Source organism: Rhizobium sp. BK491, from assembly GCF_014194925.1.
GTDB lineage: Bacteria > Pseudomonadota > Alphaproteobacteria > Rhizobiales > Rhizobiaceae > Rhizobium.
Genome location: NZ_JACIAR010000004.1, coordinates 689371 through 746547, shown reverse-complemented (window position 1 = coordinate 746547; position 57177 = coordinate 689371). Strand labels below are relative to the sequence as shown.

Below are 57177 nucleotides of genomic sequence, written 5' to 3'. Positions count from 1 at the left end.
CGCCATACGGATCGCGTCGTCAAAGTATTAATTGCGACAGAAGGGAAATTATTCTTGCATTCCCATGTAAAAATTTTCAAACGTCGGAATTATATTTGACTTTTGAAGGATATATGGGAATCTCTTGCGAGTAAATTTCCGCCTAAATCGTCCCCGCGCATTGTCGCAGAAGGCGATGCTGAACGGCGCAAGCCGCGAGATTCACGAGAGCCGATGGAATTTCGGAGAGGCAGCCAGTGGAATGGTCTTGGCAATTCCGAGAGAGATTTGATGGTCCCAGATGAGCCGCATCGAGAATAATAAGGAATTTACCGACTTCATTACACTGGTGGATGCTCGTTCGTCCGGCGTCATCATAGGCCAACCGGTTTCCTGGCCCTATTCCGTTGTGCGGTGGGTTCGATCGCAGCTGCTGCTATTGCTGATCGTCGTCGTCCCCGGCGTGTTCGGGGCGATCTATTATGGTTTCATCTGCGCCGATCAATATGCCTCGGAAACGCAATTTGTCGTGCGCAGCCCTAATAGAAATGCTGCCGGCCTGCTCAGCGGGTTCCTTCAGAGCACCGGGTTCGTTCGCGCGCAGGACGATAGCTACATCGTCACCGAGTTCATCAAGTCGCGCGCAGCCGTCGACGCGCTGGCGAGCAGGGACGATCTGAAAGCGATTCTTTCCCGCCCGGAAGGCGACTTCCTCAGCCGCTATCCGCTACCCTGGGCTGAAGCCAATAATGAGGAGCTGTATCAGCATTATCTTCGTTTCATCAATGTGCACACCGACAGCGGCAGCGGCGTGACCACGCTGGATGTGCGTGCATTTCGCGCCGACGATGCTTATCGCCTGGCCAATGCCCTGGTGCAGCATGCAGAAGAGCTCATCAACAGGCTCAACGATCGCGCCCGTGAGGATGCCATTCGCTATGCTCAGATCGAGGTAAATGACAGCCAAACGAGACTGTCCAAGATGCAGACAAGTCTGACCGATTTTCGCAATCGCGAGGCGCTCGTCGACCCGAACAAGCAATCAGCGGCCGCTCTGGATATGATCGCCAGGCTCTCGGACGGTCTCGCCGACAACAAGGCACGGCTTTCAGCGCTTGAGGAGCAAGCGCCGCAAAGCCCGCAGGGTGAGGCGCTGAGGGCGCGGGTGGCGGCGATGGAACGGCAGATCAGCGATGAACGGACAAGGATCGTCGGCAGCGACGGATCAATGGCGCCGCGCATCGCACAATATGAACAATTGCTGCTGGAGCGGGAAATGGCTGCGAAGATGCTGACATCGGCGACCACCTCCCTGGAAAACGCCAGGATCGATGCGCAACGCCAGCAACTGTATCTCGAACGAATCGCCGACCCGAATTTGCCCGACCATGCATTGTACCCTAAACGGCTGACTTCGTTTCTGCTTCTGGTTGCGGTTTGCTTTGCAACCTTCTGGATCGTGCGCTTTCTCGTGATCCAGGTCTACGAGCATGCGGCCCAGCAATGACCATTCTTCCTTCCAGTCTTGCGCGAATCGCGCCGTCAGAGGGGCCGGGGTCGAAGGCAGAAATTCCCTGGCATGAAGATGGCATCGTCGGGGTATTCGATCTCGTCAAAGAGTATGAAGTAAATGGCCGGATGCGCCGCGTAGTTGACGGCGTGTCATTCAAGATCGGCCGAGGCGAGAAGATCGCCGTGCTTGGGCACAATGGCGCCGGCAAATCGACCCTGGTGCGCATGATTGCGGGGATAGAGGAGCCGACCTCGGGTAAGGTCGTGCGCAACATGTCGATGTCGTGGCCAATCGCCCTGAGCGGTGGCTTCGGTGGTTCGATGACCGGATTCGACTGCATGCGCTTCCTCTCACGCATCTATGATAAGCCATTCAACGAAATTCGTGATCTGGTAGAGGATTTCAGCGAACTTGGCCGCTATCTGCGCATGCCTCTCAGAACCTATTCCTCGGGCATGCGGGCCCGGCTGGCGTTTGGAATGTCGCTTGCCATCGATTTTGATTGCTATCTCATCGATGAGGTGCTGGCCGTCGGGGACAAACGCTTCCAAACGCGTAGCTTCGAGGAGCTTTTCGTTAAGCGCAAGGATCGCTCGATGATCATTGTGGGACATAATCTCAACGTGATCGGTGATTTATGCACGTCGGCGCTTGTGTTGAAGAACGGCCGGGGTCGCGTGTTCAACGATATTGAGGCCGCGTTTCGTATCTACTCCACATTGTAGGCCGGATCGACGTCTTGGTTGTGTTGATCGGCAACAATAGTGCACGCGACCATTGCAAATTGACACAATAACGGACGGCAGCCGGCGACATTTCGCTACCTTTGCGCGCTCCGCCAAAGGAGAGGCGAGAGCTTCGCGTGTCGTCAGAGGCTTGCACATCTAAACCTCTAGATAAATTAGGATAATTGAAAATACCGTGGTGAAGCAATCGACCATCGGCCACGGCACCATCAAGTTCCATCGCCCCCTGCAACCTAAAGGACCGGGCCGAGTTAACTGTCTTACGATAAGTCTATTCGCAGAAACAGCTGGCTACCTCTGCAACCCAAGCCCGTAGGGCTCCGGTTATATTGTCCGGTAGGGCTGTATTTTGTCCGATCTCGTCGCTTTGGGAATTCAACGTTCAGTCGAGCTGTGAACTGGTAGGATTCTGTATAACATTGTCACTATCTGTACTGTTGCGCTAAAATTCGTCGTGCTAATTTAAATACAGGTAATGCAACTTACGCTAAACGACCCCGCAACTTCGTAGCCGCGGGAACGGGATGATGGAGTCGTCATAACGAACGCTGGAAAAAGTGTAGCCTAGATAGAAATCACGTGTTAGCAATTGCTAATATACAACTTGAGATTTTGAGTAGGAATAGCGGATGGCGATGTTGGAAAGAGTTGTCGAGCAATGCGTGGGTACTTTCGAGGTGTATTCCCGTGATGCAATCATTCGTAATCTCGACATGCTTGAGCCAAACTGGAAATGGTCTGTTCCCTCAGAAACTTCTGGCGACTATTCCTTCAAATTCAGCAAGCAACCCCTTCAGTCAGCATCGATCATAAGCGCCGAGCATTCGGCGGGCCTAGAAGGTATCGCCAAACAGGATTTGCCGCGCGTCAGCATCGTCTTCGTTCTCGCCGGAGAAATAGAGATCAATCATCGGCGAATGCAGAAATCCCTCCGGATTCCCGCCAACTATGTCGCGAGCATCAGTGATCGTGCCGGCAAGCGCATCGAAATCAAGCCACGCAGCTCCTGGCTGCTGTTTCAGATCCCGGAAGCGGTTATTCGGCAGCACTTTGAAGAGTTGACCGGCAAGCCCTACGTGCAGGAATTTGCGCTGGCACCGGTAAGCTTCCGCCAAGGTGGTGCACAGGGGCTCTATCAGACATTGCGCCAGGCCGAAAAGGATCTGACGACTGCGCGCCAGACGGAGCGAATGATGCTCGCCAAGGCCTACGGCGAGCTCCTGCTGGTGAAGCTGTTTGCCAAGCTGCCGCACAATCTGTCCGATGCCTTCAATCGCGGCACCTTGGATAACGCGCCGCGACAGCTCCTGAGGGCAGAGGCGTTCATGCGCGACAATCTGCATAATGCCGTCATGCTGGAGGATCTCGCGCACGCCGCGAGCTGCAGCCCGCGCGCGCTGCAACGCATGTTCAAGACCTATCGCGGCGATACGCCGATGGGAATCCTTTGCAATTACCGGTTGGCCGCGGCGCATGGCGCTATCAAGGGTGGTCAGGCCGAAAGCATCACCGATCTTGCCATGAGCCTGCAATTCTCCAATCCCGGGCGATTCTCCGTGCTCTACAAACACGCCTACGGCTCCAGCCCATCGTCGATCCTTCGTTTTTCCCGGGAGCGTAGCGACAATGCCGGAACGGCCTAGCCTGCTTGGCACGATGTTGCCTCGTCAAAACTGCCTCCATGCCAATCAGGATCATCGATGCCGTTGAAGTTCGGATTATTGTGCGTTCTTGCCTGCGTTCTTACGGGCTGTGGATTACCGGAGGCCGGCCCCAAGGCCTCCCGCATATTGGAGGAGGCAGCTGCGCGCGCCATGCCGCCATTCGCGGTGGTCGATGTGGCATCGACGGCGATGGTCAAGAGCGTTGCGCGACCTGAAGCCAGCTTTGCCGCCTATTTCGGCCAGGGCGCACGTGATCCTGGCTTAAGGATCGCGGTGGGGGACGTTGTCTCGGTCAGCCTCTGGGAAGCACCACCCGGAAGTTTGTTCGGGATGGCCTCGAGCGCTTCGGGTCAGCAACAGGCGACCGGAAGTTCGGTGACGATCCCGCCGCAAACCATCAACAGCGATGGCACGATCAGTATTCCCTATGTGGGCCGGATCACGGCTGCCGGCCGCACGCCAGCTTCGGTGGAAAAGGCGGTGGTTTCCGGCCTAACGGGCAAGGCGGTGCAGCCACAGGCATTGGTGACCGTCCAGCAAAGCTCATCGAACACCGTCACGGTTACGGGCGAGGTGGCCGGCGGTGCACGCGTCGCGCTTTCGCCCGCCGGCAGCCGGGTGCTCGATGCTATTGCCGCGGCGGGAGGATTGCGCGCCGGCGTCAACGACAGCGTCGTCTACCTGACGCGCGGCGGACGAACCATGCATCTGCCTTTTACCGCGATTGTTCAAAATCCGCGCGAAAACGTGAGATTGCGGCCCGAAGACGTCGTTACGGTGGTGCGCGAGCCGGTTACCTACACGATTCTTGGCGCATCAGGTCAGAGTGGCGAAGTCCCCTTCAGCGTTCAGCATTTGACCATGGCAAACGCCGTTGCACGTGCAGGAGGCCTGCAGGATAGCCGCGCCGATGCTTCTGGCGTCTTCCTTTTCCGCTACGAGCCGATTGAGGTTGCCCGCCGCATCGTTGCGCCGAGCAATCCGTTGCTGCGCCGTGGTGGACCTGTCCCGATCGTCTACCGGTTCAACCTGAAGAACGGCTCGACGCTGCTTGCGATGCAGAACTTCGAGGTTCAGCCGCGAGATATAATTTATATCTCCAATGCCTCGTCGGTCGATATTCAGAAGTTCATGGGCCTCTTCCAGGGGGTTACCGGGACGGCTCTGTCGGCGGCATCGGTCGGCATCTCCGCATCGGCAGCAAACTGAAGACGACGGAGCAAGTGCCCTGGAACGGCCGGAGGCGGATGGTCTCGCTGCGATCGAGGGAGTTTCCTGATGCTGCCCGGCTTGCGGAATGCATTACGGGCATGCTGGAACGAGAGAGGTACGATGAGTTCTTCGGCACTGCTACATCTTCATGAATTGATGGCGTTCGATCGGCATCAGGCCGAAACGGCCATCTTGCAGCGCGTGAACAGCGCCTACCTTGGAAACCACACGGCTTTGGTGCGCGTACTCGGTCGCTACAAGCTCTACGTGGACACCCGAGACAGAGGCTTCGGATCCCATGTTCTTCTGGACGGCTTTTGGGAAATCTGGCTGACGCTGTTCTGCGCGCGCAACGTCAAGCGCGGCATGACCGCGATCGATGTCGGTGCGAATTTTGGCTATTACTCCCTTCTGCTTGCCGAACTCGTCGGCACAAGGGGCGAATTGATCGCCGTCGAGCCCAATCCCCATGCCGCCGATTTCCTGCGTCGCAGCGTCGAGCTCAACGGGCTGCTCGGACGGACGAGGATCGAAACATCGGCGCTCGGTGCAACGATATCAGGAGACGCCTCTTTATATGTTCCCCATAGCGAGCCGAAGAATGCGCAGATCGTTTCGGAAATGTTTCAACCTCCCCCACAGGACGGCGTTGTCATCAAGGTCCCCGTGACAACCCTCGACGGGATGAGCGCCGCCTGCTCGCGCGTCGATTTCATCAAGATCGACGCGGAGGGGGCGGAGGAGGTGATACTCGAAGGAATGGCCGAAACCATTGCCCGCCATAAGCCGATGCTCGTGGTCGAATTCAATCCTGCCCGATATGCCGACGCATCCGGTTTTCTCGAACGGCTTGCCGGCATCTACGGAGCAATGCGGCGTCTCGATTTCAGCGGCGAGGCAGTTCCCATCACCAGCGAAGACCTGCTTTCGAAATACGGGGCCGACGATTCGCTGCTCGTTCTTTCGCGCGACAAGCCGGCTTGATCGAGAGTGGTGAGAGTTCCCAAATGCTGAGGGAGAGATAGGAATGAGCCAGACGATCCTTTACGACGGTCTCAATCTTTCCCTCAAGAAGGGCACCGGGGTTGCGACCTATACCCGTGGCTTGATGGCGATGGCACAGTCCCTCGGCTATCGGACGGGCGTGGTCCATGGAATTCCCGGAAACGTTCCGACGGACCCAGTTTTGCGGGAAGTGCTCCTCTTCGATGACGCCAGTGCTCAAGTCCCCGGAACGATTTCGGTCGCAAAGCGCTGGCTGCGGCGCCGCATCGCCGCCCCGTTCGGCATCACTCCGGTTCCGATCCCTTTGAGCGGCAACGTCATTGTGAAATCGCTTCAATCGCAACTTGGTGCGGCCGACACCATTTATGCCGCCAACGATTTGTTCCAGCTCGCGCGCTATCATTTCAAGCGTTACGGCAACAATCTGACCATGAAGTTCGAGACGCAGCCCGATCTTCTTCATTGCACCTATCCGATGCCGATCGCGGCAAAACGGGCATTGAATGTCTACACGATCCACGATTTGGTTCCCTTGCGGCTGCCTTATCTGACTGAGGACAACAAGCGCTATCACTACAAGATGCTGCGCTCTCTGGTCCGGCGAGCGGATCACATCGTGACGGTATCGGAAACGTCGCGGGCCGATATCATCAAGGTTCTCGGCGTCGACGAGGCGCGGGTCAGCAATACCTACCAGGCCGTTCAGGTGCCGGAGCGGCTTCGTGAGAAGCCGGACGACGTTGTGGCGGACGAGGTCGCCGGCATCTTCCATCTCGATTGGAAGGGCTATTTCCTTTTCTTCGGTGCCTTCGAGCCGAAAAAGAACATCTCTCGGCTGATCGAAGCCTATCTTGCCGCAAAAACGGACAAGCCGCTTATCATTGTCGGTGCCCCCGGCTGGAAGGGTGCCGAGACGCAGCAGCTGATCGATGACGACCGCTTCCGCTTCTATCTTCGCGCGGAGGACCGCATCCTGCCTCAACGACAGATCCAGCGTTTCGACTTCGTGTCCTATCCCTTGCTGATCAGCCTGATCAGGGGAGCGCGTGCGGTGCTATTTCCTTCGCTTTATGAAGGCTTCGGGCTGCCCGTACTTGAATCCATGCAGCTTGGAACGCCTGTTCTGAGTTCCACGGAGGGATCAATTCCCGAGATAGCCGGGAATGCGGCGCTGCTGGTCGATCCCTATGATACGGAAGAGATGCGCAAGGCGATCGTCAGCCTGGATCAGGACGACGGGTTGTGCGCCTCATTTGCCAAATCCGGGCCCAGGCAGGCAGCGCGTTTTTCGCCGGATCGATATCAACAGAAGGTTGGCTCGCTTTATGACAGCCTCTTCAACGGATAATCAAACGAGGAGTGCGTCGTGACCATCCTCTTTGCATTCGGAATGCCGGGGGTCATGTCTTCCTGGGGCGTTGCAGCGGTTCACGCCCTGGCCCGCGAAGCCTTCGGCGATTATGCGGTCATTGCCACCGATACTGTGGAGGATCTCAAGCAGCACGTCCTCGCGCGATCGGGCGCGCATGCCGTTCTCGTCTCGCAGTTTCCCGAAGCACGGCTATCGGAACTGATCATCAGGGTCAACGTGCCGTTTCTGTTATTTCTCGAAGATCCCCTCGACGCTGTTTCCTACCTCGCTCGTGCGACCGGGCAGCGAGATATCGGTTTGGTTAGGGCCGTTTCGGCGAGCCTTGCCTGCCTCGAGCCGCTTGCGGGCGCTTCCGGGGCGCTGGTCTTGCGTCGCGACGATGTCGATCAAAAGGGCAGCATAGACCTGTTGCTGAAGACCATAGACCGGCATTTCAGCACCGATCTTAAACTGGAGCAGATAGCCAACGCGCTGCTGCATGTCGGCATGGCGCCTGCCGGACAACCACCGCATAAAGCACCGAAACTGGAGGAAGCCGCCGCGGCTGTCATTGCGGGCTATCTGACACCGCAGGAGGCGGTTCCGGAGGTCAGCGAGGGACTGCGCGAGACGGCAAAGAAGGTTCTCCGTCCCCTCGAATTCGACCGCCGTAAAGCCCCGAGCACCGTCTTCTGGCCGCAAGAAGCGTTCTTATCAGGCGATAGTTTGGGGCAGGCTCTGGACGATCTTGTCGATCTCACCGGTGGCGCCCGCTGCCTCATTTATGGCCCCTATCTTCACCTGCCGACGGGGCGCTGGAATGCGAAATTCATTTTCGATGTCGACGAAGACTGCCAGGGGCAGATCTTCACCGTAGAGGTACATGCTGCCGAATTGCTCGGTCGCCTGCGTGTGTGCCCGCAAGGCATCGGCTCATTCGAAGCGGCAGTGCCGATCGATGTTGTCGATCCGCGTGCGCCGATCGAAATCCGATTGATGATGGATAGCGGCGCCATCGAGGGGCGTCTTTCCGCCTGGAGCGTCGAGTGGCTGCGAGCGGCCTGACAATCGGCTCTCGTCCTGGAGAGCTGCGCGCGGGCAGGGCTGCTGCGCCGCCCGCGGGCCAATGGATTCACTTTTTCACCCGTTATTTTGTTGCTCAGCGTTTCCGACGCCGGAATTTTGTAAACCAATGTTTCGCGGCGGAAATTTCCGTATTGGTGCCGCAAAGTCCTTCTTTTCTGGGAAGTCATAGTTTGTATAAGGATTGAGAAAACGGAATGAAGCCTATGAACGCGAGCGCCGCACCGGATATTCTGATAGTCGATGACGATCATGAAATACGCTCGCTCCTGAGCCGATATCTCGAGGAACAGGGCTTTCGCGTATCGACGGCGAGCGATCTTCGCGGGTGCAACGACGCGCTCAACCGGCGGAACCCCGATCTTCTCGTTCTTGACGTTATGCTGCCGGATGGGTCGGGTCTCGATCTTTGCCGCGATCTGCGAAACCGGCGCCCCCGCGTGCCCGTCATTCTGCTGACCGCCTTGAAAGAGGACATCGATCGCATTCTTGGCCTGGAGATCGGTGCTGACGACTACCTCGGCAAGCCTTTCAATCCACGCGAATTGGCAGCGCGCATCCGCGCCGTCCTGCGTCGGACGAATGAGGATTCGTCCTCGGAGCCCGAACAGAGGCGCTATCGATTTGCGAACATGATGCTCGATCCGCAGCTTCGCAGGGTTAGTAGAGACAGCGGTGAGGCGATTTCGCTGACTGGCGCCGAATTCGATCTTCTCAAGGCGTTTCTGGAGCGTGCAGGCCGGCTCCTGTCGCGCGATCAATTGCTTGATCTCACGCAAGGGCGTGATCGCGACCCCGCCGACCGTTCCATCGATGTCCTGATGAGCCGACTGCGCCGCAAGCTCGGCGAGACAGCCGAAGATCCGATCTTCAGAACGATCCGCAACGGTGGTTATCAACTGGTTGTCCCGGTGATGGCCATTAAAGGCGATTCATGAGGTCGCTTGGTGCGCGGCTGGCGCTGCTTTTAATGACGGCAATTGTGCTGGTTGTCATTTCCTCGTCCTTCGTGGCAAGCCTTGTCATGCGCGGGCCACGTCCGGATATGACCGTCGAACGGATGGCGCGGCAGCTTTCCATTCTCGCTACCTTTGCCGAGAAGGACAGAACCACAGCGGCATCGGCGGGGTTGGTCGTTGCTCACAAGCCGGCTGAAGGCCAGCGCGACGAAGAGCTGTCGCGCTTTCTGATGGAGGCGCTGCTTCGAATAGCGGGCATGCGCGAAGCCATCATAGTGCGCCAATCGACAGGCGAGATGATTGCGTCCCTGAAGCTCTCCGACGGTAATTGGCTGATCATGCCGCTGCCGGAGCATGGACCCCCGCCGGGCGGATGGAAGATCCTGGTAGGCTGGCTCGGTCTCATCATAGTCGGCAGCGTGCTGGTTTCCATCTTTGCCGCATCGAAAATCATGAAGCCGCTACGTCTGCTGGAGGAGGCCATTGCGGCGGTCAATCCCGATGGCACCCTGCCTCATATAGCGGAAAGCGGGCCAGGTGAAATTCGCGCGACGGCCCAGGCGCTCAACAGCCTGTCGGCCCGGGTGAAGGCGGCAACGGAAAGTCGCATGCGCCTTGTTGCTGCCGCCGGACACGATCTGCGGACGCCAATGACCCGCATGCGCCTGCGGGCGGAATTCATCCGGGACGACGAAGAGCGTCGCAAATGGCTTGCCGATCTCGCGGAGCTCGACAGGATCGCCGACAGCGCAATCGGGCTGGTCCGGGAAGAGATCTCCAGGGACAGCCTGGAGCAGGTCAGGCTTGACCGGATCGTCGACGATATCGTTACCGAGCTGAAGGCGATCGATATGAATATCGCGAGCGGCGAACTGGAGCAGGCAACGATCTGCGCCGGCCCGCTCGCCATCACAAGAGCCCTGCGAAACTTGCTCATCAATGCCGCGACCCACGGCCAGTCGGCCATGGTGACGGTGACGCATCTTGGCGATAGAGCCGTTCTGCGCATTGTCGATACCGGCCCCGGCATTCCGGAGGACCGGCTGAACCAGGTGTTCGAACCCTTCTTCAGGATCGATATCGCAAGACAAAGGTCTTTTCCGGGGGCCGGTCTCGGGATGGCTATTGCGCGCGAAATCATCAACCGGTTCGGAGGCGAGATCAAGGTACGCAACCGCCAGCCACGCGGCTTGGAGCAGGTCGTATCGTTCAAAAACGCCGAGGCCAAGGTCGTCAGCTAGCGCGCGGCTCGAGCCGATTCATTGTTGCAGCGCCATCTATTGCGAAGCCGCGAGCAGCTGGCGGTACATTCGCGCCATCACAGGGTTTTACTTGGGTAAAACACCCGGGAACTTTACTTGAAGCAATATTGAAAATAAGATTGCAGAACTTATCAAATAATTCGCTGCAGTGGAAAAGCCAAGACATTAAATTTCGTAGAAATGCCTCATTTCAGCAATCTTCCGAAATGCTCTGGCCGGCAACTGATGTAAAATTGCAGCCGATCAGCAGCTTGACTCGAGCAAGCTTTGGTCGCCCCGCCTACCCGGCTTCGCCATTACGCCCCCAACACGAATGGCGAAGCCGGATTCGCTCTCGGCCACGGTCATCAATTTTTCTCGAAAATATCAGTTTCTTGATAATGTCGCTGCGAAGTCCAGCAACGCGCGTTGTGGACCCGCAGATGCGGGAACATTGAGATGCCATAGTGTTCGGCATCCTGTTCTCAGGAAGCGGGCGATCCCAGCCTTATTGAGCGTGGAGGCACATTCCGGCCCGTTGATGGGGATCTATCGAAGCCATCGTTTCTTCCCTCGAAGAACGACCACAGTGCTCACATGCCATTGGTCCGGGAGCGCCGGGCGGGGCGTTCCCGGACCGTTCGGCCCATTGTCGGGCCGCTCCTTCCAGCCAGCTGAGGCGTCCGGGGGGATCTCAATTGGATGGAAGCGGAGAGGACATAGTCCGCCGTAGCAAGGCGAGGGGGGCTTTTCGCCCCATCTCCTCATCGATCAATGGAATGGATGCGGACCTGCGACGAGTGATCGTTCAGCATCTTCCAGCTTGGCGAGCTGATCGGCATTCAGCACGTTGCGCAGGGCAGCAGCCTTGTCCTTCAGAGCCTTGGCCTTGGTAGCGCAATCCAGCATGTGATCGGCTAGGCGCTCTCCGAAAAGCAGAACTTGGCCGTCGCCGCCACCGGCCGTCGGGGGAGCCGCAGCCCCATCCGCAGCCCGCTGCTCGGGCGGCTCATGCTTCGGAGGGGTGAGAAGATCGATCAGAGCACCGGTATAATCCCTCCATGCGTCGAGCTGGTTGCCGCGGACGCCGATGAGCGTTTCGAGCGCTGATAACTTACCGGCAATCATCACGGCGGGATTCGGCCCATGCGGGAAGCCGGGCGGCATTGGCATGCCGCCGCCGAAGCCGATCATTGGCCCTTCGGGATGACCGCCCCAGAAATCCCGGCCGTCCGGTGGCGGGCCAGCTGGATCCGGCTGAGCGATCTGGACGTCCACAGGCTTTTGCTGGTCGCATGCGATGTCCGGACCTGCGGCATAAGCCGAAGCGGCAGTACCGCCAATTGCCGTTGCAACCAATGCAGCAGCGATAAGTCGTTTCCTCATGATCAATGCCTTCGCTATGAACAACTGCTGCGAAAGCTAGAGCGCTCGTATGAATGCAATACGTCGCTATATTTCTGAGTTTTTCCCGCGAAAGGAATGTTGCGAATGAATTTTGCTGATGGGTCAACAGCAATACTTTATTACAATTTCCTCTATTCTCGCCCTAATTTCACGTCCCGATGTCATGACGAACAGGCGCAGCCATTTGCAGCTTGCGGATGGGGAGGGCCTCCTTTTGATTAGAAGCTCTCCCCTGGTGTCTTATTCCTTGGCTCCGGAAGTTGCCGACGTCGCTTGATCTGCCTCTTTTAAGGCAGCCGCACATTCCTCGCAGCATACCTCGACCGATTTGCCGCCAAGGTTGACCCTGATCGTATCTGCGCCGAGTTCACAATCACAGGCAGCACATGTTGTTTTCTTCATATCGTGATCCTTTCCTGATCGATCCCCTTGCCGGGGTAGGATCATAAGGGCATCGATCATCATGTCGGCGCTGTCGGAATCTTTAGCGAACCGCGTAGCGCTTCGGCTTCAGCTGCGCCGAACGCTGAAATTCGGCCGGTGTCTGCCCGTAAGTCTGTTTAAACGCAGCACTGAAATGGCTGTGGCTGGAAAAGCCGAGATCGAGCCCGAGCATGGTCAGGTCGTCATAGGCGCCGAGGAGATCGAGCGCGCGTGCCAGCCGCAGGCGCAGCTGATAGCGATAAAGCGGAATGGCTTCTACCTGTTGGAAGACTTGCGTCAGATAGACGGGCGAGACGCCGACTTCTTTTGCGATCTCTGCAAGCGTCCAGCGGCGGGCAAGATCGGAGGACAGAACGAGCTTTGCCCGGTCGACAAGCTTCTGCCGGCCGGAACTTGCGCCGGCCGCATGCGACGTACGTTCGCCGAGAGAGCGGCGTACCAGGGTCAATGCCAGCGTTTCGCCCTCCAGGCTCTCGGCTATATTGCGGCTGAGCCCATGGCGAAGCATCGCCACGAGTGCCTGCGCACGTGGATCTATGCGTCGACGCTGTCGACGAAAGATGACGCTTTCGCCAGACTGAACCTGCTCTTTCGGCGCGAGCTCGTGAAGGACGCTCTCATCTATACTGAAATCGAGACATGAATCGCCACCATCAACGGGATGACTGATCCGATATCCCTGTCCCTTATTGAAGAATAATACCTGGTTTGCTTCCGCAACGGTATCACTCTGGTCGACGTGGCGCTTGAAAACGCCACGATAGGGATAGACGAGGCTTGTCTTGTGGGCGCACTCTTCATCGCTCTTATGTCGGCATTCGCCATTGCAGACGATATCGCGGATGAGGACGGTTTTCGTCTTCAGCAGCAAGGCGGTCGTAATTTCTGACATGCCGAACCTCCCCATCCCGGCGTTGACGCCCGCCACGCCAGTGAAGCCTAACACATCCTGCGCCATCTTTTTAGTAGCGGCTATAAATATGGACATCGCTTCCATTCTGGCCGCGGGAAAGGCCAATGTCTTTCAATTGATCGTCCGACAGCCCGAGAAGCGCATTGCGGTTCCTGCGCTCGACCATTTTGCGTACGAGCATACGTACAAGCTCTAGCAAGGTCGAGAAAGACGCGGGTCGAGTCTTGCGGAAGGTGCTGGCCTCTTCGGAAGAAGTGATGATGCTTGTGGCTTGCATGGTGATACTCCATCGGTTGCTTCGATGAGAGCAGTGAACCACCGGAGCCGTATTCGCGCTGTCAAATAATTTAGCTATCGAACGGGGGCGGCGACCTTCGAGAAAGCGGCAAATTTGTATTTTTCTTGTCGACATACGTCTTGCAGGAGCGATAGTGTCGGCACCGCTCCGCATGGCGTGACGATAAGCTATGCAGGGCGAAGAGTATTGAGGAGAGTAGGAATGTCGTGGCAACACCCAGTACCCCGGATTACCGCAGAGGAAAGACGACAGCGCCTTTCGAGCCTTCGAAAGCTGCTCGATGCAAAGGGATGGGCCGGTATGTTGCTCGGGCCGACCGAAAGCCTCCGCTATTTCACCGGCCTAGTCTGGCATGCAAGCGAGCGGTTTCTCGGCGCGCTAGTGACGCCGACAGAGCTCTATTACATCGTTCCGGGCTTCGAGCGCAGCAGGGTGGAAACCCTGCCGCATCTGCCGGCCGAAATTCTTGAATGGCAGGAGGAAGAGAGCAGCGCGGCACTCATAGCCCGTGCGCTGGGAGATAAGGGCATCTTGGCGCTCGACGACAACATGCCGCTTTACTTCTACAACGCGCTGGCCGTCGAGCTTGGAGCTGAAAGGCTTGTGAATGGCGGGCCGATCATCAATGGCCTGCGCCGGATCAAGTCCCCAGCCGAAATCGCGCTCATTCAATATGCCATGAACCTGACACTGGACGTGCATAAGCAGACCCATGCCATGCTCAAGCCGGGTATTCGCGCATCGGAAGTCGTCAAATTCATTGACCGGCGGCATCGCGAGGCGGGCGCCGATGGCGGCTCGACCTTCTGCATCGTATCCTTCGGCGAAGCCACGTCACTGCCACACGGCGCCGATGGCGACCAGACGCTTGGCGAAGACGACGTCATCTTAGTGGATACGGGCGCCCGCATCGACGGCTATCATTCCGACCTCACCCGCACATACAAGTTGGAGAGCGGCGACAGCGCCTTCGAAGATGCCTGGGCGATCGAACGCGAGGCGCAGCAGGCCGTTTTCGAGACGGCAAAGCTGGGCGCCGCCTGCTCGAGCCTGGACGATGCGGCTCGCGCGGTACTTGCCAGGCATTCGCTTGGCCCCGACTACAAGCTGCCGGGACTGCCGCATCGTGCCGGTCACGGCCTTGGTTTGGAAATTCATGAGGAGCCTTATATTGTGCGCGGCAACGCGACGGTGCTTGAGGCCGGCATGTGCTTCTCGAACGAGCCGATGATCGTCTTTCCGAAGAAATTCGGCATCCGGCTCGAGGATCATATCTATATGACGACGGACGGCCCGCACTGGTTCACGCAGCCGTCCAGCGGGCCGACCGAACCGTTTGCGAGCTGAGAGTCTTAGTCGGGCGGCCGTCAAGCCGCCCTTTTTCCATCCTCATCGAAGACATGCAGATGCTGCGCCGGGAAGGCGACGTGTACCTGCGTGCCCGCGCTCAAAGCGGTGCGATCCAAGGTGAACACCTTGAACGGCAGGCCGTGCAGCGAAAGATGCAGGATGATGCCGAAGCCGGTGGGTTCGATGAGTTCGACGTTGGCGGCCATGTCGGACGGGTTGGACGACAGCACGACATGCTCCGGCCGAATGCCGAGCGTGACCTTCGCAGCGGTTGCCAATTTTAGCGGCTCCGGAAGCGAAACGAGCGTGCCATCCTTGAGCTGGACAGCATTGCCCTCGTAAGTCGCATCAAGAAAGTTCATGCCGGGCGAACCGATGAAGCCGGCGACGAAGAGGTTAGCGGGACGATCATAAAGCTCAAGCGGGCTGCCGACCTGCTGAACGACCCCGCCATGCATAGCGACGATGCGATCCGCCAGCGTCATCGCCTCGATCTGATCGTGGGTCACATAGATCGACGTCGCTTTAAGATCGCCATGCAACTTCTTGATTTCAGCGCGCATCTGCTCGCGCAGGCGAGCATCGAGATTCGATAGCGGCTCATCGAAGAGAAAGGCCTTCGGCTGGCGAACGATGGCGCGGCCCATGGCGACGCGCTGGCGTTGGCCACCGGAGAGGGCCTTCGGCCGGCGCTCCAGTAGCGGATCGAGACCGAGCTTGGATGCCGCGCCGGCGACAGCCTTGGCAATGCCATCCTTGGCCATCTTCCGCAACCGCAGGCTGTAACTCATGTTGCCGGCGACATTCATATGCGGATAGAGCGCATAGGACTGGAAGACCATGGCAATGTCGCGGTCTTTCGGATGCAGCTCGTTGACACGATTGTCGGCAATGCGGATTTCGCCGCCGCTGATGTCCTCAAGGCCGGCAATCATCCTGAGAAGCGTAGATTTGCCACATCCGGAAGGACCCACGAGGACAACAAACTCACCGTCCTTGATCCTGAGATCGATGTCATGCAGCACCTGCACGTGGCCGTAGGCTTTCCTGACGTTCTGAATATCGATCGATGCCATATGACTAACCCTTGACCGCGCCGGCCGTCAGGCCCTGCACGAGATAGCGTTGGATGAGCAGGAAGAAGAGGGCCGCCGGAATCAGCGCCATGACGCCCGCCGCCATCATCTGTCCGAAATCCACCGAGAATTTCGAGACGAAGGTGAGAAGCCCGACCGGGAAGGTCGCAGCCTGATTGCCGTTGATGAGCATCAGCGCAAAGAGAAGCTCGCTCCATGCCGCCGTGAAGACGAAGCCGAGGGTGGCTGCGATACCGGGCAGCGTCAGCGGCAGGATGATCTGCCGGAAAGCCGTGAACTGCGTTGCGCCGTCGATCATGGCTGCCTCTTCCAGATCCTTCGGAATGCCGTCGAAGAAGGACTGCATCAGGAAGGTGGCGAAGGGCACGTTGAAGGCTGTGTAGACGACAACAAGGCCGGTCAGGCTGTTGGTCAGATGCAGCGGCGTCAGGATCTTGAAGATCGGTGCCACAAGCATGACCAGCGGAAACATCTGCGTCAGCAGCATCAGCGCCACGATCCAGTATTTGGCGCGGAAATTGAAGCGCGAGAGAGCATAGCCGGAGAGCGACGCACAGAAGGTCACGGCAATTGCCGTCGAGGCGGAGACGATCAGGCTGTTCTTGAAGAAGGTCGGGAAGTCGCTGTGCTGCAGCACGAAGGCATAGTGTTCCCAGGTCGTGCGCGACGGCCACATGCGCACGCCCTCGGTATAGAGCAGATCGTTCGGCGTCACCGACACTTTCAGCAGCCAGAAGAGCGGGAAGAGCGCGAAGACGACGTAGCAAAGAATTGCCAGGCGATGCGCGACGGTTGGGAGGACGGATCGTCTCATGGCTCAATCCTTGTTCAGCAGGGTCTGCCGCAGCAGGATGATCAGCATGGAATAGGCAAGCAGGAGGACCAGCAACACCAGCGCAATGGCCGAGGCATAGCCGAAATCCAACCGTTTGAAGGCCTGCGTGAAGATGTAGCTTGCAACAATCTGCGTGCGGTCAGCCGGCCCGCCGCCCGTCATGACGACGATCAGATCGGCGAAGTTGGACACCCAGACAGTGCGCAGGAGGACCGTGATGGCGATGGTCGGTGCGAGGAAGGGAAGCGTGATTGAGCGGAAGCGCTCGAACCAGCCGGCGCCGTCGATCGAAGCCGCCTCATAGAGATCGCGCGGTATCGCCTGCAGTGCCGCCAGAAGCGTGATCGCGAAGAAGGGAATACCCCACCAGACATTGGCGATGATCGGCCCCCACATTGCATAATTCGGGTCCGAGAGGATGTTGTTCGGCTCGTTCATCAGGCCCATGGCATAAAGCCAATGCGGGATCGGGCCGATGACCGGATTGAACAGCCAGGACCAGTTGAGACCGGCGAGGAAAGAGGGAACGGCCCAGGGCAGGAACACGAGCGCCTGAACGATCGATCTGCCGAAGAAGGGTTTGTCCAAAAGAAGTGCCAGGATCAGCCCAAAGATGAACTGCAGCATCACGGAAGCGCCCGTCCACCAAAGCGTATTCTTCAGTGCCCAGTAGAAGGCCTTATCCTTGGAGAGATCGCGAAAATGCTCCAGGCCGATGAAGCCGCCGGAAAACGGATTGAGCAGCTGAATATCGCGGAAGGCGTAGGATATGCCGATTGTTAGCGGCACCAGCATCACGGCGATGATGAGGATCAGGGCAGGGGCGCTGTAAAGATACGGTTCCGATGCTTCGGCGAGGCGCTTCAGCCACGGCCTGCGGTCGTGACGCCTGTCGAGCGTGTCGGTGATCGAAGTCATCTGTAAGAGTTCCCATTCGCGGCGTTCGAACGCCGTCTGTTTCAAGTGGGCAGAGATGGCGGCGGATCGCTCCGCCGCCGCATGTACGTTCTATTTCTTCGCGAGGAATTTCTGCTGGGCCTTGGTCAGGTAATCGGCCCATTGATCGGCAAGGTCCTTCGCCGAGATATCGCCGAGCAGCGCCTGCTGCGACGTCTTGATTGCCAGCGAATCCTTGAAGAAGGCGAATTCCTCAAGATAGGTCGGCATCACTGTGGGAACGGTGTCCTTGTCGGCCAGTTCCTGGAACCAGCCCTTGAATTGATCGCCGGCGTAGAAGGGGTCCTTTTCCGCGGCCGTATAGGCTGGCAGGGCACCAATCTTCTTGTTCCACTCGAGATTGCCTTCCTTGCCTTCAAGGGTTGCAATCAGCTTCCAGGACAGATCCTTGTTCTGGCTCGTCGAGAACATCGACCAGCCGGCATAGCCAATGGTCGGGAAGGACTTGCCATCCGGACCCTTCGGCAGCGGTGCAACGCCGAAATCATCCTTTTTCATGCGTTCCGCAACGGCGATCAGAGCATCCGGATCCTGGTCGAGAAAGGCACAGGTGCCGGAATAGAAGCCGGCGACGACTTCGTTGAAGCCCCAGTTGACGCTATCCTTCGGCGCATAGCCCTTCTTGTAGAGATCGACCATCCACTCGATGCCCTTCGCCCAGCCCGGGCTGTTCATCGTCGACGTGCCGTCCTCCTTGAAGTATTTGTTGTCGCCGGCCATGGAGGCAGCAAAGATCATCCAGCCGTTGAGACCGCCCGGACCGCCGCGCATGCAGTAGCCGTATTTGCCGGGCAATTTCGAGATGGCCTCGGATGCCTTGACGAATTCGTCCAACGTCTTCGGCGGTTCGGCGACGCCGGCATCCTTCAGGATCTTCTTGTTGTAGAACATGGCGCGCAGATAGAAGCCGTAAGGCAACATATAGGCGGTGTTCTTGACATCGCGTCCGAGTTGAAGCGCGCGCGGCGTCAGTTCACTCGTATGTTCCCACTTGGCGAGGTAGGGCTCGAGGCTTTCGAGCATGCCGTTATTGCCGTAGAGTGACAGCCAGGTATCAGGCATTTCCATCACGTCGGGCGTATCGCCGGCCGAAACCATGGTGGCGAACTTTTGGAAGGCTTCGTTCCAGGGCAGGGAGATGATGTCGACCTTGGTACCGGGATTCGCGGCCTCGAATTTGGCAACGATCGACTTCAGCGTCTCGGTACGCTCCGGGCTTGTGATGACTTCCACGAGCTTCAAAGTCGTATCGGCAAAGGCGGTGCCGCCCATCAAGGCGGTAAAGAGTGCTGCTGTTATCAGTCTTTTCATGTTGGTTCCCCTTTTTAGGTTTTCCTCTCAGATTGACGTTGTCACGAGGCGGCGGCGATCGCCTCCTCGAGTTCCTTCCACAAAGCCTCGGTTCCTTCGAGACCGACATGCAGACGTACGGAGCGCGGGTTGATGCCGAAGGTATGCGCAGAATTCGGCTGCGCCTTCTGCTGCAGCACGACTTCGCCTGGCACGATCAAGCTCTCATGCCCGCCCCAGCTCACCCCCAGCTTGAAGAGCTTGAGGTGATCCGCGAACGCACGCACGTCCACGCCTTCGCGGAAGATGAATGAAAACAGGCCGGAAGTGCCGTTCAGGCCGGCTGGCAGCCGGTTGGCTAGGCCCGGATGGCAGACCTGCTCGACGACATCGAGCTCCTGCAGCCGCTTGGCGATCGTCATCGCCGCCGCCTCATGCGCCCTCATGCGGATCGGCAGCGTGCGCAGGCCGCGGATCAGGAGCCATGCGTCGAAGGGCGAAAGCTTGCCGCCGAGATAAGGATAGGCTTCGGCTTTCAGCCGCGCGATCATCTCCTTCGAACCGGCGACGACACCGGCGACCACGTCGCTATGCCCACCGAGATATTTGGAGGCGGAATGGATGACGAGATCGACGCCGAGTTTCAAAGGCTGCTGGAAAAAGGGGGTTGCCCAGCTGTTGTCGATCATCGAGACGACGCCGTGCTGTTTGGCGAGTGCGGCAAGTGCACCCACATCATGCGCTTCCATGACCCAGCTCGTCGGGCTTTCCATGTAGAAAACCTTGGCGCCGGGAAGCGCCTTGGCGACAGCCTCCTCATCGCGGCCGTCGACATAGGTCACCTCGACCTTCATGCGTTTCAGAACCGTGCCGAAGAGGCGGAAGGCATCGGGATAGACGTGCTTGACTGCAACGATACGGTCGCCCGGCTCGACAAAGCTTAAAACGGCCGACGATATCGCGGCCATGCCGCTGGCAAAACCGAGCGCATCCTCGGCGCCCTCCAGCTTTGCCAGCATTTCCTCGAACAGACGCACCGTCGGGTTGAGGCCACGCGTATAGGTCGGCCGCACCTTTTCGCCGCGATAGGAGGCGATCATCTCGTCATAGCTGGAAAAGGTGAAAAGCGAGGTCTGGAAGATCGGCGGCACTACGGCATCGGCGAAGTTGCCGTCGTCATGGGCGGTGATGAGGGAGGCAAGTTCGAACGGCTCTAACCCGTCAGTCATTTGGACATTTCCTTGATGTCTTCCTCGACCACGTCGAGAATTTTCAATGTTTCGGCGCGCGCAGCCTCGGGATCCTGGTCGGCGATCGCGTTGAACAGCGTGCGATGATAGGGGAAGGACCGGCGGGCAAAATCCTGCCGGTCGAAAGGATGCTCCCAGAAGCGCTCGAAGGTTTCGCGCATCTGTTCGAGAAGTTGCCGGAACAGCGGATTGTGGGTGGCGTCATAGACGGCAAGATGGAAGGCGAGGTCCTCAGGCCCGGATGTGCCCTTGGCCATGTGCACGCGCTCCATCTCGTTGAGCTTCTCTTCGATGATGACGAGGTCTTCGTCGGTTCGCTTTCTCGCAGCCACCATGCCGGCTTCACATTCGATGCCGCGGCGGACCTCCAGCGTCTGCAACAGCGCATCGCGCAGGTGTGACGGGTTGAAGGAAAGCGGCATATGGATCGTCGCCTTCGAAACCGGCTTCAGCAGGTAGGTGCCACTGCCTTTGCGCGTTTCCATGACGCCGAGCGCCTGGAAGTAGGTGATTACCTCGCGAATGGTGGAGCGTCCTACCGAAAGGGCGGCCATCAGCTCGCGCTCGGTCGGAAGCCGGTCGCCGGCCTGTAGCTTGGACGATTCGATGAAGGTCGACAGCGCCTCGATGACTTGCTGCGTCCGATCAATGGAAGGAAGAGGGCTAAGCATGGGTCTCGTCATGGATGGTAAATTGGTCTGACATCTGCCGTCAGGTCAATCTCTTTTTCTCGACGCGGTCATTTTTCCGGCCCTTAAATTTTTAAGGACGCAGAGCGAGCAGCAGCGAAGGTTGTTTGCGGCCTTCAAGAGCACCGGCAGCGCTGATAGAAGGAACGTGTTGTGAGTCCCGGGCTGGAAGAGAATGGCCGCTAGAGATCGATATTCACGGAAGCTGGAATGCGCGAAATGCGACCACACCGGCTTTGCCGAAGTCTCCGAAACTGACGATCGTCGGGCGATGAGCCGCGATTTCAAGATAGACGAGATGCCGCGCGGCTTTTCCACGGAACGGCCGTCGACCGATCCGCGCAAGCATATGATCCGCTGCCGATGCGGCTCGGTGTTTCCTTTCGAGCAGGACACGGTCTATGCACCGGGCGGCGAGCCGCGGCGCTGAGTAAGCGTATCCAGAAAAGAAAAAAGCCCCGCACAGGCGAGGCTAAGCTTGTGCCGCTCCGGGGAAATCGGAAGCGACGCGGCATTGTCTAACGGTCGCCTTCTCTCCCGACTAGGTCAGTTTTGGCGATAGCGGTACGCTCAAGGAAAAAAGCATTTATTTGTAAAGCGCGGTCAGTTTGCAGACTTCCCTCACTGGCTGCAAAGCCATGGTCAAACCATCGTGCCGTGCAATCCGTTCAGCTGGCATTCATTTTCACGCGGGCAAAAAGCAATGACCGCAACGCCTTGCGGTCGTCGAGGCCCGGTTTCTGGCTTCCGGGCTGTGTCGCCGGGCCTCGCAGACACTGAGAACCTTGGATACCCACATGCGCCTGCTTCGTGCCTTCATCGATTGGATTTGCCGGAAGCGGCAGCCGGAACAGGAAACGCTCCAGCACTCCGCCGATGATCCGTGGGTCCTGCAGCAGATCGAAAAATTCGAACGTGAGTTGAAGCGCTAGCAGCGCTTGCCGATTCGTAGCCGTAGTGCTCGATCAACGCCGCAAGACGGTCCCGTCTCTGGCGACGAGCTTGCCCGCCTTGTAGACAGCGCGTCCTTTCGGTACTGCAACGACCGCCTCGGGAACATGCTCCGCCTTCAAGGTAACGAAATCGGCTTTGGCACCGATCTTCAAGCCGTAATCAGCCAGGCGCAGAGCTTTGGCGCCGCTCTCGGTCACGACATCGAAGGCCGTCCTCAATTCGTCGTCAGTATAGAAGCCCGACCGATAGCCGATCATCATTGCGCGGCCCAACATGTCGCCATCACCATAGGGCCACCATGAATCGCGGATATTGTCGCTGCCGCTGAAAACGGTGACACCGGCAGCCCGAAGCAGGGCGACGGGCGGGAAGGTGTGGGCGCCGGGTGCGTTGGTCATGATGGAGATACCGCTCTCGGCGATGAGAGCCGCGGCACGCTTGGCTGCCTCGATCGAGAGATCGCCAAGCCCATAGGCATGGCTGATCGCGACATGTCCGCCCATGGAGAGCGCGCGGGTGCGAGCGCAGATCTGCTCGACGGTGAAGAGCCCGAGCGTGCCGCCGTCATGAAGATGGATGTCGACATCGACGCCATGCTTCTCGGCGACGCCGAAAACGACATCGAGATGTTTTTCGACATCACGATCGAAGCTTGCAGGATCGAGCCCACCGACGAGATCGGCACCCATGGCGATTGCCTGATCCAGAAGCTCGGGCGTGCCGGGGCTTTTCAGAATGCCACTTTGCGGAAAGGCAACGAGCTGGATGTCGATCAATCCGCAGTATTCTTCGCGTACGGCAAGCACAGTCTCCAGCGACTTCAATCCAACGGAACCGTCCACCATAACATGGCTGCGCATATATGTGCTGCCATTGGCGATGCAGAGGTCGAGCTGGTTTCTGGCCCTTTCGTCCATCGGCGCGGCCTGCGCCATGTTTTGCGCCTGGAAGGCGACACGCTCGTGGACATCGAAGCCGTTGGTGCAGGGCTTGTGCGGTATCCAGGCGTCACCGTAGAAGCTGGTGTCGAGATGAATGTGCCCTTCGACGAAGCCCGGCACCACGAGGGCGCCTTCGAGGTCGATGAGCTCGGAGGCAGAGATCGGCGCTCCGGTCTCCGTGATCGACACGATCCGCCCGTCCGTGACGCCGATATCCTTGATAGTGCCATCGGCAAGCTTGGCTCGGGTGAAGAGCGTTTCGATCGTGCTCAATTTTTTCTCCTTGAATCCATGGCTACCGGTCGCGCGCGAACCGTCTGGATGACAGATGTCTTACCGCTCGAACGCTTCTTTCAGGCCGAAGCTCTTGCGCTCACGTAGGTCGAGATCGGCCTCGATATGGGCGATATGACGAAGCATTAGGTCACAGGCTGTGTCGACATCCTTGCGCTCCAGTGCGGTGATAATATCGCCATGCTCGGCATGGCCGCAACTGGAGGCGCTTGATTGTCCGTAGAGCGCGATTACCAGCGAGGAGCGGGCGACAAGCTCTTCCATGAAGCGCTGCATGATGAGATTGCCCGATATCGACGCGAGCATGAGATGAAAGTCGCCCGAGGCCTTGATCTCGGCCCGGCGCGCGGGTTGACCGCGCTCTCCCATCAAGCGGCCTTCTTCCACGAGGAGCTGCCGGAGCTGTGCGAGCTGAGGCGCGGTGATACGTTCGGCTGCCGATCTCAGTATCCCAGGCTCGACCAGGCGACGCGCAGCGAATATCTGTCGCGCTTCCTCGGGCGATGGATAGGCGACGAAAGCGCCTCGGTTCTTTTCGACGCTGACGAGTCCTTCATAGGAAAGAGCCTGCAGGGCGGCACGTGCCAGAGTCCGGCTGACGCTGAAGAGAGCGCCGACATCGCTTTCGGACAGTTTCGTTCCGGGTGCGAGCCGGCGCTCGACGATCGCGTCGCGAATGGCCTCGCGGATCTGTTGCGCGCCACTGTCGGTAGCGTCGCCGGGCGTCAAAAGCGCATCTGCTGAAGAATTCATGATCGGTAGCCTGAGTAACTGGCTGCAATGATAGACAGGTTTCGCGCGGAAGTTAAACGAAATCTGATGCAAACGGGGCCAAAAGTGTATACGATATTTTGCATAAATCGCGCACAATAGCCTAATTCCTGTGCAGATTCATGATTGCCTATTGAGAAGCATAATTTCTCTCCCGGGCTAAAATTAAGTAAATTCAGTCGGTTAGTCAGCCTCCGCAAAACTGGCACGATTGATGCAGTGTCTTTCCCAAACCACAGGGGAAGATGATGTCGAAAGCGGCAGAGATCGATATAGTGTCCGTTTCGAAGGTCTACGGCACGACCACGGCAGTCCATGCGATCAGTCTGAAGATACCGGCGGGCTCCTATTGCTGTTTCCTCGGCCCATCCGGTTGCGGCAAGACATCGACCTTGCGCATGATTGCGGGTCACGAGGGCATTTCCTCGGGCGACATCAGGCTTGGCAATACCGTCGTCACCGACTTCCCGCCCGCCAGACGTGGCACGGCGATGATGTTCCAGTCCTATGCGCTGTTTCCCCATCTGGACCTTATCGACAATGTCGCCTTCAGCCTGAAGATGAAGGGTGTCGACAAGGAAGAGCGCCGCGCGAAGGCGCTCGACATGCTGAAGCTCATGCAGATGGAAGCCTATGCGACCCGCCGTCCGGCTCAGCTCTCAGGCGGACAGCAACAGCGTGTCGCGCTGGCCCGCGCCCTGATCACCGATCCGGAAGCTCTGCTGTTGGACGAGCCGCTGTCAGCGCTCGATCCCTTCCTGAAGATCCGCATGCGCGCTGAGCTTAAGAAGCTGCAGAAGTCGCTCGGCATCACTTTCGTTCATGTCACGCACAGCCAGGAAGAGGCGATGGCGCTTGCCGATATCATGGTCATCATGAATGACGGCCGGATCGAGCAGGCGGGATCGCCGCGGGAGGTTTTCGAACATCCCGCGACGGCCTTCGTTGCCCGCTTCATGGGTGACCATAATGTCTTATCCGGTCGCATAACGTCGAACGAAGATGGCGTAATCACCATGACCGCGCCGGAAGGGCAGGGCTTCTCTGTAAGAGGGTCAGGTCGCGCCGTCGGCGAAGCCGTCGATATCGCTGTGCGCACCGACCGCGTCCGGCTTTCGCAGCCATCGGACAAAGGACTGGGCTTTAACGGCGTCGTCTCCAATGTCGAATATCGCGGCGCAACGCTGAAGATCACCGTGATCGGTGCCGGCAGCGACGATTTCACCGTGATCGCAAGCAACGACGATGCTGCCGCCAGATCGATTGCCGTCGGCGATGCCGTCTCACTGAGTTGGGCTCAGGAGGATGCAATCCTTCTCGGCCGTGTATCCGCATGAATCCAAACTATCAAAAAAGGGGAACTGACATGACGACTGAAACCAAGACTACCAAGACGACGAAAGGCATTTCCCGCCGTTCGCTGCTGAAGACCGGCGCTGCCGCTCTCGGCGCCATGGCCGGCTCCGGCGCCATCACCGGCTTTCCGACCATCTGGGCGCAATCGAACATTACGCTGCGCCAGTTCGGTACCGGCGTTTCGAACATCAATGCCATTGCGGAGAAGTGCAAGGCCGATCTCGGCATTACGCTCGAGATGACGGCGACCGATTCGGATGCTGCGGCACAGCGAGCCGTGACGCAGCCGAACAGCTACGATATCGCCGACATCGAATACTGGATCGCCAAGAAGGTTTTCCCGACTGGCGTCATGCAGCCGATGGACGTCAAGAAGCTCAAATATTACGACAAGATCGTGCCGCTCTTCATCAACGGCAAGCTGAAGCCCGACAGCGTCATCGCGCAGGGCACGGCGCCGCACACGGTGGGCTTTGTCGAAGGGCAGGGCTCGAAGAAATTCGCCAAAGAGCCGACGCAGTGGATGACGATGGTTCCGACCATCTACAATGCCGATACGCTCGGTATCCGTCCCGATCTCACCGGTCGTCCGATCACCAGCTGGGCCGACATTCTCGATCCGGCCTTCAAGGGCAAGACCGCGATCCTCAATATCCCGTCCATCGGCATCATGGACGCGGCGATGATCATGGAAGCTGCCGGCAAGATCAAATATGCCGACAAGGGCAACATGACGAAGGCGGAAATCGACAAGACCATCGACTTCCTGATCAAGACCAAGGGCGATGGCCAGTTCCGCGCTTTCTGGAAGTCCTTCGACGAGAGCGTCAATCTGATGGCATCGGGCGAAGTGGTCATCCAGTCCATGTGGTCGCCGGCGGTTGCTGCAGTCCGCTCCAAGGGTATTGCCTGCACCTTCCAGCCGCTTAAGGAAGGCTATCGCGCGTGGGGCGGCGGCCTCGGCCTCGCCTCGCATCTCAAGGGCGCACAGCTCGACGCGGCTTATGAATATATCAATTGGTACACCTCCGGCTGGGTCGGCGGCTACCTCAACCGCCAGGGCTATTACTCCGCCTGCATGGAAACGGCCAAGAACTTCATGTCGGCCGACGAATGGGGCTACTGGATCGAAGGCAAGCCGGCGCAGGGCGATATCCTCTCTCCGGAAGGCAAGGTGATGGAGAAGGCGGGCGCCGTTCGCGACGGCGGCTCCTTCGAAACCCGTATGGGTGCCGTCGCCTGCTGGAACTCGGTCATGGATGAGGACCGCTACATGGTTCGTCGCTGGAACGAATTCATCGCTGCCTAAGCTGCGATCGATCATTTCCTCTCCCCTTCAAAGACGGGGAGAGGATCCTAGCAATGGAGAGGCCGGACTATGGCGACAATCGCTTCCTCGGATGCGGAGCAGGAAACTCAGAAGCCCGGGCGTGGATTTGCCGTACCCGGCTGGGCCGTCGCCTATCTGCAGGCAACGCCGCTGTTTCTCATTCTCGGCTTCTTCTTCCTGTTGCCGATCGCCATGATCGGCATCGTCAGTTTCTGGGATTATGATTTCGCTGGCCTCTATCCGGCGTTCCTGACCACGAATTACACCGATACACTCGGTTCGTGGGTTACATGGAAAACCTACCTCAACACATTGAAATTCACAGCAATTGTCTGGGCGCTGACGCTCTTCATCGGCTTCTGGGTCGCCTATTTTCTGGCTTTCCATATTCGCCGCACCTCGACGCAGATGATCCTTTTCCTCGTCTGCACCGTGCCTTTCATGACTTCCAACATCATCCGCATGATCTCGTGGATACCCGTCCTCGGGCGCAACGGACTTGTCAATTCGACGCTGATCGAAATGGGCCTGATCCCAAAGCCGATAGAATGGCTGCTTTATTCCGATTTCGCCGTCGTGCTCGCGATGGTGCATCTCTACACGCTGTTCATGGTGACGCCGATCTTCAACACGCTGATGCGCATCGACCGTTCTCTGTTCGAAGCCGCGCGCGATGCCGGCGCCAGCGGATGGCAGGTGCTGTGGAATGTCGTCATCCCGCTTGCCAAGCCGGGCATGGCGATCGGCAGCATCTTCGTCGTCACGCTCGTCATGGCGGATTTCTCCACCGTTCAGGTGATGTCGGGTGGCCAGAGCGCATCCATTGCGCTGATGATGAAGAACCAGATGTCGCTGCTGCAATATCCCGCCGCCGCCGCCAACGCGGTCGTGCTTCTGATCGTCGTATTGCTGATGGTCGCTGCCATCCTGCGCATCGTCGACATCCGCAAGGAACTCTAAGATGAACAGTGAAAAGCGCGGCCTGGAATTCTATCTTCTGGCAATCTTCTTCACGATTTTCGTGCTGTTTCTTTATGGTCCGCTCTCGGCGGTCATCATCTTGTCCTTCCAGGGGCCTGACGGCGGCCTGACCTTCCCGTTGAATGGCGTCTCGCTGCATTGGTTCGCCAACCTCTTCGAGAAGCAGGCGGTCGGAGACTTCGGCGCATCGTTCCAGCGTTCCTTGATCCTCGGCGTGATGGTCATGATCGTGACCGTCGTCGTCTCGCTGCTTGCCGGGCTTGCCTTCCGTCGCCGTTTTCGCGGCTCGACATTCCTGTTCTATGCGACCGTCGCCAGCCTCGTCGTCCCATCCATCATCATTTCGCTGGGGATCGGCGTCGTCTTTCAGCAGGGCGGCATCGCGCCGGCGTGGTATTCCTCCGCCTTCGGCGCGCATCTCACCTGGACCTTGCCGTTCGGCGTGCTGATCATGTTTGCCGTCTTCAACCGGTTTTCGCCGGCCTATGAGGAGGCGGCTCGCGATCTTGGCGCCAGTTCTTGGCAAACCTTCCGCCATGTGGTGTTGCCGATGATTGCTCCGAGCCTGATCGGTGTCGGCCTCTTCGGCTTCACGCTGTCCTATGACGAGTTTGCCCGCACCCTGATGACATCAGGCACCTACAATACCCTGCCGCTCGAAATTTACGGGATGACGACGAATGTCACGACGCCAGTTCTTTACGCGTTGGGGACGGTGACGACGCTCTTTTCCTTCACCATTATCCTGCTGGCGCTTGCGGTCATGACCATGCTCGGCCGCCGCCAAGCCAAGAAAAGTTGAGATCATGCGCCTGCTGCTTATCAATCCGAACACGACCGTTTCCATGACGGAGAAGGCGGCAATCGCTGCGCGTGCCGTAGCGGGCCCCGGCACGGAGATCATCGCTGCCACCTCGCAGATGGGGCCGGCTTCGATCGAGGGCTATTATGACGGCGCTATCGCCGTGCCCGGCATGCTGCGCGAGCTGAAGGAGAGGCAGGCCGAAGGCTATGACGCCGCGATCATCTGCTGTTTCGACGACACCGGTCTGGAAGCCGCCCGCATGTTCTGCGACGTACCTGTCGTCGGTCTCTGCGAAGCGGCCGTAGCCACGGCCGGCTTTCTGGCACAGCGCTTCAGCGTGGTGACGACGCTCGAACGCTCGCGCATCCTCATCGACAATCTCGTCCATCGTTATGGCATGGGCGCGCGGGCGAAAGTTCGCGCCTCCGATATCCCCGTGCTCGAGCTTGAAGATTCGTCTTCGGGAGCAATCGGAAAGCTGCGGGCGGAAATCGAACGCGCGCTTGCCGAAGATGGCGCGGAAGCCATCGTCCTCGGCTGTGCCGGCATGGCGGATCTCGCAAAGCAGCTGCAGTCGATCTACGGCGTCCCGGTCGTGGATGGTGTCGCCGCAGCGGTCAAGCAGGCCGAAGCTTTGGTGTCGCTGGGCCTATCTACCAGCAAGCGCAGTTCCTACGCCTCCCCATTGACCAAGTCTTTTTCAGGTGCGATGCAGGATTTTGCGCCGGCTGCGGCGTCGGCTTAACCTCATCACAATTCATATTTCGTGCCTCTGCTGATCGCTGCACCTTGCGAATGGCATATCTCGGCTACCGGGACTATAATGCCGCGGTAAAGAACGAGAGTCGTGGATTTGGCACAGAGAGCCGGCAAAGCTGATCTCCCCCTGCATGGCGGTCGCGTGCCGCGCTGGCTTGGGGACCGCATGACGCGCCTGGGCGCCGTCATCACCGAGGCGATCGTGCAGCATTATGGTCGCGACGAGCTCTTTCGCCGCCTCGCCAATCCCTTCTGGTTCCAGTCTTTCGGCGCCGTCATGGGCATGGATTGGCATTCCTCGGGGATCACGACGAGTGTCCTTGGCGCCCTTAAGCGCGGCCTGACGCCGCTATCCGGCGAACTTGGCATCCATGTCTGCGGCGGCCGCGGCGCGCAATCGCGCAAGACGCCGGGCGAACTGCTTGATATCGGCGATCGCGTCGGTATCGACGGCGCGTCCCTCGCCATGAAGAGCCGGCTGATCGCGAAGGTGGACAGCGCAGCCGTGCAGGATGGCTTCGACCTCTACCTGCATGGCTTCATCGTCGCCGACGACGGCAAGTGGGTCGTCATCCAGCAGGGCATGAACGACGAACGCCGGCAAGCACGCCGATATCACTGGCTATCGGAGGGGTTGACGAGCTTCCTGGATTCGCCGCACGCGGCTATCGAAGGGCGCGAGCAGGGCGAGATTGTCAATCTTGCCGATCGGCGCGCCGAGCATTCCCGCGAGGGTCAGCTGGATCTGCTTGCCTCATTAGGACCAGATAAAATCATTCGTGAATTCAATGCACTAGAAGGGAAATCTCCTGTAATTGACAAACAAGAAGCACAACCGATGCTGCCATACCTCGTCATGCCGGCACATCATGATGTGCGCCAGGAAGACGTGAACATGCGGCGCCTGCATGGAAATCTTGCCGCCGCGGCCGAGCGTGGCCCAGTCGATTTCCAGGAATTGCTGCTGACGCCCGGCGTCGGCGCCAGAACGGTCAAGGCCTTGGCGATGGTCGCCGAAGTCGTGCATGGCGCACCCTGCCGGTTTTCCGATCCAGCGCGCTTTTCCCTCGCGCATGGCGGCAAGGACCGGCATCCCTTTCCAGTACCTCTGAAAGTCTATGACGAGACGATCAACGTGATGAAATCCGCCGTCAGAAAGGGCCGCCTCGGTCGTGACGAAGAATTGTCGGCGCTGAAGCGGCTGGATGATCAATCGCGGATGCTGGAGCGCTACGTCACCGGCCCCGATCTCAAGGAAATCGTTGCCGGCGAGTTCGACCGCTCCTTCTCCTATGGCGGCCGCAGCGTGTTTGGTTGGGAACCTGCAACGGATGCCGAAAGCAACGTCGCCAAGGGTAACCGCCGCTCTTCAAAGAGCTAGACTGCGTACGGCAGAAGGGAGCGGCTTGTCTGGCCGCTTCGTCACTAATTCAGGGCAGCGTATAACCGATCACATAGTCGCCCGGTTTCGTTCCGACCGAGCCGTGCCCTCCAGCCACCATGACGACATATTGCTTGTTGTCGCTGGCGGTATAAGTCATCGGCGTTGCCTGACCGCCCGCCGGCAGGCGTGTCTGCCAAAGCTGCCTGCCTGTGGTGACATCATAGGCCCTGAGATAATCGTCCACGGCTGCCCCCAGGAACGCCACTCCGCCCTTGGTCACGATCGGGCCGCCAATGCCGGGAACGCCGACCTTGAAGGGAAGGGGCAGGGGCGTCATATCGTGGACGGTACCGTTCTTGTGCTTGTAGGCGATCTTGCCGGTCTTCAGATCGACACCGGCGACATATCCCCAAGGCGGTGCCTGGCAGGGAATGCCGAGCGGGCTGACGAACGGACCCATGTAGACGCCATAGGGCGAGCCTTCATTTCGGTTGAGCCCCTGTTCGCTGCCCTTGTCGCCGGCTCCCTTTGGAGGAATCTCGGCGCGCGGCACCAGTCGGGAGGTAAAGGCGAGATAGGTCGGCATGCCGAACATGATCTGCCGCTCAGGGTCGACGGCGACGCTGCCCCAGTTGAAAGTGCCGAAATTGCCTGGAAAGATGATGGAGCCGCGCAGCGATGGTGGCGTGTAGCGGCCTTCATATTGATGCTGGTGGAAAGAGATACGGCAGGCGAGCTGATCGAACAGCGAGACGCCCCACATGTCCTTTTCCTGCAAGGGCGGTGGCGAGAAGGTTAGATCGGAGATCGGCTGGGTCGGCGAGGCATGATCCTCCGGAATGGTGCCGCCCGGTGCCGGTATTTCCTTGAAGGGAATGATCGGCGCGCCGGTGCGGCGATCGAGCACGTATATGTCGCCCTGCTTGGTGGAAGCGACCAATGCGGGAACCGTGCTGCCGTCGGCCTTTGTCAGATCGACCAGCACGGGTTGGGCCGGCACATCCATATCCCAGAGATCGTGATGGACGAACTGCTGCACCCATTTGAGCTGGCCGGTATTGATGTCGAGCGCGACCACAGAGGAGGAGAAGCGTTCGACATTGGCGCTGCGGCCCATGCCAAGCTGGTCTGGCGTCTGGTTGCCAAGCGGAACGTAAACCATGCCGAGCTTTTCGTCGGCGCTGGAAACCGACCAGCTGTTCGGCGAATTGGTTGTATAGGTCTGGCCGGCGGGCAGCGGCGCTGTCTGATCCGGATTGCCCGAATCCCAGTTCCAGAGCAGCGCGCCGGTCCGGGCGTCGAACGCGCGGATGACGCCGGATTGCTCCTGGGTGGAATAATTGTCGTTCACCGCGCCGCCGATGATGATCTTGTCGGCGACGATGACGGGCGGCGAGGTCGAATAATAATAGCCAGCCGGATTGTATTTCATCCCGGTTTCAAGATGCAGGATGCCCTGGTCGGCAAAGCTCGGACAAACCTTGCCGTTGGCAGCATCGAGCGCGATCAGCCGGGCATCCGAGGTCGGCAGATAGACGCGATCGGCGCACGGTGCCCCGGGAGCAGCGGTTGTGTCGTGATAATAGGAGACGCCGCGGCAGGTCTGATGCTGTCGATTGGGGTTCATGCCGGCATTGGCATCGTAACGCCATTTTTCCTTGCCGTCCGTCGCACCGATGGCGATCGCCAAGCTATGGGGCGTGCAGATATAAAGCGTGTCGCCGATCTTGAGCGGCGTAACCTGATAAGTCGTCTCGCCGATGTCATCGGGGCGCTTCACATCGCCGGTCTGATACCGCCAGACCTCCTTCAGGTTCGCGACGTTCTGCGCATTGATCTGGTCGAGAGGCGAGTAACGCTGACCAAACGAGGTTCGACCATATTGATGCCACTCACCATCGGGCACATCGCCGCCCATCGGGGCATTCGCAGCCATTGTCGTCGGCAAGTCGCCGGAGAGATCGTGCGGATCGGTCGTCATCGAATAGACGGCAACGAGAATGGCGATGATCAATGGGATCGCGAGCGGCCATGGATTGGCTCCATAGTGAACACCGTCGAGGCTTCGAAAGCCCAGCGGCCGCCGGACCCACGGCGTCAATAGCCAGAGGCCGATCAGAATGATCAACCCGCCGCGCGGACCGAGCTGCCACCAGTCGAAACCGACCTCCCATATCGCCCATCCAAGCGCTGCCAGCACGAAGATCGCGTAGAGCCAGAGCGCGGCCTCTTTGCGCATATAAAGCAGGATCGCCGTTAGGAGGAAGGCGATGCCGGCCAAAAGATAGAAAGGGCTTCCGGCAAGTAGCACAAGCCAAAGGCCACCGCCGCCAAGCGCCAGACCGATGAGTGCAAGGATGATCGATGTGATGATGACGGCCATGATCTGCTCCAGTCTATCCGCTGATTGGACAGTGATTGATCGAAGGCATGCGAACCCGGCCAAGATCCCTTCGGACCTCAACGTCGAAGTTAAAGTCTAGACCGATATCAGTTGCTTCGCCGGCAACGAGAAGAACCGCGCCCTGGGCGATTTGGATCGATACATCAAGCCCCCCAATCAAATCAGAGACTGAACGTCATGATTGCAAGAATGTTCCAATCCGGCCAGCCCTTCAAGTTCGATGCCGTGGCGCCCGATTTGATTAACGGACGTAGTTAATTTTTTAACAATTTCCGGAATACTAATGGAACAGATATTGGAATCAAGGGTTTCCGTGCAGAGCCGGAGGACTAGAGATGAATATGAAGATCGTTACCGCCCAGTCGGAAGTCGAAACGAACGACACCGGAACCTATCCGGATGGCATGATGGAGCGTATTCTGGTCGAGTTTTCGGCAAGCTCCGAGCGGCAGCATCGCAAATCCCACGAGCGTGACTACGGCACGCACAAGGTGCTCCGACCCATACCAGCCGGACTTGCCTGAACGGCCCGAAACTTACTGCCTTCGTCAGATGTACAGCGGCGCCATTCGCCGCCATGCACCTGCCTGATGGGCGCGCCCATCCCACACATGCAGCCGATGATCGATCCGCTTGTCGGCGAGCAGTCGGCTCAGATGGCGATTATTGTCGAAGAAGGGATCGGCGTCTCCGATCGTCATGACGATATCGATCTGACGCAGCCTCTCCAAATGCCACTCGCAGACAAGTCCCGGCAGAAAATGCGTCGGGGTGTGAAAATAGACCTCGTCGTCGTAATAGCCGTCGAACAGATCCGTGAAGGATTCGACCTTCGTCGTCAGGTCGTAGCGGCCGGAAAAGACGACCAGCTTGCGGAAGAGGTGAGGGTGGCGGAAAACCAGGCTCGCCGCCTGGAAGGCGCCGAGGCTGCAGCCGTGGACGATTGTGCATTCATGCCCGTTCTTTTGCGCCATCAGAGGCAGGACTTCGTTGAGGATATATTCCTCGAAAGCGTTGTGTCTGCGAATGCGCTCGGATGGGTGGCAATGAAAGGCGTAAAAGGTTTCTGCCGCCAGACCTTCGATACAATAGAGCTGAAGCTGCCCGGCATCCAGCTTATCTGCGAGAGACGACACGATGCCAATCTGCTCATATTCCCAGAAGCGACCGTCGCGGGTGGGAAATACCAGTACCTTGGCGCCGGCATAGCCGAACACCAGCAATTCCATGTCTCGATGCAGCCGAGGACTGTACCAGCATAGATATTCGCGGTTCATAGCACCTTGAAGAATTGCCCGACCTTGTCTCGCAGAATCGCGTTCTGCTGCTCGCTGCCAGCATAATCGAAGTGACCGGCATCCAGAATGAAGATTTCGTTAAATTTCTGCAGCGCATTTGCGACAGCGAACTGGCAGGGTGGTGCGACGGCGGGATCAAAAAGCGCGGGTGCGACGAGCATCGGCACAGTAATGCGCTGCGCGGCGATCGCAGCATCAAAGAACCGCAGTGTTTCGAGAACGCTGCCGCGCTTTTCCTGATAAGCCTGCACCGATTGGGCGCTGCCGACGGTTGGCAGTGTCAGCCAAAGCTGCCGGTGGCCAAAAGTCGGGACGATGAGATGACCGCGCCTGATCCGCGCATCGAAAGGAATTGCCAAGGCGCCGATGCCGCCGCCGAAACTGATGCCGCTATAGCCGATATGGCCAGCAAGCCACGGATAGAGGGTCTCCAATGTCGAGACGGCAAGCCAGATGTCTTCCACACAGCCGCCGATGACATAGGTATCGCGGCTTTCGATACCGCAAAGGACATGGCCCGATGCGTCCGAAGGGATTTTGGGGCTGGCGCTGAGGGAAAGCCCGCGGCAACAGGGAAAAAGGATAGCCGTCTCTTCTACCGGCCAATCGAATTCCGGTTGGTCTCTTCCGCCATATCCGTGTCCGACAACGAGGCCGCGCCGCACCTGTCCGCTGCGGGGGATAAGCAGCCAGCCATTGATCTGAAACGACCCTGTCGACATGTAGCTGATATCGAAGACGTGCCAGTTGTCGTGAGGCTGCTTGCTGTGGCGAAGCTTGGGTTGCGGATCGATGGCCAGGGCTGTTTTGTAGCGCTGCTGCCAGAAGTCGTCGAAGCCCGCCGGAGCTTCCGGTGTCTCTATCGCCTGCAACTGCCCAAGCTGCATGCCATAGGTCGGATCGAAATCGAAGGGGTGGGATGTCGGTATGCTCATGGCAAGTTTTTCGCGTGAAAGCACGCCTAAGGCAAGAAGCAAGATTACCGATCCGCGGGGCTCTTGTCGCGGCTTACTGCCTGTTCATTCATGAATTTCTTGTTTGGGGCGATCGATGCGATAGAGTACGTGCGGCCGCAGAATATTGCCTGGCGGCACGGTGATATCATCGAAATCGCCACCGTCGACGTGGATCATGCCGATCTTCTCCATCGCCCGGCGGGAAGGAGTGTTGATCGCTGAGGTATAACCGATCACGCAATCAACCCGCAGCTCCTGCCACGCGAAATACAGGCAACGTCGGCTGATTTCCGTCGCATAGCCCTGCTGCCAATAGGCACGCCCCAGAATCCAACCGATTTCCAATGGAAAATCACCCGGAACTTCCGGCCCTGGTCGTGAAAGGCCCGCGCCGCCAATCAGCGCGCCATCAGCTTTCCGCTCCACGGCCAGGAAGCCGAAGCCTTCCTTGGCGAACTGCTCGTTGGCTTCATCGATCAGTTCGTTCGTCTCGCCCGCCGTGAGCAGCCTCGGATAGTAATATTTGCGAACCTGCGCATCTGCATTTACGGCGGCAAACGGAACACGGTCGCTATCCTGCCAAGGCCTGAGAACGAGCCGGGAGGTTTCGAGAATAGGCATCCTACTCCTTGGGGCAAACGGGTTGATCTCGATGGCACGCAATCTCTGGCGGGGCGGCAGGCCATGCCGGATCTCCCTCCATGAATTCGCCAAGAAAGTCCACGGTTACCGGCCGATATTAGCCTCTGTGATTTCTGCCGCACAGCAGAAAAGATGAGGCGCATAGACTTGGTTTGTTGCGAACCGCCGTCGCCTCTTTGCCTTCATTGAGGTATGATAAAGGCATGATCAGATCCTAACGATACCCTGCGGGAATTTCGATTGCAGGCTCCGCAATTGCAGGGCAAAGTTAAATCGCACAAGGTGCCTACAACGTTCAGGATTGTGGGACCGCGGTGGATCAGGTTTTCTATCCGCGACGAAGGGCATTCCTATCCGTCAGGCCACGCGAGAATCGCTGTATCGTGACCGTGATCGTTCCACATGGCGAACAACGGCCGGAAAAGGTCGCCGTTCGCGTTGACTATACCAATGCCGACAACAGCCAGGAAATGGCCAATAACTGCAGGCGTTGAAAGGGACCGCGTAAAATGGGCAACGTCATCCAGTTTCGACCCGCAACGAAATACGGCAAGCGCTTTAACGCTCAGGCGCGCATGGAAAGGGAGTTGCAGCTTCCCTTAACGACGGATCAATCCGCCCCCAAAGTCATTCATGCAAGTCCGTCGGATACATCGAACGACGCCAAGCCAAAAATAGGGCTTCCAATCAACGGTATCGTCATCGCAGTCGGCGCCATTCTTGTCTATGCGCTTGTTATATTCCATGTCGTCGGCCGGCCGCATTATTCTGCTCGCGCCAACTTGGTGCCGTCGTTTTTCCTTCAAAATTAGATTTGCCCCGGCGAGACCCGCGCGTCGAAACAGGCAGCGGTCAGACGCGCCGTCCAGTCAGCCAGAGCATTACGCGGCAGCATGAAATTCGAAGTCAGTAGGTGAGCGTCACAACGACCGTATCCACGTAAGTGCCTGGAGAGGGCGTCGTCTGTGGCGGGACGCGGCCATAGACCGTCAAAAGCTGCGCCGTGCCCGTTCCCGTTCCAGCAACCGTGCTGCCCGGTGTGTTGACATCGCCCCAGGGCTGCGACCGGTTGATATCCTTGTAGAGACCGTAGGTCACCGTCTCCGACCCCTTCGTCATCTTTCGCGCAGTCGGTGCTGCGTTCGTTGTGCCGCCATTCAACGAGATCGTGTAGGTCGTACCCGGCGTACAGGTTGCCGTCACCGATCCGGCGGCATCGGTATTCGCACTCAGAACACCCTGCGTTCCGAAATTGATGTTTTGGACGCTCACCAGGCAATTGGCCGCAACGCTCGCGTTGACGGTAAACGGCGCGGTTCCTGTCGTTCCGGTGGGTGCATTGCAGTTCGTTGCGCTGCTGTAGCTGTAATAGAATGAGGTGCCGGATGCGAAGCTGGACGTGTACGACCCCGGCAGCGCCGTCGACGGCGTTCCAAGCGCCGTGCCATAGACCGTCAGGCTACCGGTTGCGCCCACCAGCGAACCATTCAATAGGGACATTGTCAGCGCATAGACCGGTGCCCGCGATGGATAGGGCCAGCTGCTCGATCCCCACACCACACTCCGGCCATTATCGGAATAAAGCTGATAGTTCAAAGAACTGGCACCGTTCAGCATCTGACGTGCCGCAGCCGAAGATGCGCCACCGCTGCCGGCGCCGATATCCGGGCAAATGAGAAGCCGCTTGCCCAGGTCCAGGAGTCCTCCGGAACAACTTACACTTATAGTCGATGTCGAACTGACGGGAGTAGCGGACAAGATATCGACCGCGCCGAAGTTCATATTGGTGGCACTGAAGCTGCAGCTTTGCGCCAGGCATAGCGAAGGCAGCAGCAATACAAGCAAGGCAATGATCGAACGCAGCATCCTTTCACCTCTCTTCAGAAGCATCTGACGTCGTCGATGACAACCTGCTCACCCCGCTGCGGCCTGTAGGCGAATTCGGCATGGCATTTCGTTCCATCCTCCAGCGAGACATCGATCGCATTCCTCGCATGCAACCCGCGAATATAAGTCTGACCGTCATAGCCGATGACGAAATCCTCGCTCGATCCTTGTAAGGTGCCGCCGAGCCCAGCACGCAATGGCATCCCGTTCTTGTCCTTGATCGTAACCAGGGCTGCTTGCGGTGCTTCGGACACGCCGAACTTGACGACCACGCCGCTGCGGTCTGCCGGCACGACGATTTCCTTCGTCGCGGGCACGTCGGCATCGACGGGCAGGTTCTTGGGATCGATGGAGACGGTGTTCGGTTCATAGGAGTTGAGATTGGGCACCAGAATGCGGCCTCTCGAATTGGTCTTGCCGGCCGGCCGGTTCTGCTGCTGAACCTCGACATCGGGAGCGCCGACATCGACGACGGCAAATGCATCGTCGATGCGATTGGTGGCAAAGACGCCGCCGCCTGCGACGGCAATGGCACCATCGAGCCGAGCGGTGGCGCTGGTCTGATGATCCTGCTGCCGGAGGCCAGCTTCGACCTGGGCAAAGGGCGCCCGATAGCTGACTGCCGCCTCGCGATTGGTGTCTTCGCCTTCGGAGGTGCGCAGCCGCCAGCCGAAACTGCCATCCTCCTGCTGCATCGACTTGGAAACGTCGGCGACGACGCCGACGCCGTTAGGCCCGCCCTGTACGCCGGTATTGGCCGTGATATTGCCACCGAAGGGAATGGAAAGGCCGGCAAAGAACCCGAAATTGCTTCGGTTGTCGAGGTCGGTGAAGGCGCTCGCATAGACTGTCGCATGCTTGAACGTCTGACTGTAGGAAAGACCCGCGATCTTGCTCCTGGTGCCGTCCGCGCTTTCGAGGTTCGTGTAAGACAGGTTGAGACTGGAAAGATCGAGCGGCGTTGGTACGCTGAGCGTAACCTGATCGATGGCGCGCGGCACACCGGCGCTGAGAATGCTTACATCTCCGGCAATGCTGGTTGTGGGCCGCGCGGAAACCGAGGCTATGTCGTCATAATCGCCAAAGGTCCGTTGCACCCGGGCATAGAGGGCCCATCTGTCATAGCTGAGCTCGAATGCGGCGTTCATCAGCGCGCCGGAACGCGACCCGCTTTTGCTTGCTGCGCCCGCTATGGAAGCGACGCCGAATGAGCCGACCGGAAAAGCGGTCCCAGCGCCGCCATTCAAAAGATCGGCGCCGCCCTCGAAGTGGCCTTCCAGTGTCAGCCAATCGGTCAGGCCGTACCTAGCGGTGGCGGCGCCCATGATACGACCGTCATAGTCACTGGAATCGGTTCCGAAATTCAGACGCGGAGTGCCGAGTTCGGCGGAAAAGTCCAAAAGGCCCTGACGCAGAAGCCAATTGGAGGAATAGAACGGCAAGGTCTGCGTGGTTTCGCGCCCGAGGCTGTCGCGCAGCACGACGGTCGCTTGCCCACTTCCGGAAAAGACAGGAAGGTTGGTCACCTGGAAAGGCCCGGCGGGCACGTCGCTGGAATAGGTGCGCACGTTCTGTGTATAGATATCGAGCGTCGAAGGAACGGCGGCCGTGCTGGCAAATGAGGGCAGCGGTTCAGTCACCAGGTCCGAGCGCAGCGCAAAATTGCGCTGAAACTGAATACCGCCGAAATAGACTGGCCGAGTCCATGACAGGCCGCCGGTGGTCAGGTCGCCGGCGCGATAGGTAACAAGGTTCTTCGGATCGGAGTAGCTCCAGGTCGTGTTGAGGCGGGTTATGCCGTCAAGACTGCCTTCGGAATATCCGGCGAGGAAGGACTGGCTGAGCGTGCCGTAGGGGCTGAAGATACGTGCATCGAAAGATCCGGATATTCCCTGGAACATGTTCGAATTGCCTTGAAAGAGACCGTTGGAACTTGCGTAGAGGGAATAGTTGAGGACGGCGCCGTAGCCGGACTGGGGTGCAGGGACTGCATTGTCCTGCTGCTGCCTGACATTGATGACGCGAGCTGCGCGCCCTTCGTCGGTCGTCTGTACGTAAAGACGCTGCGTCTCTATGTCGACCTGATATGACAGGCCGGGCAAGGTGCTGAGTTCGATCAGCTTATCGTCAGCGCCGGCTGGTGGCTTGATGCCCACCTCGCGCAACTCTTGCGCGGTTGCAGCGAGCGAGCCATTCGGACGCTGTTTGAAATTGCCGATCATCTTCATCGACGCGTTGTTGATGAATACTTCGAGGTAGACGTCCATCGCGGCGGCCGGTTGCTCTGCCGTGGTCGCATTCCCCGGCAGATCGGGCACTTCCTGAGCACGCAGTACCGGCACTGAGAAAAGCATGCATATTAAAACGGCGCCGGCACTACCGTTGATTGACGGCGACTGTGGCATCGAACGGCCCAAGATCACTCTGGCCATGGAGTGTCACGACGCCACCCGAGAGGGGTTTTGCGGTTCCGACAGGCCACTGCATCGTCGCGCCGGCAAGTACGTATCCGACCAGGCCGTTGCGGCTGCCGACCTTCGCTGCACCCTGCGCGAGGGTCACGTTCGACAGACGGAAGCGGCTGCCGCCATTGTTCTTGCCGGTCAGAGAGAGGCTGTTGCCCTGTCGTTTGAGGCTCCAGACGATATCCGCGGGCTTTACGTCCGGCCGCTTGAAGAAGACTGGAATGGACTGGCGCATGATGAGCGTGACCGTGCCGGCGCGCGCACGGGCAGGGTCGGGGAGTTCATCAACGATGACACGATAGGTCTCCTCCGCCTTGACGGGCGCCTTGCTCGTACGAACCACTCTGACCACATACTGTGCGTTCGGATTCATCCGCGTCGCGGGAGGACTGGCAACGACATCCCTGGTCGGCTCCAAGGTCTCTATCCCGCCCGCCTGGCTCCACTTGAAGACACGTATCTGGACGTTGATTGGATGGTCTCCGTCATTAGCCAGATTCAAGACGGTGGCAGCAGCCGGCGCTACAAGCTCCAGACTTGTGGGCGCTACCCGCAGCGAGGCTGCGTTTATTTCGTAAGCACTGAACAGCAAAAGCATAGTCGCGGCAATGCATGGCAACATACGTTGCATGACGGCCTCCCGGATTTGTGATTTTTCAGTAGGTGACGGTAACCGCTACGGTATCTGTGTAGACGCCCGCAGCCGGTGTGGTTTGCGGAGGTACTCGGCCATAGACATTTATGTTCTGGACCGCGCCGTTTCCTGTCCCCGAGACGGTGTCAGTCCCTATGGTCGTGCCCCAGGTCTGCGTTCGATTGGAGTCGGTATAGATCGCATAATTGATCGTCGCACTTGCTGGTCCTGTCATGACCCGGACGGCCGTTGTCGCGCCAGCTCCAGCGCCGGCGCTCAGGCCGACATTATAGGTCTGCCCGGATGTGCATTGCACACCGATGGTGGTTGCTTGATCGATATTGCTGGTGATGACGCCGTTGGTGCCGAAGTTGAGATTATTGGCACTCTGGATCGTGCATTGCGCCTGGATAGTAATGGTAACCGTCATGTTGGCGCTTGTGGTGGCGGCCATTGCGGATGGCGCTGCTACGGTCATTGCGATACCGATAAGACTGGCGCCGCGGAGCATTCTCAGCATTCACATTCCCCTTCGCATAAGCCCCAAAAATATCAGAATATAATAAAATAAGCACATATATGATTCGCTGGCAATGCAGGTCGGAACCGCGGCGGCGGCGGCGATAGTCTCGACAGAATACCTCCAAAGTAGAATTTCAATTTATTTAGTGAATACTTATGGATGAGTGGGGCTTTTGAGAAACATGGTTAATATTGTCTTTCAGTGGCAACGCTCCGATCTGATCGACCGTGTTAGCCACGACCCGATGTGCGAACGCATTCATCAACATTTCTTTACGAAAAGCCTGCAATTGGCCACGTTTCGGTAAAAGCCGCGCCACAGTTTTCATGAGAATGGCTATTCGAGATTTTCCCAAAGGAGCGGTCGATGGATATGCAGCCCGTGAAATGGTGGAATGGTCAAAGCGAAACGACTCGCAGGCTGGGTTGCGGGCTCGCGGTTTGCGGCACTGTTGTCGGCGCCCTCTATCTGATCGTCCAAACCGGCCCTGCCGACCGCTCGATCCGGCTCATCGACGAGGGCGGCCGCATCGCGATCAATGGCATGGCATCCGCACACCAATTCGCGATGAACAGATTACAGTTGGCAGTCGACGCAAGCCCTACAAGATCACTGATGTCGGCGCCAGTTCCGCAGCCTTCGCCACTTGCAGCCATGATCAAGAGCAGCGCGCCTGCAAAGCGTGTTGTTCGCACCGATGCGAGGAATACGAAGGTCGCGTCATCCGCGGATGTAGAGCATTTTGGCCGCTGCCTGCCGCAATGTGAAACGCGGGATCCGCTGATAACAAGCAATCCGGACTATGCAGAGGCTGCTCTGCCTGTTGCAGACGATGCTCCGTCTCCCGTGATGGAAGAAAGAGCCGGATTTCATCCCCTTGCAGACGCACGAAACCTTTTGAGCAAAGCGGTGGATGCGCCAGGCATGATGCTGCGCCGCAGCCGGCAGGTGATCGACAATGTGGCCCGCGCGGATTGGTAGGCTGGACAGGCGTCCGCGCCCATTGGCGATATAGCAGCCAGGGCGCGGACCTTAGAACCGAAGCGAAAGAGGGACATCAAGCCCCCTTGACGCCGGCTACCTACAGGCCACCGGCGCTGGCTGTGCTGCGCAGCAGCCGGCAAAGGCTGACAAGGCCTGCATCGAAATTGCCGGATGCCGTCACCTGACGACAGGCAATCAGCATACGTTTCTGCTCGGCACTCGACATGGTACGGAAGGCGGCGAGTGTGCGGGTGCTCGATCCTGTACCGGAACGTCCCGACCCAAGTCCTGTACCGCCCGTACCGCCCAGGCCGCCGATTGTCGTGCTAATGCCGCCCGAGCCCTTGCCTCCGGACCCGCTGCCGCCGGAACCTGTGCCTCCAGATCCGCCGCCACTGCTTCCGCCAGAGCCGCCAATGCCGACACCAACGCCGACACCCGCTCCGGATCCTCCGAGGGAAACGCCCCCACCGGCATTAATGCCGCCCGAGCCGCCAACCGAAGCGCCAAGGCCAGCATTGACCCCGGAACCGTTAACCGACGCTCCCAAGCCGGCATTGACGCCATTTGAGCCGCCAACAGAGGCGCCAGCACCGGCATTAATGCCGCTCGTTCCGGATACGGAAGCACCCGCTCCGGCATTGATGCCATTGGAGCCACCAACGGAAGCCCCGACACCTGCGTTAACGCCACTTGTTCCGGATACCGAAGTACCCGCGCCGGCGTTGACGCCGTTCTTTCCGCCTATGGAAGCGCCGAGGCCGGCACCAAGCCCATTCGAACCCAGCCCGGCACCCAAGCCGGCATTGATGCCTCCGACCGATACGCCGACGCCAGCGCCCAGTCCGCCGCTTCCGGACTGGCTGCCGCCGTGATCCGTCCCGCCACCGGGTTCCGCATAGCTCGTCGAGGCCAATAAAAGAAGTGCGGACGCAGCAATTGCCATCCGTGAAGATTGTATTCTCATGACTAAACTCCGTTTCAGCTTAGACTTTGTGACAGTCTGTTTCTGATTGCCGGAGCGCGCGCACCGTAGAGTTGGAATGAAGGGGCTTACCTATTCTCCTTTCCTCCCAAGACTACATTACAGAATAATCTAATTTAGTAATGCTTCAATATAAAAATTCACGGATGACTTGCATAATGACAACGAGATTAATTTCGTGCGGGAGAAAATGCGCTATTTCACGACGGAGTTGCTGATTTCCATGGAGGAAGCGAGGCCTATTCTGGCAAGGATTCAGGAACGTTCTTCCCAGACCTTCGCCAACTCCACGAGCGTCTTGACGGCCTTTTCCATGTCCTGTCGGCTCACCCATTCCAGTGGTGAATGAAAGGCATGACCGCCGGCGAAGATATTGGCGCAAGGCAGGCCCATGAAAGAGAGCCTGGAACCATCCGTCCCGCCGCGAATACTGCCTCGAACCGGCGCCATGCCGGCACGACGGATAGCCTCGACTGCGTTTTCAACGATTTCCGGATGACGATCGAGGATCACCTTCATGTTGCGGTACTGATGTCTGACGGTAAACTTATGCGAGGAGCCGGGATAGGCGGCCATGACGTCCTTGACGATCGCTTCCAGCATAGCCTCCTTGTCAGCAAGGCCGGCTTCCTCGAAATCGCGGATGATGAAGCCGAGCGAAGCCTTTTCCATCAAGCCGCTGATCCCGGTGGGATGGATAAAGCCGTCGCGTCCCTCCGTCGTTTCCGGCGCCATGTCCTTCGGCAGCCTGTCGATGATCGCGCCGGCTATCTTGATGGCGTTTTCCATTTTGCCTTTGGCGAAGCCCGGATGAATGGCGACGCCCTGGATGGCGATCTCGACGCTATCGGCAGAGAAAGTCTCGTCTTCTATATGACCCGCCGTTTCGCCATCGACCGTATAGGCGAATTGTGCTCCCAACTTCTTCAGATCGACCTTGTCGACCCCACGCCCGATCTCTTCGTCCGTCGTGAACAGCAGCTTGATGGTGCCGTGGCGGATATCGGGATTGTCGACGAGATATTGGGCGGCCGCGACAATTTCGGCGAGACCGGCCTTGTCGTCGGCGCCAAGGAGCGTCGTGCCATCCGACGTGATGATGTCGTTGCCGATCTGATCTTGCAGGGCAGGGTGTTCGTCAACCCGAATGACCTGCTGCGGATCGGCGCTAAGGCGAATATCGCCGCCGGCGTAGTTCCGCAGGATTTGCGGCTTGACGTTCGTTCCGGTGAAATCGGGCGCTGTGTCCATATGCGAGCAGAAGCAGATGGCGGGGACCGGCTTGTCGACATTCGATGGAATGGTGGCATAGACATAGCCGTGTTCGTCCAGATGGGCATCGGCAAGCCCGATCGCCAGCAATTCCTCAACCAGCATGCGCCCGAGATTCTTCTGCTTCGCAGTGGAAGGCTGCGTAACCGAAGACGGGTCCGATTGCGTATCGACGACAACATAACGAAGAAAACGATCGGTGACGGTATCGGTCATGATTCTGGCTCCGAAGAATCGCTAGGGTTTACATAGCTATAGCGCTGCGAGGGTGCATGGATAAACCGATTTCGCGCTGAAGACGCTGGTGTGCAAAGCTGGCTGTCGCCGCCACGACGGAAAAGGCCGCTCCAGCGCCAGGCAGGAGCGGCCATATCATATTGGTCAGGCCTTTAACCGAATACTCAATCGGCCGACGTCAGCGTCACCGATGTACCGGTAGCCGCAACGTTCAAGCCGAGCTGACCCGTAACGCTCACGGTCTGCAGCTGGATGGAGCCGGAGGTGCCGCCAACGAGAATATTCGTGCCGACGCCGGCACCGACAGTGGCTTCAACGGTAGCGCCCTGGTAAAGGCCGCCCAGAGAACCACGATGATAGCCGGCTGTCGGCGCGAAAACTAGCCAGACAAGCCGGCTGCGGGTCGTAAACCCGAGGTCGACACCCATCTTTCTGATCGCGCCGGTATAGTGATCAACGCGAGCGCGCCCGACCGTCGAATGGAAAGTGCAATCCATTTCCTTGGCCGAACCGAGCACATAACCAACGCCGCCGCCGATATCGCACTCGAGATAGCCGATCTTTACGCCATTGCGCTCATCGGGCTCCTCGCTATAGGTCGCCGGCATGTCGGCTGCACGTGCCGCAGCGGTGCCCGCAACGATCAACGATGCCGCTGAAAACGCCAGGGTCAGGATTTTTCTCATCTGTTTTCTCCTTGTCAGAGTATTATGGGTGACTGGCACCCTCGTGGTCGAGCCGATAGAATCAACCCTTAGTTAATGTTCGTACGCGCAGAACGATCCCAAAATTAAGGCAGCTACCGTCATGATCCACCTCACAATATAGGAAGATCTATATACCGGGACACCCCTTTGCCATTTCACGTTTTACTACCGACTGAATCGCGCCGTACCGAATTTACGCCCCGTCGGACCCAATCTTCACCCGGCGGTTGGCTCCGCTTTCTGCGGCAGTTTGTCTTTTGCGGCGAAAGCAAAGACGTCGACGGGTTCGCCGAGACCTTTTAGAGGAAAGGAGCCAAGGCTTTCCATATCGCGTCGGCAACCAGCCATGTCGACAAAAGCCTTGGAAAGAAGCACAGGCCGCTTTACCTCTTTTGTTAGCGATTCAAGCCGTGAGGCGATATTGACAGCCGGGCCGATGACCGTGAAGTCAAGGCGCGTCCGCGAGCCAATGTTACCATACATCACGTCGCCGACATGCACCCCGACGCCATAGCGCAGCACTTCGCGTCCCTGCGCGCGGTTTTCCTCATTGAGCGTTGCAACGGCCGCCTGCGCCTCGGTGATGGCAACGAGAAGATTGTGGCAGGCATTCGGATCACTCAACGGGAAAATGGCCAACAGTCCGTCGCCCATGAATTTGAGGATCTCACCGCCGTGTTTTTCGATGGGTTCGACCATCGCGTCGAAATAACTGTTCAGCAATTCGATGACATCGTCGCGCGGCCACATGTCCGAGATGGTGGTGAAATCACGCAGGTCGCAGATGAGGATTGCGGCCCCGACGGTGGTGCCGCTGCCGCGCGTCGTGGCGCCGGCCAGGATCTTCTCGCTGGCATGCGGCCCGACATAGGTCCGCAGCAGCGTGCGGGCCATGATGTTCTTCAAACGGATTTCGGTCACCATCGTCAACGCGGGCAGCAGGTCTTTCAGGAAGGTGATATGCTCATCGGTGAAGCCGCCAGGCGCGTCCGAGGCAAAGGTCACGATGTGGCGCTTGCCGAGCGTGTGATAAATTGGCCAGGCGATATAGTCGGTCAGTCCTTCCGCATACATTTCCTTATAAAGCGGATAGTTCAGTTCCGCCTTCTCGCAGACCTCAAGATTTTTCCGGACTTCGGTCGCGCCGTTGAATATCTCATTGATGGGGCTTGCCAGAAATTGAGGCGTATTCTCGACCCCATAGCTGAAGGTCGCAATATCGGCCTCCTTCATGCCGGTGCGCCAAAGAATTCTCGCCCCTAGCCATTGCGGATGCAGCGTTCGGAAGTGCATCGTCGCTCTTGCGACCGGAACTCCGATTGCCTGCATTTTCTCACAAAGTTCCACGAGGATATTGTCGATGAACCGCTGGTCGCGGACATCATTCATAAGCCAATCGAGGATCTTGCTTTGTTTTGTCGGCCAGTTGCCCTGGTCGTCCTGGGTCGAGGCGGCAACGGCCTCAATGGAAGATTGCATTTTCTATACCCCACAGGTTCCGTCATCCGTCCTGGATCGTGAGCGCTATTCGATCCGAATAGAACTATACGCGTCTCGCCAGTGACCTGGAACGGCAATCACTTTTAATTCGCGACTTCGTAAATTATGTGCCGGGTATGGCAGAGGAGCCCTGAATCGGCCATAGGCTTCATATGGTTCCGCGACTCCCGCGTTGCAATATTCGGTCAAAGAGGCAAAGCATTGAGAGCATATCTGGCAGGGCCGGAAGTTTTCCTTCCGAACGCAAGGGAAATCCTCGATCGCAAGATCGCAATGGCACGCAGCTACGGCTTCACGCCCGTTTCACCGGGTGATTTGGTGGTACCGGAAACCGAGACACGTCGCCAGCGTGGCCTTGCCATCAGCGCCATCAATGAAAAGCTGATGACGAGCGCCGACCTCATCATCGCCAATCTCACGCCGTTTCGTGGCATAGCGGCCGATATCGGCACAGCCTTCGAACTAGGCTTCATGTGCGCCCGCGGCTGCCCGGCATTCGCTTTTTCCAACTGCCTCGATAATCACTTCGAGCGTGTGAGCAGGCTCTATGGCGGCGAGGTGCATCTCGGTGAAGACGGACGCCACCGTGGTCCCGACGGAATGGCGCTGGAAAACTTCGACATGGCCGACAACCTGATGCTCCACGGCGGCATTGCGGCACGCGGCGGTGTCATCGTCACGCGCCAGGTCGCGCGGGAGCAGCTCTTTCTCGATCTGACGGCCTTCGAAGAATGCCTGAGCTTCGCGGCGGAGCAGTTGTTGAAACAGGCCGCCAGCGCACAATAGGCTCGGCTAGTGCGCGCGTTCGAGCGTCACCACGCTCCGAGAGCCGCATCGATTGCCCGCGCTCGTATGGGAAGCTGGTCATAGGCGGCAACATCCGGTTTGGCAAAGGCGCTAAGGCCAAGCGATGCGAGGATATCGCTCCCCTCCGGATCCCGGTGCGCGCCGAGAAGAGCGGCGCGTAACGCATCGACGATATCCGCCGACTGCTGCCGCGCGGCCACCAGCAAAGGGAAGGGGGCCGGTTTTGTCGTAGCAACGATGCGCAGTGGCGCGATCATGTCCGGCTCGTGCATTGCCATCAGCTGAAACGCGTAGGCGTCGATGGCGCCGACATCTATGGTGTCTGAACGAATGGCGTCGACTACGCCACGCGGATTGAGGAGCGAGCCGACGGTTTGAGCTGGTGAAGGCCTATTCGCAAGCATGGCAAAGAATTCACGCGGGGCATTATAGCCGGACTGCGAGTCCCGCACTGTCCAGCCCCAGCGCGCGCCTGCAAGATCAGCTTCCGTAAGCTGTTTATCGCGCGCGGCGACGATGTGGCTCGCATAGACTGGCTGCCCGTTTGCCCAGTCGGCCAGCGAAACAGGCGCTGCCAGCGGCTGCGGGCGCTCCGCCGGCGATAGCTGGGAGAAGGGAAAGCCGCACATGAAAACGGCGCCCATGTCAGGACGTGCCCAAAGCTCGGACAAAGGTGCCGGAGCGGCATGGGCAATGCCTTCGAGTTCGACGCCCGATCGGTCGGCAAGCCAATGAAAAAGTCGATCCCAGAGAGCAGATATTCTGGGGCTGAGATTATACATTCGCGAGCAGGCGATAGCACTCGAAGTCGTCATGGCGCGTCACGCAAACCGAAGTCGTTGGCCGATATTCATGCGCTTTGCCTTTTCGACCATTGCTGCGCCGAGCGCGACGTCGGTGGTGCTCAAGCCGCGATGCCAGAAGAGGATGGTCTCGTCATCGCTTTCGCGGCCCGGCTTGGCGCCGCAGACGATCTGGCCGATTTCGGCATGCAGCGTCTCGGCCGTCACCTTGCCCTCATCGACATGACGGCGAAGGGCACCGAAGGGGCGGCCGGGGCCGCATTGCCCCCAGTCATCGACGACGACCTTGTCCATGATGTCGGTCAGGTCGAATTCGAGCGCGCTCATGGTGCCGTAAGGCACGACAAAAGCGCCCTTCTTGACCCAGGCGGTCTTGAAGAGTGGCGTCGGCTCCGGCAGCCGGCTTGCCTCGATCATGATATCGGCGCCCTTCAGGCAATCCTCCCAATTGTCCGTTACGATGATCTTCTTGCCCAAATCCCTTTCCAGCCGCGCGGCGAAGGCGTCGCGGCTTTCGGGGCGGCGCGAATGCACGCGGATTTCGTCGAAATCGAAGATGTGGTCGAGCAATCGCACGTTCCAGTAGGAAGTGCCCCGTGCGCCGATATGGCCGAGGATCTTGCTGTCCTTGCGGGCGAGATGGCGCGCGCCGATAGCGGTGACGGCACCGGTGCGCATGTCGGTGATGGCAGTCGCATCGATGATCGCCTTCGGTACACCGGTGCGCGGATCGAAGAGATTGAGAACCGCCAGTTCCGAGGGCAAGCCCTGCTTGTAGTTGTCGACGAAATCGCCGACGACCTTGACGCCGGCATAGTCGAGAGGCTTCACATAACCGCGCAGCACGTTGAAATGACCCTTGTCGGAACTCTCGGGGACGAGATGAACGCGAGGCTCGATGACGGTTTCGCCGCGCCCCTGTGCATCGAGCGCCTTGGTGACGGCGTCGAGGATTTCGTCGTTGGAAAGCGCCAGCGCCTTGGCGTCGATGGCATTGAGATAGTCGATCCAGATTTCCTGCATTACCGTTCTCCAGGCATGTCACCGGCTTTCGCCGCGGTCTCTGCGATAAATTCCGACACTCTTTGAAAATCAGGGCCTTGCGCACGGTCTTCCTCGAGCGGTGCCACCAGCTGGCGCACCTGTCGATAGGCGCCCAGCGTCCCGCTGCCGAGCTCGCCCGCCACACCGCGCAGCTCAACGGCTTGGGCGGACGCGACAAGCTCGATCGCCACGAGATAACGCATTCGCTCGATTATCGCTTCGATCTTGCTCAGGACGCTCGGCGCCATCGACGCCTGATCTTCGACACCATCCGCGACCGGGATCGGCGTGAGCGACACGGGATTGGCCAGATGGCGTATCGCGGCTTCAAGCGCCGAAACCGTTTTCTGCACGGTGGCAAAACCCGTTCTGCTCTGCCCGAGCGGAGTTAGGAAGCGTGGTAGCTCCGACATGCCCGGAGACATGATTTTCATCGTTCTATAGGCGGTCGCCGCCGCACAATGGGCGATTGCCTGGCCGAGCCGTTCCCATGCGAGAACGAAGGCCGTCATGTCGAAATTGCCGTGCGACAAAATAAGCCCTTCGTCGGCCAGTACGACGGGATTGTCGCCGGAACTCGCAAGTTCGATCTCGGTTACTGCGCGGACTTCGCCGATCGCGTGGAGCAGGGCACCCCAGACCTGCGGGGCACAGCGATAGCTCAAAGGATCTTGCAAGCGCCGGGCGGCACCATCAATAAAAAGAGAACTTCCGGAAAGCAGCTCGCGAAGCCTTGCCGCCGTTTCACGCTGGCCGAAGGCCGGTCTTGCCGTTAGTGCCCGGTCATCGAAAGCCGAGACGTTGGCCCGGAATGCCTCGAAGTTCAGCGCGACGGCCGCAAGCGACCAATCGAACAGCCGTTCGATATCCTCGATGCAGAGGCAGGCCTTGCCAACCGACAGGCTATTGGCGACCACGAGCACATGCCCATCCTTCGGCGCAATCGGTAAAGCTCTCAGACCGGCTTTCGAGAGCGCATCAAGCGCCGGCATGACCTTGCCATCGAGTTCCGCCTCACCGTCTCCCAGCAAGGCCCGTCCCATGTGCGCCAAAGGCGCGAGATCGGCAGCGCCGATCGAACCGAGCGATGGCACGATCGGATGAAAGCCCGCATTAAGCGCCTCAACGAGGCCGACGAAAACCGGTAGCGACACGCCGGAGCCGCCGGCCGCCATGCCGGCGATGCGAGCCGCCATCATCGCCCTGACGGCTTCGCGGGGAAGGGCAGGCCCAACTCCGACTGCGCGGGCTTGTGGTACACGTAACTGAAAGGCGATAAGGTCGTCCGTGGCAAGGCGAGTATCGACGCCCGCGCCTAACGCCGTCGTCAAACCATAAACTGGCTGGTCGGCCGCCAGGTAGCGTTCAACCACGGCGCGCGCAGCGTTGATTCTGTCTTTGACGTCTGGCGAAATCACTATTGTGGCGTTGCGCCGCGCGATTGCGGCGATATCGCTCACTGTCGGAGGCGCATCGGTAAAGGACACAATATTGTCCGTCTTGCTCATTCCTGCTTGCCTCAAAGACGTGCGCTCGGCTTTCCGCGATCTCCGGATAAATGCTCTTCCAGGCGACACTGGAGTCGCTGGAATAGATCGATGTCACCCATAGCACGGCACGTGGCCAGCCACGGTCATATCGATTGAAGAACACCGCTATCCCATTGTGCGGCAATAAGCGATGCTGAGGAAAGCTCAATCAGCACCAGATGGTCATCCGAGATCTTGAAGCAAACAAAGAATGCGATCGCGATGACACCTATCGCGATAGCCCTTGTTAAAAAGTTGTAGCGGGGTGAGGGATCAGCCGCCGATCATGAGCCTGACGACTTCCTCGTGATTGGTGTCGGCGATGTTGCGCTCGCCTGCCACAATCCCGCGCCGCAGGACGACGATGCGGTCGGAGACCGCGAAGATGTCCTGCAGATTGTGCGAAATGAAGATAACACCGCGTCCCTGCGCCTTCAGCGATTTGATGAGGGCCACGACCTTGCGCTGTTCGGGCACGCCGAGCGCAGCGGTCGGCTCGTCCATGACCAGAATGCGGGCATTCCAGTAAACCGCACGCCCGATCGCGACCGCCTGACGCTGGCCGCCGGAGAAGTTGCTGACCGGCGCATCGAGCCGCTTCACATGGAAATCCAGCTCCGCCATCGTCTTGCGCGCTGCTTCGGCCATTGCCTTCCGGTCGAGCACCGGCAGGAAGCCGAAAAGCTTCTTCATCGGTTCGCGCCCGAGGAAGATGTTGGAGCCGATCGTCAGATTGTCGGCAAGCGCCAGATCCTGGTAAATCGTCTCGATGCCTTTCTCCCGCGCATCCTGCGGCGAGGAGAAGGTGACAGGCTTGCCTTCGATCAGGATTTCGCCCGCAGTCGGTGGATAGACGCCGGAGATCGCCTTGATCATCGTCGTCTTGCCCGCACCGTTATCGCCCGCAAGTGCTACGACTTCACCGGGCCGGACGACCATGGAGCAATTGTCGAGGGCACGCACCGCGCCGAAATAACGCGAGAGATTGCGGACCTCGAGGAGGGGAGTTGCACTATTCATCCTGTTTTGCTCCGCTGAACCGGCGCTGCGCCTGGTCGATGAGCACCGAAATGATGATGACGATGCCGACCGCGATGAACTGCCAGAACGGTTCCACGTTCATGAAAACGAGACCGTATTGGATGACGGCGATAACGAGAGCGCCGGCAACGGTGCCGATGATCGTGCCGGAGCCGCCAAACAGGCTCGCACCGCCGATGACGACGGCAGCCACGCTATCAAGCAACAGCGGCTCGCCGGCTTGGGCCGCGCCTGCGGTAAAACGGGCTGCATAGAGCGCGCCGCCCAAGCCTGCGCAGACGGCCGATAGAATATAGAGCCGCAAGAGATGGGACTTGATGTCGATGCCGGCGCGGCGGGCGGCCTGGGCATTGGCGCCTATGGCGTAGTTGTGTTGGCCGAAGCGTGTCTGGCTCAAGAGGTAATGCATGATAATCACGAAGACGAGCGTGACGATGACCAGATAGGGGATACCGTAGAACCGGCCGTTGCCGAGCTCGGCGAAATAGGAATTCTTGACCGGCACGGTGGTGCCGCCGGCAATCAGGAAGGCCGTGCCGCGGGCGACGCCGAACATGCCAAGCGTGCCGATGAATGGCGGAACCTTGAGACGGGAGATCAGGAGACCGTTGATGAAGCCAGGCACCGCGGCAGCCAGCATGGCAACGAGAATGCCGAATACCATCGCGACCGGCAGCGGCATGTAGAGCCCGGCAATATTGGCAATATGTGCGGCGACGACGGCCGCAAGGCCCATGATGAAGCCGGTCGACAGATCGATGCCGCCGGAAATGATCACGAAGGTCTGCCCGATCGCCAGCAGCAGCGGCGCCACCGCGAAGATCGCGACGGACTGCCAGTTGAAGCTTGAGCCGACGAACGTGCCACCGAAATCGATCCGCGCCCAGATCTCGAAACTCACGATAAGTGCGGCAAGAAAGAGCCATGCACGCAATTGCGCGATGCGGTTTAGGATGGTTTTTGCTTGGTCGCCATGGTCCGCCTGCGGCGCCACGTGCTGATCCGCCTTGCGGACCTCTGCATTATCGATTGTCATGGACTGGTCCAAACTGAAGCGTTGAAGGCGCGAAGATCACGGCGCCGTTCGCTCTATCGTCGTTGGATGATGTGCCTCGCCGATCGGCGAGGCACACACTATCTCCGCATCAATCGGAGTAGATGAACTTCGCGACGTTCTTGTCCGTCACGTTCGATTTATCGATGACCGTGAAGCCGGTGCCGATCGCCGTCGGGATCGAATTGCCGGTCAGATGCGCATAGGCTGCCATCACGCCGAAATAGCCGATTTCCGCCGGGTGCTGTGCGATCGCCAGATCGACGAGGCCGGAGTTGATATTGTCGACGATCGATGTCGGCGCATCGAAGGCAACCACGCGGATCTTCCCCGTCTGGCCGGCCTGCTGCACGCCGTTGGCGGCACCGAGAGCGGAGAACAGATTGGCTCCGAAAACGCCGTCAAGATCGGAGTTGCGGGCAAAAACCGCCTGCAGCTGCGATGCCGCCTTGTTGGCGTCGTCGTCGTTATATTGCGTCTCCAGAACAGTGATGTTCGGATACTTCTTCATCTCCTCCTTGAAGCCCTGCTCGCGCTGATCGGTGGTCGAGATGCCGGGCTTGACGTTGGAAACGTAAACCTTGCCCTTTTCTCCGACAGCCTTTGCCAGTGCGCGCGCGGCAATCGCACCGCCGAGCAGGTTGTCGGAAGCGATGTAAGCCAGCGGAAAATCGGCATCGCCCTTGCCGGTCTGGTAGACACCGGTGCCGATGAATGTATCGACAGTGATGATCGGGATGCCGGCATCATTTGCCTTTTTCAGCGGCTGGATCAGCTGATCCTTGTCGGTCGGCGCGATGAGGATCGCATCGGGCTTCTTGGCGATCACCGCATCAAGAACCGGAACTTGCGTTACCGGGTTGAAATCGGGGCCGCCCTGGAACACCAGCGTCGCACCGACGGCCTTGGCCGCTGCCTCGGCGCCTTTGCGCATGGTGATGTAAAAGGCATCGGTCGTCAGCCCCGGAATAAGGGCAATCGTAAATTTCTTATCTGCAGCCTGTGTGGTGCCGGCAATAGCGGCAACACCGGTCGCGAGCGATGCCACGGCCGAAGCCTTCAGAAATGAGCGGCGCTCCATGATTTTCCTCCTCTTGAAACCGAACCTCCCCTGTCCGGCAACGCGATAATCAGTGGGTTACTGCGGCACGTCAAGTAATTTTTTTCCGCAAAGAATTTCTTATATCCAATTGATATAATTGAGCAATTCGACTACAATCGCAATATCGCAATCTGCCGAAGACATAGCGTCGCACGGCGTTCGGCACTATTGCGAATTTGTTCCGACCATTCAGACGGCGACCGATATTATTGGCGGTCGAATACCTGCCAAACCCAAGCGAGAATTACCTCCATGTCCGGTTCTTTGGTCTGGTCGACGGTCATGACTGCACCGCAGCCCATAGGCTCGGCCCGATCCGCCAGCGTTATCAATTCCGGCACATATTCGGCGCCCGGATGCCCAGGCAACCGCTCCGTCAGTCGGCTGGCATAACGCTCGCCCGCGACCGCTCCAGGCACCTTGCACCACAGCTCCGCGACATCCCCGACTTTCGCAGCCTCGATATAGTTTTCGAGCTGCGCTTTCGGCTGGAAGCCGAACCAGGCGTCGATGATGAAGGTCGAGCCGGCCGGAGCATCCGCGATAATGGACCAGATCGCCTGGTAGCTCGCCTTTCCCAAAGTCCGGTTGAAGTCGCGATCGACTGGTCCGATATGCTGCAGGAACGGATTCTTGATGCCATCGAGGGACAGGACCGGCCAACCGGTCCGCAGCGACAAAGCCTTGGCCAGCCTGCTTTTGCCGGAAGCCGACACGCCGTTGACCATGACAACTCGCTTTCCCTGTGCCCGCTTTTCCTGTGACGGCGCATCGGCAGTGAAAATCGACAGGCCCGCGCCGATGACGCCGGCGTCATCGGCGAGTTTGGCCGGCAATATTGCGGGGCAGAACCAAGGCGCTGCCGCCGGCAGATCTGCAAGCGCACGCGCCGCGTCGCAGCCTAGCCCGCCGCCAAGCAGGATGACTTCGGGATCCATCGTCGCCGCGATATTATCGAGTGCCGCTCGTAAAGGGACTGCCCATTGGCGCAAGACGCGCACGGCCGCATCTTCTCCGTCGGCAGCCATGTCGAACACCTCCTTGATTGTTACGACCGACAATCCCGCTTCAGCGATGTGTCGGCGCAAAGCGGTTCCAGAACTGAAGGTTTCGACACAGCCGCGCCTGCCGCAGGGGCAGGGCGGGCCATCCTGCGATACACAAATATGGCCGAGTTGTCCGGCCGCCCTGTGTCCGTGATAGATGCGCCCGGCATGGGCGACCGCGCCGCCAATGCCCGTTCCGATCGTCAGCATCGCAACATTTTGATAGCCCTTGGCGCCGCCAATCCGCATTTCGGCGATGAGTGCCATGCTGCAATCATTCTCGATGGCGACAGGCTTTCCAAGTGCCGCCTCAATCCGCCGCGCGAAATCGAGGCCAGAGAGATTAAGAATGCCGCCAGACAGGATTTCGCGACTGTCGACATCGACACGCCCAGGTATGCCGACACCGATCCCCAGAACTTCAGGAGTGTCGAGCGCGCGCGCCATCGCGATGACGCGCTCCAATGCCAACAGCGGATCGGTCGGGGTTCTTTCCGACAGCTTGGCAAGGATCTCGCCCTGAACGGAGACGAGGGCGGCACGAATATTCGTGCCGCCAATATCGACGCCGATGGCGATGTCAGCCATGGGCGCGCTGCCTTTGATCAGCGCCGTGCGAGCCAGTGCCCTTGAAGTGCGTCGCGATGACGGCCTGGATTTCGCGAAGCCTCGGCACTGCGACCGTCTCCAGCCGATCCTTCGTTACCGAACGATCGAGCGAGATGCAGTCCTTCCAGAGCGAGCGGCCGGCGATGACACCCGAAGCGCCGTTGCGCATGGCATCCTCAACCTGGGTAAGGAAGGTCGCATGGTCGACACCGGCCGACAGCACCGCCCACGGCACGTCGCCCGAAAGACGCGTGACTTCGGCGCAGGCTTCCGACGAGCCCGGATAGGGGATCTTCAAAACCTTCGCGCCGAGATCGAGGCAGATCCTGCTGCCGCCGACGATCAGAGACGGCAGCTTCGCCTTGTAGTCGGCCTCATCCTCGTCTTCGAACTTGTAAGTCAGGAATTCAACGACCAGCAGAAGATCCTCATGCGCGAAATCTTCGATGCACTGCTGCAGGATCTGGATGTTGTGCACATTCGCCGCATCCCGATCCGAGCGCAGATAGACCATGATCTTGCCGCCCGTTGCCCCCAACTGACGCACGCGGCGCGCGGAAATGCCGGGAACCAGCTTCGACAGACGATAGCCTTCCGCCGATGTATCCCAGCCGGAAGCATCGAGGCCGATCAGCAGTGCGGTATCGCGCTGAAGAACCCGATCATCCACCAGCGCCGGCACGGCGCAGATGGGATCGACGAGAACACAGGACGCCTTGCTCGCGAGGAAGCGGGCGATATCGGCCTTTGTATCCCCCAGCACCTTGTCGGAGATCGCAGCCTGCTCGGC

53 protein-coding genes (1 of these 53 only partly in view) are annotated in these 57177 nt (G+C 58.8%); 22 read left to right on the top strand and 31 right to left on the bottom strand.

Annotation, left to right across the window (positions count from 1 at the left end; all coding sequences use genetic code 11):
* The first annotated feature begins 280 nt into the window (after positions 1-280).
* The 9 genes from FHX05_RS21755 (at position 281) to FHX05_RS21715 (ending at position 10753) form a co-directional block, all read left to right on the top strand.
* A complete protein-coding gene (locus FHX05_RS21755; RefSeq protein ID WP_183874429.1) occupies positions 281-1486 on the top strand; it encodes a capsule biosynthesis protein in 1206 nt (401 codons plus the stop codon).
* Positions 1483-2217, top strand: a complete 735-nt coding sequence (locus FHX05_RS21750; protein WP_210294944.1) for an ATP-binding cassette domain-containing protein — start codon at positions 1483-1485, stop codon at positions 2215-2217. The genes FHX05_RS21755 and FHX05_RS21750 overlap by 4 nt, the downstream gene beginning before the upstream one ends.
* 650 nt (positions 2218-2867) lie before the next feature.
* Entirely contained in the window at positions 2868-3881 is a 1014-nt protein-coding gene (locus tag FHX05_RS21745; RefSeq protein WP_183874427.1) for an AraC family transcriptional regulator, read from the top strand.
* Between the two features lie 57 nt (positions 3882-3938).
* Positions 3939-5111, top strand: coding sequence for a polysaccharide biosynthesis/export family protein (locus tag FHX05_RS21740; protein ID WP_112411375.1), 1173 nt, complete (start codon positions 3939-3941; stop codon positions 5109-5111).
* A gap of 123 nt (positions 5112-5234) precedes the next feature.
* The gene (locus FHX05_RS21735) at positions 5235-6098 is read left to right on the top strand and encodes an FkbM family methyltransferase (protein ID WP_246699033.1); all 864 of its coding nucleotides are present in this window, start codon (positions 5235-5237) and stop codon (positions 6096-6098) included.
* 43 nt (positions 6099-6141) lie between these two features.
* Positions 6142-7467, top strand: coding sequence for a glycosyltransferase family 1 protein (locus FHX05_RS21730; protein ID WP_183874424.1), 1326 nt, complete (start codon positions 6142-6144; stop codon positions 7465-7467).
* An 18-nt stretch (positions 7468-7485) separates the two neighbouring features.
* Positions 7486-8535 carry a hypothetical protein gene (locus tag FHX05_RS21725; RefSeq protein ID WP_183874422.1) on the top strand — a complete coding sequence of 350 codons (1050 nt, stop codon included), beginning with the start codon at positions 7486-7488 and terminating at the stop codon, positions 8533-8535.
* Positions 8536-8759: 224 nt separating this feature from the next.
* Positions 8760-9491 carry a response regulator transcription factor gene (locus FHX05_RS21720; protein WP_112604024.1) on the top strand — a complete coding sequence of 244 codons (732 nt, stop codon included), beginning with the start codon at positions 8760-8762 and terminating at the stop codon, positions 9489-9491.
* Positions 9488-10753 carry an ATP-binding protein gene (locus tag FHX05_RS21715; RefSeq protein WP_183874420.1) on the top strand — a complete coding sequence of 422 codons (1266 nt, stop codon included), beginning with the start codon at positions 9488-9490 and terminating at the stop codon, positions 10751-10753. Before FHX05_RS21720 ends, FHX05_RS21715 begins: the two co-directional genes overlap by 4 nt.
* Positions 10754-11524: 771 nt before the next feature.
* Here the strand turns inward: FHX05_RS21715 and FHX05_RS21710 are convergent.
* The 3 genes from FHX05_RS21710 to FHX05_RS21700 form a co-directional block, all read right to left on the bottom strand.
* Positions 11525-12139 carry a hypothetical protein gene (locus tag FHX05_RS21710; protein ID WP_183874418.1) on the bottom strand — a complete coding sequence of 205 codons (615 nt, stop codon included), beginning with the start codon at positions 12137-12139 and terminating at the stop codon, positions 11525-11527.
* A 505-nt stretch (positions 12140-12644) separates the two neighbouring features.
* Positions 12645-13496, bottom strand: coding sequence for an AraC family transcriptional regulator (locus FHX05_RS21705; protein WP_112603620.1), 852 nt, complete (start codon positions 13494-13496; stop codon positions 12645-12647).
* A 70-nt stretch (positions 13497-13566) separates the two neighbouring features.
* Positions 13567-13794, bottom strand: coding sequence for a DUF1127 domain-containing protein (locus FHX05_RS21700; protein WP_183874416.1), 228 nt, complete (start codon positions 13792-13794; stop codon positions 13567-13569).
* A 222-nt stretch (positions 13795-14016) separates the two neighbouring features.
* On the opposite strand from FHX05_RS21700, the gene FHX05_RS21695 reads away from it, so the two are divergent.
* A complete protein-coding gene (locus tag FHX05_RS21695) occupies positions 14017-15162 on the top strand; it encodes a Xaa-Pro peptidase family protein (protein ID WP_183874414.1) in 1146 nt (381 codons plus the stop codon).
* A 20-nt stretch (positions 15163-15182) separates the two neighbouring features.
* Here the strand turns inward: FHX05_RS21695 and ugpC are convergent, their stop codons facing one another.
* From ugpC to FHX05_RS21665, 6 genes are all read right to left on the bottom strand, one after another.
* Positions 15183-16241, bottom strand: coding sequence for a sn-glycerol-3-phosphate ABC transporter ATP-binding protein UgpC (gene ugpC / locus FHX05_RS21690; protein WP_183874412.1), 1059 nt, complete (start codon positions 16239-16241; stop codon positions 15183-15185).
* Between the two features lie 4 nt (positions 16242-16245).
* The gene (locus FHX05_RS21685; protein ID WP_112603612.1) at positions 16246-17076 is read right to left on the bottom strand and encodes a carbohydrate ABC transporter permease; all 831 of its coding nucleotides are present in this window, start codon (positions 17074-17076) and stop codon (positions 16246-16248) included.
* 3 nt (positions 17077-17079) lie between these two features.
* Positions 17080-18015 (bottom strand): sugar ABC transporter permease, encoded by a 936-nt coding sequence (locus FHX05_RS21680; RefSeq protein WP_183874410.1) that lies wholly within the window; start codon positions 18013-18015, stop codon positions 17080-17082.
* 90 nt (positions 18016-18105) lie between these two features.
* A complete protein-coding gene (locus FHX05_RS21675) occupies positions 18106-19365 on the bottom strand; it encodes a sugar ABC transporter substrate-binding protein (RefSeq protein ID WP_183874408.1) in 1260 nt (419 codons plus the stop codon).
* A 41-nt stretch (positions 19366-19406) separates the two neighbouring features.
* Positions 19407-20573 carry a PLP-dependent transferase gene (locus tag FHX05_RS21670; RefSeq protein ID WP_183874406.1) on the bottom strand — a complete coding sequence of 389 codons (1167 nt, stop codon included), beginning with the start codon at positions 20571-20573 and terminating at the stop codon, positions 19407-19409.
* Complete coding sequence (locus FHX05_RS21665) at positions 20570-21265, bottom strand: FadR/GntR family transcriptional regulator (RefSeq protein WP_112339265.1); 696 nt, start codon at positions 21263-21265, stop codon at positions 20570-20572. The genes FHX05_RS21670 and FHX05_RS21665 overlap by 4 nt, the downstream gene beginning before the upstream one ends.
* A 193-nt stretch (positions 21266-21458) precedes the next feature.
* On the opposite strand from FHX05_RS21665, the gene FHX05_RS21660 reads away from it, so the two are divergent.
* Together FHX05_RS21660 and FHX05_RS30795 are read left to right on the top strand one after the other, a co-directional pair.
* Positions 21459-21713, top strand: coding sequence for a hypothetical protein (locus FHX05_RS21660; protein WP_183874402.1), 255 nt, complete (start codon positions 21459-21461; stop codon positions 21711-21713).
* A gap of 367 nt (positions 21714-22080) precedes the next feature.
* Positions 22081-22215, top strand: coding sequence for a hypothetical protein (locus FHX05_RS30795; protein ID WP_015343038.1), 135 nt, complete (start codon positions 22081-22083; stop codon positions 22213-22215).
* 33 nt (positions 22216-22248) lie between these two features.
* Here FHX05_RS30795 and FHX05_RS21655 read toward each other — a convergent pair whose 3' ends face one another.
* Positions 22249-23451 carry an amidohydrolase family protein gene (locus FHX05_RS21655; RefSeq protein ID WP_183874400.1) on the bottom strand — a complete coding sequence of 401 codons (1203 nt, stop codon included), beginning with the start codon at positions 23449-23451 and terminating at the stop codon, positions 22249-22251.
* Between the two features lie 60 nt (positions 23452-23511).
* Entirely contained in the window at positions 23512-24225 is a 714-nt protein-coding gene (locus FHX05_RS21650) for a GntR family transcriptional regulator (protein ID WP_246699032.1), read from the bottom strand.
* A 266-nt stretch (positions 24226-24491) separates the two neighbouring features.
* On the opposite strand from FHX05_RS21650, the gene FHX05_RS21645 reads away from it, so the two are divergent.
* The 6 genes from FHX05_RS21645 to FHX05_RS21620 all read left to right on the top strand — a co-directional run bounded on the left by FHX05_RS21645 (position 24492) and on the right by FHX05_RS21620 (position 30855).
* Positions 24492-25580 (top strand): ABC transporter ATP-binding protein, encoded by a 1089-nt coding sequence (locus FHX05_RS21645; protein ID WP_183874398.1) that lies wholly within the window; start codon positions 24492-24494, stop codon positions 25578-25580.
* Positions 25581-25609: 29 nt separating this feature from the next.
* Positions 25610-26908 carry a PotD/PotF family extracellular solute-binding protein gene (locus FHX05_RS21640; protein WP_112400365.1) on the top strand — a complete coding sequence of 433 codons (1299 nt, stop codon included), beginning with the start codon at positions 25610-25612 and terminating at the stop codon, positions 26906-26908.
* A gap of 69 nt (positions 26909-26977) precedes the next feature.
* On the top strand, positions 26978-27889 hold the full coding sequence (locus tag FHX05_RS21635) for an ABC transporter permease (RefSeq protein ID WP_149635707.1): 912 nt from the start codon (positions 26978-26980) through the stop codon (positions 27887-27889).
* A 1-nt stretch (position 27890) separates the two neighbouring features.
* Entirely contained in the window at positions 27891-28712 is an 822-nt protein-coding gene (locus FHX05_RS21630; protein WP_112339273.1) for an ABC transporter permease, read from the top strand.
* Between the two features lie 4 nt (positions 28713-28716).
* Complete coding sequence (locus tag FHX05_RS21625; protein WP_183713759.1) at positions 28717-29460, top strand: aspartate/glutamate racemase family protein; 744 nt, start codon at positions 28717-28719, stop codon at positions 29458-29460.
* 108 nt (positions 29461-29568) lie between these two features.
* The gene (locus FHX05_RS21620; RefSeq protein ID WP_183874396.1) at positions 29569-30855 is read left to right on the top strand and encodes a DUF763 domain-containing protein; all 1287 of its coding nucleotides are present in this window, start codon (positions 29569-29571) and stop codon (positions 30853-30855) included.
* A gap of 49 nt (positions 30856-30904) precedes the next feature.
* Here FHX05_RS21620 and FHX05_RS21615 read toward each other — a convergent pair whose 3' ends face one another.
* Complete coding sequence (locus FHX05_RS21615) at positions 30905-33241, bottom strand: glucose/quinate/shikimate family membrane-bound PQQ-dependent dehydrogenase (protein ID WP_183874394.1); 2337 nt, start codon at positions 33239-33241, stop codon at positions 30905-30907.
* 356 nt (positions 33242-33597) lie between these two features.
* Here FHX05_RS21615 and FHX05_RS21610 point away from each other — a divergent pair, with 356 nt between their 5' ends.
* Positions 33598-33786, top strand: a complete 189-nt coding sequence (locus FHX05_RS21610; protein ID WP_112603592.1) for a hypothetical protein — start codon at positions 33598-33600, stop codon at positions 33784-33786.
* Positions 33787-33810: 24 nt separating this feature from the next.
* Here the strand turns inward: FHX05_RS21610 and FHX05_RS21605 are convergent, their stop codons facing one another.
* The 3 genes from FHX05_RS21605 to FHX05_RS21595 all read right to left on the bottom strand — a co-directional run bounded on the left by FHX05_RS21605 (position 33811) and on the right by FHX05_RS21595 (position 36179).
* Positions 33811-34539 (bottom strand): alpha/beta hydrolase-fold protein, encoded by a 729-nt coding sequence (locus tag FHX05_RS21605; RefSeq protein ID WP_183874392.1) that lies wholly within the window; start codon positions 34537-34539, stop codon positions 33811-33813.
* Positions 34536-35495: an acetylxylan esterase gene (locus tag FHX05_RS21600; RefSeq protein ID WP_183874390.1), complete on the bottom strand. Its 960-nt coding sequence runs from the start codon at positions 35493-35495 to the stop codon at positions 34536-34538. Before FHX05_RS21600 ends, FHX05_RS21605 begins: the two co-directional genes overlap by 4 nt.
* 84 nt (positions 35496-35579) lie before the next feature.
* Positions 35580-36179, bottom strand: a complete 600-nt coding sequence (locus FHX05_RS21595) for a GNAT family N-acetyltransferase (RefSeq protein ID WP_246699031.1) — start codon at positions 36177-36179, stop codon at positions 35580-35582.
* 488 nt (positions 36180-36667) lie between these two features.
* On the opposite strand from FHX05_RS21595, the gene FHX05_RS21590 reads away from it, so the two are divergent.
* Positions 36668-36970, top strand: a complete 303-nt coding sequence (locus FHX05_RS21590; RefSeq protein ID WP_183874388.1) for a hypothetical protein — start codon at positions 36668-36670, stop codon at positions 36968-36970.
* Positions 36971-37064: 94 nt separating this feature from the next.
* On the opposite strand, the gene FHX05_RS21585 is transcribed toward FHX05_RS21590, so the two are convergent.
* Genes FHX05_RS21585 through FHX05_RS21570 form a run of 4 tightly spaced genes read right to left on the bottom strand, consistent with a single transcriptional unit; the run spans position 37065 to position 41664 of the window.
* The gene (locus FHX05_RS21585) at positions 37065-38024 is read right to left on the bottom strand and encodes a spore coat U domain-containing protein (RefSeq protein WP_183874386.1); all 960 of its coding nucleotides are present in this window, start codon (positions 38022-38024) and stop codon (positions 37065-37067) included.
* Between the two features lie 14 nt (positions 38025-38038).
* Complete coding sequence (locus FHX05_RS21580) at positions 38039-40399, bottom strand: fimbria/pilus outer membrane usher protein (RefSeq protein WP_246699030.1); 2361 nt, start codon at positions 40397-40399, stop codon at positions 38039-38041.
* A gap of 22 nt (positions 40400-40421) precedes the next feature.
* Positions 40422-41141, bottom strand: coding sequence for a molecular chaperone (locus tag FHX05_RS21575; protein WP_183874385.1), 720 nt, complete (start codon positions 41139-41141; stop codon positions 40422-40424).
* Positions 41142-41166: 25 nt separating this feature from the next.
* A complete protein-coding gene (locus tag FHX05_RS21570) occupies positions 41167-41664 on the bottom strand; it encodes a spore coat U domain-containing protein (protein ID WP_112603580.1) in 498 nt (165 codons plus the stop codon).
* 369 nt (positions 41665-42033) lie between these two features.
* Here FHX05_RS21570 and FHX05_RS21565 point away from each other — a divergent pair, with 369 nt between their 5' ends.
* Complete coding sequence (locus FHX05_RS21565) at positions 42034-42648, top strand: hypothetical protein (RefSeq protein WP_183874383.1); 615 nt, start codon at positions 42034-42036, stop codon at positions 42646-42648.
* A gap of 100 nt (positions 42649-42748) precedes the next feature.
* Here the strand turns inward: FHX05_RS21565 and FHX05_RS21560 are convergent, their stop codons facing one another.
* The 4 genes from FHX05_RS21560 to FHX05_RS21545 form a co-directional block, all read right to left on the bottom strand.
* A complete protein-coding gene (locus tag FHX05_RS21560) occupies positions 42749-43618 on the bottom strand; it encodes a hypothetical protein (protein ID WP_183874381.1) in 870 nt (289 codons plus the stop codon).
* Positions 43619-43891: 273 nt separating this feature from the next.
* Positions 43892-45124, bottom strand: coding sequence for a peptidase T (gene pepT / locus FHX05_RS21555; protein ID WP_183874379.1), 1233 nt, complete (start codon positions 45122-45124; stop codon positions 43892-43894).
* 185 nt (positions 45125-45309) lie between these two features.
* Positions 45310-45831, bottom strand: coding sequence for a DUF992 domain-containing protein (locus FHX05_RS21550; RefSeq protein ID WP_015343059.1), 522 nt, complete (start codon positions 45829-45831; stop codon positions 45310-45312).
* Positions 45832-46068: 237 nt separating this feature from the next.
* Positions 46069-47331 (bottom strand): adenylate/guanylate cyclase domain-containing protein, encoded by a 1263-nt coding sequence (locus tag FHX05_RS21545; RefSeq protein ID WP_112339286.1) that lies wholly within the window; start codon positions 47329-47331, stop codon positions 46069-46071.
* 222 nt (positions 47332-47553) lie between these two features.
* Here FHX05_RS21545 and FHX05_RS21540 point away from each other — a divergent pair, with 222 nt between their 5' ends.
* Positions 47554-48138 carry a nucleoside 2-deoxyribosyltransferase gene (locus FHX05_RS21540; protein ID WP_183874377.1) on the top strand — a complete coding sequence of 195 codons (585 nt, stop codon included), beginning with the start codon at positions 47554-47556 and terminating at the stop codon, positions 48136-48138.
* Between the two features lie 26 nt (positions 48139-48164).
* Here the strand turns inward: FHX05_RS21540 and FHX05_RS21535 are convergent, their stop codons facing one another.
* From FHX05_RS21535 to FHX05_RS21500, 8 genes are all read right to left on the bottom strand, one after another.
* Positions 48165-48941 carry a PhnD/SsuA/transferrin family substrate-binding protein gene (locus tag FHX05_RS21535; RefSeq protein ID WP_183874498.1) on the bottom strand — a complete coding sequence of 259 codons (777 nt, stop codon included), beginning with the start codon at positions 48939-48941 and terminating at the stop codon, positions 48165-48167.
* 39 nt (positions 48942-48980) lie between these two features.
* The gene (locus tag FHX05_RS21530; RefSeq protein ID WP_112603570.1) at positions 48981-49985 is read right to left on the bottom strand and encodes an ornithine cyclodeaminase family protein; all 1005 of its coding nucleotides are present in this window, start codon (positions 49983-49985) and stop codon (positions 48981-48983) included.
* On the bottom strand, positions 49985-51514 hold the full coding sequence (hutH, locus tag FHX05_RS21525) for a histidine ammonia-lyase (protein ID WP_183874375.1): 1530 nt from the start codon (positions 51512-51514) through the stop codon (positions 49985-49987). The genes FHX05_RS21530 and hutH overlap by 1 nt, the downstream gene beginning before the upstream one ends.
* Positions 51515-51808: 294 nt before the next feature.
* Positions 51809-52555 carry an ATP-binding cassette domain-containing protein gene (locus FHX05_RS21520; RefSeq protein ID WP_015343065.1) on the bottom strand — a complete coding sequence of 249 codons (747 nt, stop codon included), beginning with the start codon at positions 52553-52555 and terminating at the stop codon, positions 51809-51811.
* Positions 52548-53612 carry a ribose ABC transporter gene (locus tag FHX05_RS21515; RefSeq protein ID WP_112339292.1) on the bottom strand — a complete coding sequence of 355 codons (1065 nt, stop codon included), beginning with the start codon at positions 53610-53612 and terminating at the stop codon, positions 52548-52550. The genes FHX05_RS21520 and FHX05_RS21515 overlap by 8 nt, the downstream gene beginning before the upstream one ends.
* A gap of 109 nt (positions 53613-53721) precedes the next feature.
* Complete coding sequence (locus tag FHX05_RS21510) at positions 53722-54711, bottom strand: substrate-binding domain-containing protein (RefSeq protein WP_112414954.1); 990 nt, start codon at positions 54709-54711, stop codon at positions 53722-53724.
* Positions 54712-54938: 227 nt separating this feature from the next.
* A complete protein-coding gene (locus FHX05_RS21505; protein WP_183874373.1) occupies positions 54939-56366 on the bottom strand; it encodes an ROK family protein in 1428 nt (475 codons plus the stop codon).
* Positions 56359-57177: the 3' portion of a tagatose-bisphosphate aldolase gene (locus FHX05_RS21500; RefSeq protein ID WP_183874371.1), read on the bottom strand. Its footprint extends 123 nt past the window's final position; only the last 819 of its 942 coding nucleotides appear in the window; its start codon lies off the right edge, out of view; its stop codon occupies positions 56359-56361. The genes FHX05_RS21505 and FHX05_RS21500 overlap by 8 nt, the downstream gene beginning before the upstream one ends.

Coding starts and splice junctions, on each gene's coding strand:
- FHX05_RS21610 (WP_112603592.1), top strand. CDS start 33,598: ATGAATATGAAGATCGTTACCGCCCAGTCGGAAGTCGAAACGAACGAC.
- FHX05_RS21695 (WP_183874414.1), top strand. CDS start 14,017: ATGTCGTGGCAACACCCAGTACCCCGGATTACCGCAGAGGAAAGACGA.
- FHX05_RS21640 (WP_112400365.1), top strand. CDS start 25,610: ATGACGACTGAAACCAAGACTACCAAGACGACGAAAGGCATTTCCCGC.
- hutH (WP_183874375.1), bottom strand. CDS start 51,514: ATGAGCAAGACGGACAATATTGTGTCCTTTACCGATGCGCCTCCGACA.
- FHX05_RS21635 (WP_149635707.1), top strand. CDS start 26,978: ATGGCGACAATCGCTTCCTCGGATGCGGAGCAGGAAACTCAGAAGCCC.
- FHX05_RS21645 (WP_183874398.1), top strand. CDS start 24,492: ATGTCGAAAGCGGCAGAGATCGATATAGTGTCCGTTTCGAAGGTCTAC.
- FHX05_RS21755 (WP_183874429.1), top strand. CDS start 281: ATGAGCCGCATCGAGAATAATAAGGAATTTACCGACTTCATTACACTG.
- FHX05_RS21550 (WP_015343059.1), bottom strand. CDS start 45,831: ATGAGAAAAATCCTGACCCTGGCGTTTTCAGCGGCATCGTTGATCGTT.
- FHX05_RS21560 (WP_183874381.1), bottom strand. CDS start 43,618: ATGAGAATACAATCTTCACGGATGGCAATTGCTGCGTCCGCACTTCTT.
- FHX05_RS21625 (WP_183713759.1), top strand. CDS start 28,717: ATGCGCCTGCTGCTTATCAATCCGAACACGACCGTTTCCATGACGGAG.
- FHX05_RS21510 (WP_112414954.1), bottom strand. CDS start 54,711: ATGGAGCGCCGCTCATTTCTGAAGGCTTCGGCCGTGGCATCGCTCGCG.
- FHX05_RS21710 (WP_183874418.1), bottom strand. CDS start 12,139: ATGAGGAAACGACTTATCGCTGCTGCATTGGTTGCAACGGCAATTGGC.
- FHX05_RS21735 (WP_246699033.1), top strand. CDS start 5,235: ATGAGTTCTTCGGCACTGCTACATCTTCATGAATTGATGGCGTTCGAT.
- FHX05_RS21745 (WP_183874427.1), top strand. CDS start 2,868: ATGGCGATGTTGGAAAGAGTTGTCGAGCAATGCGTGGGTACTTTCGAG.
- FHX05_RS21705 (WP_112603620.1), bottom strand. CDS start 13,496: ATGTCAGAAATTACGACCGCCTTGCTGCTGAAGACGAAAACCGTCCTC.
- FHX05_RS21520 (WP_015343065.1), bottom strand. CDS start 52,555: ATGAATAGTGCAACTCCCCTCCTCGAGGTCCGCAATCTCTCGCGTTAT.
- FHX05_RS21505 (WP_183874373.1), bottom strand. CDS start 56,366: ATGGCTGACATCGCCATCGGCGTCGATATTGGCGGCACGAATATTCGT.
- FHX05_RS21580 (WP_246699030.1), bottom strand. CDS start 40,399: ATGCTTTTCTCAGTGCCGGTACTGCGTGCTCAGGAAGTGCCCGATCTG.
- FHX05_RS21675 (WP_183874408.1), bottom strand. CDS start 19,365: ATGAAAAGACTGATAACAGCAGCACTCTTTACCGCCTTGATGGGCGGC.
- FHX05_RS21585 (WP_183874386.1), bottom strand. CDS start 38,024: ATGCTGCGTTCGATCATTGCCTTGCTTGTATTGCTGCTGCCTTCGCTA.
- FHX05_RS21665 (WP_112339265.1), bottom strand. CDS start 21,265: ATGCTTAGCCCTCTTCCTTCCATTGATCGGACGCAGCAAGTCATCGAG.
- FHX05_RS21535 (WP_183874498.1), bottom strand. CDS start 48,941: ATGTATAATCTCAGCCCCAGAATATCTGCTCTCTGGGATCGACTTTTT.
- FHX05_RS21615 (WP_183874394.1), bottom strand. CDS start 33,241: ATGGCCGTCATCATCACATCGATCATCCTTGCACTCATCGGTCTGGCG.
- FHX05_RS21590 (WP_183874388.1), top strand. CDS start 36,668: ATGGGCAACGTCATCCAGTTTCGACCCGCAACGAAATACGGCAAGCGC.
- FHX05_RS21570 (WP_112603580.1), bottom strand. CDS start 41,664: ATGCTGAGAATGCTCCGCGGCGCCAGTCTTATCGGTATCGCAATGACC.
- FHX05_RS21565 (WP_183874383.1), top strand. CDS start 42,034: ATGGATATGCAGCCCGTGAAATGGTGGAATGGTCAAAGCGAAACGACT.
- FHX05_RS21600 (WP_183874390.1), bottom strand. CDS start 35,495: ATGAGCATACCGACATCCCACCCCTTCGATTTCGATCCGACCTATGGC.
- FHX05_RS21730 (WP_183874424.1), top strand. CDS start 6,142: ATGAGCCAGACGATCCTTTACGACGGTCTCAATCTTTCCCTCAAGAAG.
- FHX05_RS21575 (WP_183874385.1), bottom strand. CDS start 41,141: ATGCAACGTATGTTGCCATGCATTGCCGCGACTATGCTTTTGCTGTTC.
- FHX05_RS30795 (WP_015343038.1), top strand. CDS start 22,081: ATGCGCCTGCTTCGTGCCTTCATCGATTGGATTTGCCGGAAGCGGCAG.
- FHX05_RS21605 (WP_183874392.1), bottom strand. CDS start 34,539: ATGAACCGCGAATATCTATGCTGGTACAGTCCTCGGCTGCATCGAGAC.
- FHX05_RS21515 (WP_112339292.1), bottom strand. CDS start 53,612: ATGACAATCGATAATGCAGAGGTCCGCAAGGCGGATCAGCACGTGGCG.
- FHX05_RS21715 (WP_183874420.1), top strand. CDS start 9,488: ATGAGGTCGCTTGGTGCGCGGCTGGCGCTGCTTTTAATGACGGCAATT.
- FHX05_RS21545 (WP_112339286.1), bottom strand. CDS start 47,331: ATGCAATCTTCCATTGAGGCCGTTGCCGCCTCGACCCAGGACGACCAG.
- FHX05_RS21685 (WP_112603612.1), bottom strand. CDS start 17,076: ATGAGACGATCCGTCCTCCCAACCGTCGCGCATCGCCTGGCAATTCTT.
- FHX05_RS21700 (WP_183874416.1), bottom strand. CDS start 13,794: ATGCAAGCCACAAGCATCATCACTTCTTCCGAAGAGGCCAGCACCTTC.
- ugpC (WP_183874412.1), bottom strand. CDS start 16,241: ATGGCATCGATCGATATTCAGAACGTCAGGAAAGCCTACGGCCACGTG.
- FHX05_RS21750 (WP_210294944.1), top strand. CDS start 1,483: ATGACCATTCTTCCTTCCAGTCTTGCGCGAATCGCGCCGTCAGAGGGG.
- pepT (WP_183874379.1), bottom strand. CDS start 45,124: ATGACCGATACCGTCACCGATCGTTTTCTTCGTTATGTTGTCGTCGAT.
- FHX05_RS21740 (WP_112411375.1), top strand. CDS start 3,939: ATGCCGTTGAAGTTCGGATTATTGTGCGTTCTTGCCTGCGTTCTTACG.
- FHX05_RS21630 (WP_112339273.1), top strand. CDS start 27,891: ATGAACAGTGAAAAGCGCGGCCTGGAATTCTATCTTCTGGCAATCTTC.
- FHX05_RS21660 (WP_183874402.1), top strand. CDS start 21,459: ATGGCCGCTAGAGATCGATATTCACGGAAGCTGGAATGCGCGAAATGC.
- FHX05_RS21720 (WP_112604024.1), top strand. CDS start 8,760: ATGAACGCGAGCGCCGCACCGGATATTCTGATAGTCGATGACGATCAT.
- FHX05_RS21650 (WP_246699032.1), bottom strand. CDS start 24,225: ATGAATTCTTCAGCAGATGCGCTTTTGACGCCCGGCGACGCTACCGAC.
- FHX05_RS21530 (WP_112603570.1), bottom strand. CDS start 49,985: ATGCAGGAAATCTGGATCGACTATCTCAATGCCATCGACGCCAAGGCG.
- FHX05_RS21670 (WP_183874406.1), bottom strand. CDS start 20,573: ATGACTGACGGGTTAGAGCCGTTCGAACTTGCCTCCCTCATCACCGCC.
- FHX05_RS21680 (WP_183874410.1), bottom strand. CDS start 18,015: ATGACTTCGATCACCGACACGCTCGACAGGCGTCACGACCGCAGGCCG.